46 protein-coding genes, 3 tRNA genes and 1 pseudogene (2 of these 50 cut by a window edge) are annotated in these 56,772 nt (G+C 68.5%); 27 read left to right on the top strand and 23 right to left on the bottom strand.

The window, feature by feature from the left end:
• From AC5WJ1_RS27525 to AC5WJ1_RS27500, 6 genes are all read right to left on the bottom strand, one after another.
• Nucleotides 1-285: the 5' end (the start) of a SpoIIE family protein phosphatase gene (locus AC5WJ1_RS27525; RefSeq protein ID WP_494476776.1), read on the bottom strand. It extends 714 nt beyond the left edge of the window; 285 of the gene's 999 nt are visible here — the first part of the coding sequence; its start codon is at nucleotides 283-285; the stop codon falls past the left edge of the window.
• A gap of 28 nt (nucleotides 286-313) precedes the next feature.
• A complete protein-coding gene (locus tag AC5WJ1_RS27520; RefSeq protein WP_063239230.1) occupies nucleotides 314-727 on the bottom strand; it encodes an anti-sigma regulatory factor in 414 nt (137 codons plus the stop codon).
• The gene (locus tag AC5WJ1_RS27515) at nucleotides 724-1,092 is read right to left on the bottom strand and encodes an STAS domain-containing protein (RefSeq protein WP_195427362.1); all 369 of its coding nucleotides are present in this window, start codon (nucleotides 1,090-1,092) and stop codon (nucleotides 724-726) included. The genes AC5WJ1_RS27520 and AC5WJ1_RS27515 overlap by 4 nt, the downstream gene beginning before the upstream one ends.
• A gap of 14 nt (nucleotides 1,093-1,106) precedes the next feature.
• Nucleotides 1,107-1,961, bottom strand: a complete 855-nt coding sequence (locus tag AC5WJ1_RS27510; protein ID WP_135703938.1) for an STAS domain-containing protein — start codon at nucleotides 1,959-1,961, stop codon at nucleotides 1,107-1,109.
• 185 nt (nucleotides 1,962-2,146) lie between these two features.
• Nucleotides 2,147-4,228 (bottom strand): 3-hydroxyacyl-CoA dehydrogenase NAD-binding domain-containing protein, encoded by a 2,082-nt coding sequence (locus AC5WJ1_RS27505; RefSeq protein WP_494476775.1) that lies wholly within the window; start codon nucleotides 4,226-4,228, stop codon nucleotides 2,147-2,149.
• Between the two features lie 73 nt (nucleotides 4,229-4,301).
• Nucleotides 4,302-5,654 (bottom strand): MFS transporter, encoded by a 1,353-nt coding sequence (locus AC5WJ1_RS27500; protein WP_494476774.1) that lies wholly within the window; start codon nucleotides 5,652-5,654, stop codon nucleotides 4,302-4,304.
• Between the two features lie 533 nt (nucleotides 5,655-6,187).
• On the opposite strand from AC5WJ1_RS27500, the gene AC5WJ1_RS27495 reads away from it, so the two are divergent.
• The 8 genes and pseudogenes from AC5WJ1_RS27495 (at nucleotide 6,188) to AC5WJ1_RS27460 (ending at nucleotide 14,553) form a co-directional block, all read left to right on the top strand.
• Complete coding sequence (locus AC5WJ1_RS27495; RefSeq protein WP_494476773.1) at nucleotides 6,188-7,372, top strand: acyl-CoA dehydrogenase family protein; 1,185 nt, start codon at nucleotides 6,188-6,190, stop codon at nucleotides 7,370-7,372.
• Nucleotides 7,373-7,417: 45 nt separating this feature from the next.
• Nucleotides 7,418-7,714, top strand: a pseudogene (locus AC5WJ1_RS27490) (acyl-CoA dehydrogenase family protein); the annotation flags it as partial.
• Nucleotides 7,715-7,871: 157 nt separating this feature from the next.
• Nucleotides 7,872-8,537, top strand: coding sequence for an acyl-CoA dehydrogenase family protein (locus AC5WJ1_RS27485; RefSeq protein ID WP_494476772.1), 666 nt, complete (start codon nucleotides 7,872-7,874; stop codon nucleotides 8,535-8,537).
• 246 nt (nucleotides 8,538-8,783) lie between these two features.
• Entirely contained in the window at nucleotides 8,784-9,740 is a 957-nt protein-coding gene (locus AC5WJ1_RS27480; protein ID WP_434034645.1) for an ABC transporter permease, read from the top strand.
• Complete coding sequence (locus AC5WJ1_RS27475; protein WP_195429872.1) at nucleotides 9,740-10,666, top strand: ABC transporter permease; 927 nt, start codon at nucleotides 9,740-9,742, stop codon at nucleotides 10,664-10,666. Before AC5WJ1_RS27480 ends, AC5WJ1_RS27475 begins: the two co-directional genes overlap by 1 nt.
• A 135-nt stretch (nucleotides 10,667-10,801) precedes the next feature.
• Nucleotides 10,802-12,457: an ABC transporter substrate-binding protein gene (locus AC5WJ1_RS27470; protein WP_135703939.1), complete on the top strand. Its 1,656-nt coding sequence runs from the start codon at nucleotides 10,802-10,804 to the stop codon at nucleotides 12,455-12,457.
• Between the two features lie 28 nt (nucleotides 12,458-12,485).
• Entirely contained in the window at nucleotides 12,486-13,475 is a 990-nt protein-coding gene (locus tag AC5WJ1_RS27465; protein ID WP_195429874.1) for an ABC transporter ATP-binding protein, read from the top strand.
• A complete protein-coding gene (locus tag AC5WJ1_RS27460) occupies nucleotides 13,462-14,553 on the top strand; it encodes an ABC transporter ATP-binding protein (protein ID WP_195429876.1) in 1,092 nt (363 codons plus the stop codon). The genes AC5WJ1_RS27465 and AC5WJ1_RS27460 overlap by 14 nt, the downstream gene beginning before the upstream one ends.
• A gap of 48 nt (nucleotides 14,554-14,601) precedes the next feature.
• Here the strand turns inward: AC5WJ1_RS27460 and AC5WJ1_RS27455 are convergent, their stop codons facing one another.
• The 3 genes from AC5WJ1_RS27455 to AC5WJ1_RS27445 form a co-directional block, all read right to left on the bottom strand.
• Nucleotides 14,602-15,834 (bottom strand): TetR/AcrR family transcriptional regulator, encoded by a 1,233-nt coding sequence (locus tag AC5WJ1_RS27455; protein ID WP_133094675.1) that lies wholly within the window; start codon nucleotides 15,832-15,834, stop codon nucleotides 14,602-14,604.
• A 191-nt stretch (nucleotides 15,835-16,025) separates the two neighbouring features.
• The gene (locus AC5WJ1_RS27450; protein WP_240745793.1) at nucleotides 16,026-20,360 is read right to left on the bottom strand and encodes a trifunctional serine/threonine-protein kinase/ATP-binding protein/sensor histidine kinase; all 4,335 of its coding nucleotides are present in this window, start codon (nucleotides 20,358-20,360) and stop codon (nucleotides 16,026-16,028) included.
• Nucleotides 20,357-21,016: a response regulator transcription factor gene (locus AC5WJ1_RS27445; RefSeq protein WP_135702690.1), complete on the bottom strand. Its 660-nt coding sequence runs from the start codon at nucleotides 21,014-21,016 to the stop codon at nucleotides 20,357-20,359. The genes AC5WJ1_RS27450 and AC5WJ1_RS27445 overlap by 4 nt, the downstream gene beginning before the upstream one ends.
• A 331-nt stretch (nucleotides 21,017-21,347) precedes the next feature.
• Between AC5WJ1_RS27445 and AC5WJ1_RS27440 the strand changes: the two genes are divergently transcribed.
• From AC5WJ1_RS27440 to AC5WJ1_RS27410, 7 genes are all read left to right on the top strand, one after another.
• Nucleotides 21,348-22,034 (top strand): hydrolase, encoded by a 687-nt coding sequence (locus tag AC5WJ1_RS27440; protein WP_135702692.1) that lies wholly within the window; start codon nucleotides 21,348-21,350, stop codon nucleotides 22,032-22,034.
• 119 nt (nucleotides 22,035-22,153) lie between these two features.
• Complete coding sequence (locus AC5WJ1_RS27435) at nucleotides 22,154-22,975, top strand: alpha/beta fold hydrolase (protein WP_135702694.1); 822 nt, start codon at nucleotides 22,154-22,156, stop codon at nucleotides 22,973-22,975.
• An 80-nt stretch (nucleotides 22,976-23,055) separates the two neighbouring features.
• Nucleotides 23,056-24,921, top strand: a complete 1,866-nt coding sequence (locus AC5WJ1_RS27430) for an amidohydrolase (RefSeq protein ID WP_205751613.1) — start codon at nucleotides 23,056-23,058, stop codon at nucleotides 24,919-24,921.
• Nucleotides 24,922-24,943: 22 nt separating this feature from the next.
• The gene (locus AC5WJ1_RS27425) at nucleotides 24,944-25,384 is read left to right on the top strand and encodes a DoxX family protein (RefSeq protein ID WP_133094670.1); all 441 of its coding nucleotides are present in this window, start codon (nucleotides 24,944-24,946) and stop codon (nucleotides 25,382-25,384) included.
• A gap of 5 nt (nucleotides 25,385-25,389) precedes the next feature.
• On the top strand, nucleotides 25,390-27,021 hold the full coding sequence (locus AC5WJ1_RS27420) for an MFS transporter (protein ID WP_434034642.1): 1,632 nt from the start codon (nucleotides 25,390-25,392) through the stop codon (nucleotides 27,019-27,021).
• A 31-nt stretch (nucleotides 27,022-27,052) separates the two neighbouring features.
• Nucleotides 27,053-27,331, top strand: a complete 279-nt coding sequence (locus AC5WJ1_RS27415) for a XapX domain-containing protein (protein WP_135702698.1) — start codon at nucleotides 27,053-27,055, stop codon at nucleotides 27,329-27,331.
• A gap of 36 nt (nucleotides 27,332-27,367) precedes the next feature.
• Nucleotides 27,368-27,748: a response regulator transcription factor gene (locus tag AC5WJ1_RS27410; RefSeq protein WP_195431793.1), complete on the top strand. Its 381-nt coding sequence runs from the start codon at nucleotides 27,368-27,370 to the stop codon at nucleotides 27,746-27,748.
• 14 nt (nucleotides 27,749-27,762) lie between these two features.
• Here the strand turns inward: AC5WJ1_RS27410 and AC5WJ1_RS27405 are convergent, their stop codons facing one another.
• Together AC5WJ1_RS27405 and AC5WJ1_RS27400 are read right to left on the bottom strand one after the other, a co-directional pair.
• Nucleotides 27,763-28,872: an alkene reductase gene (locus tag AC5WJ1_RS27405; RefSeq protein ID WP_195431795.1), complete on the bottom strand. Its 1,110-nt coding sequence runs from the start codon at nucleotides 28,870-28,872 to the stop codon at nucleotides 27,763-27,765.
• A gap of 7 nt (nucleotides 28,873-28,879) precedes the next feature.
• Nucleotides 28,880-29,521 carry a TetR/AcrR family transcriptional regulator gene (locus tag AC5WJ1_RS27400; RefSeq protein ID WP_135702702.1) on the bottom strand — a complete coding sequence of 214 codons (642 nt, stop codon included), beginning with the start codon at nucleotides 29,519-29,521 and terminating at the stop codon, nucleotides 28,880-28,882.
• 183 nt (nucleotides 29,522-29,704) lie between these two features.
• Between AC5WJ1_RS27400 and tolA the strand changes: the two genes are divergently transcribed.
• Entirely contained in the window at nucleotides 29,705-30,460 is a 756-nt protein-coding gene (tolA, locus tag AC5WJ1_RS27395) for a cell envelope integrity protein TolA (protein ID WP_135702703.1), read from the top strand.
• A 52-nt stretch (nucleotides 30,461-30,512) separates the two neighbouring features.
• Here the strand turns inward: tolA and AC5WJ1_RS27390 are convergent.
• The 3 genes from AC5WJ1_RS27390 to AC5WJ1_RS27380 form a co-directional block, all read right to left on the bottom strand.
• Nucleotides 30,513-30,587: transfer RNA gene (locus AC5WJ1_RS27390), tRNA-Thr, on the bottom strand.
• Between the two features lie 27 nt (nucleotides 30,588-30,614).
• Nucleotides 30,615-30,690: transfer RNA gene (locus tag AC5WJ1_RS27385), tRNA-Gly, on the bottom strand.
• A 6-nt stretch (nucleotides 30,691-30,696) separates the two neighbouring features.
• Nucleotides 30,697-30,772, bottom strand: a tRNA-Asn gene (locus AC5WJ1_RS27380).
• 284 nt (nucleotides 30,773-31,056) lie between these two features.
• Here AC5WJ1_RS27380 and AC5WJ1_RS27375 point away from each other — a divergent pair.
• From AC5WJ1_RS27375 to AC5WJ1_RS27360, 4 genes are read left to right on the top strand one after another with little or no spacing between them, the layout of a single operon-like run.
• Nucleotides 31,057-33,219, top strand: coding sequence for an acetate--CoA ligase family protein (locus AC5WJ1_RS27375; protein ID WP_494476771.1), 2,163 nt, complete (start codon nucleotides 31,057-31,059; stop codon nucleotides 33,217-33,219).
• Nucleotides 33,216-34,211, top strand: coding sequence for a tripartite tricarboxylate transporter substrate binding protein (locus AC5WJ1_RS27370; RefSeq protein WP_135702705.1), 996 nt, complete (start codon nucleotides 33,216-33,218; stop codon nucleotides 34,209-34,211). Before AC5WJ1_RS27375 ends, AC5WJ1_RS27370 begins: the two co-directional genes overlap by 4 nt.
• Before the next feature lie 21 nt (nucleotides 34,212-34,232).
• The gene (locus tag AC5WJ1_RS27365; protein WP_434034640.1) at nucleotides 34,233-35,117 is read left to right on the top strand and encodes an SDR family oxidoreductase; all 885 of its coding nucleotides are present in this window, start codon (nucleotides 34,233-34,235) and stop codon (nucleotides 35,115-35,117) included.
• 9 nt (nucleotides 35,118-35,126) lie between these two features.
• Nucleotides 35,127-36,278 carry an acyl-CoA dehydrogenase family protein gene (locus AC5WJ1_RS27360; protein ID WP_494476770.1) on the top strand — a complete coding sequence of 384 codons (1,152 nt, stop codon included), beginning with the start codon at nucleotides 35,127-35,129 and terminating at the stop codon, nucleotides 36,276-36,278.
• A 53-nt stretch (nucleotides 36,279-36,331) separates the two neighbouring features.
• On the opposite strand, the gene AC5WJ1_RS27355 is transcribed toward AC5WJ1_RS27360, so the two are convergent.
• From AC5WJ1_RS27355 to AC5WJ1_RS27330, 6 genes are read right to left on the bottom strand one after another with little or no spacing between them, the layout of a single operon-like run.
• Nucleotides 36,332-37,330 carry a tripartite tricarboxylate transporter substrate binding protein gene (locus AC5WJ1_RS27355; protein WP_135702708.1) on the bottom strand — a complete coding sequence of 333 codons (999 nt, stop codon included), beginning with the start codon at nucleotides 37,328-37,330 and terminating at the stop codon, nucleotides 36,332-36,334.
• Nucleotides 37,331-37,361: 31 nt separating this feature from the next.
• On the bottom strand, nucleotides 37,362-39,191 hold the full coding sequence (locus tag AC5WJ1_RS27350; protein WP_494476769.1) for an acyclic terpene utilization AtuA family protein: 1,830 nt from the start codon (nucleotides 39,189-39,191) through the stop codon (nucleotides 37,362-37,364).
• Nucleotides 39,188-41,203 (bottom strand): acetyl/propionyl/methylcrotonyl-CoA carboxylase subunit alpha, encoded by a 2,016-nt coding sequence (locus AC5WJ1_RS27345; protein WP_494476768.1) that lies wholly within the window; start codon nucleotides 41,201-41,203, stop codon nucleotides 39,188-39,190. The genes AC5WJ1_RS27350 and AC5WJ1_RS27345 overlap by 4 nt, the downstream gene beginning before the upstream one ends.
• Nucleotides 41,204-41,246: 43 nt before the next feature.
• Entirely contained in the window at nucleotides 41,247-42,092 is an 846-nt protein-coding gene (locus AC5WJ1_RS27340) for an enoyl-CoA hydratase/isomerase family protein (protein WP_135702711.1), read from the bottom strand.
• 15 nt (nucleotides 42,093-42,107) lie between these two features.
• Nucleotides 42,108-43,268: an acyl-CoA dehydrogenase family protein gene (locus AC5WJ1_RS27335; RefSeq protein ID WP_133094655.1), complete on the bottom strand. Its 1,161-nt coding sequence runs from the start codon at nucleotides 43,266-43,268 to the stop codon at nucleotides 42,108-42,110.
• 50 nt (nucleotides 43,269-43,318) lie between these two features.
• Nucleotides 43,319-44,938 (bottom strand): acyl-CoA carboxylase subunit beta, encoded by a 1,620-nt coding sequence (locus AC5WJ1_RS27330; RefSeq protein ID WP_135702712.1) that lies wholly within the window; start codon nucleotides 44,936-44,938, stop codon nucleotides 43,319-43,321.
• 131 nt (nucleotides 44,939-45,069) lie between these two features.
• On the opposite strand from AC5WJ1_RS27330, the gene AC5WJ1_RS27325 reads away from it, so the two are divergent.
• Nucleotides 45,070-45,807 (top strand): IclR family transcriptional regulator, encoded by a 738-nt coding sequence (locus AC5WJ1_RS27325; RefSeq protein ID WP_133094653.1) that lies wholly within the window; start codon nucleotides 45,070-45,072, stop codon nucleotides 45,805-45,807.
• Nucleotides 45,808-46,356: 549 nt separating this feature from the next.
• Here AC5WJ1_RS27325 and glnA read toward each other — a convergent pair.
• Both glnA and AC5WJ1_RS27315 read right to left on the bottom strand, forming a co-directional pair.
• Nucleotides 46,357-47,832: a type I glutamate--ammonia ligase gene (glnA, locus tag AC5WJ1_RS27320; protein WP_133094652.1), complete on the bottom strand. Its 1,476-nt coding sequence runs from the start codon at nucleotides 47,830-47,832 to the stop codon at nucleotides 46,357-46,359.
• A gap of 567 nt (nucleotides 47,833-48,399) precedes the next feature.
• A complete protein-coding gene (locus AC5WJ1_RS27315) occupies nucleotides 48,400-49,566 on the bottom strand; it encodes an acyl-CoA dehydrogenase family protein (RefSeq protein ID WP_029048285.1) in 1,167 nt (388 codons plus the stop codon).
• A gap of 302 nt (nucleotides 49,567-49,868) precedes the next feature.
• Between AC5WJ1_RS27315 and AC5WJ1_RS27310 the strand changes: the two genes are divergently transcribed.
• The 6 genes from AC5WJ1_RS27310 (at nucleotide 49,869) to AC5WJ1_RS27285 (ending at nucleotide 56,597) form a co-directional block, all read left to right on the top strand.
• Entirely contained in the window at nucleotides 49,869-50,762 is an 894-nt protein-coding gene (locus AC5WJ1_RS27310; protein WP_494476767.1) for a MaoC/PaaZ C-terminal domain-containing protein, read from the top strand.
• 14 nt (nucleotides 50,763-50,776) lie between these two features.
• Nucleotides 50,777-52,093, top strand: a complete 1,317-nt coding sequence (locus AC5WJ1_RS27305; RefSeq protein ID WP_195431802.1) for an acetyl-CoA hydrolase/transferase family protein — start codon at nucleotides 50,777-50,779, stop codon at nucleotides 52,091-52,093.
• Nucleotides 52,094-52,139: 46 nt separating this feature from the next.
• On the top strand, nucleotides 52,140-53,348 hold the full coding sequence (locus tag AC5WJ1_RS27300) for an acetyl-CoA C-acetyltransferase (protein ID WP_494476766.1): 1,209 nt from the start codon (nucleotides 52,140-52,142) through the stop codon (nucleotides 53,346-53,348).
• On the top strand, nucleotides 53,284-53,601 hold the full coding sequence (locus AC5WJ1_RS27295) for an acyl-CoA dehydrogenase family protein (RefSeq protein ID WP_494476765.1): 318 nt from the start codon (nucleotides 53,284-53,286) through the stop codon (nucleotides 53,599-53,601). The genes AC5WJ1_RS27300 and AC5WJ1_RS27295 overlap by 65 nt, the downstream gene beginning before the upstream one ends.
• Before the next feature lie 75 nt (nucleotides 53,602-53,676).
• A complete protein-coding gene (locus AC5WJ1_RS27290; protein WP_494476764.1) occupies nucleotides 53,677-54,975 on the top strand; it encodes a CaiB/BaiF CoA transferase family protein in 1,299 nt (432 codons plus the stop codon).
• An 89-nt stretch (nucleotides 54,976-55,064) separates the two neighbouring features.
• Entirely contained in the window at nucleotides 55,065-56,597 is a 1,533-nt protein-coding gene (locus AC5WJ1_RS27285) for a class I adenylate-forming enzyme family protein (protein ID WP_494476763.1), read from the top strand.
• 39 nt (nucleotides 56,598-56,636) lie between these two features.
• On the opposite strand, the gene AC5WJ1_RS27280 is transcribed toward AC5WJ1_RS27285, so the two are convergent.
• Nucleotides 56,637-56,772, bottom strand: partial view of a LysR family transcriptional regulator gene (locus tag AC5WJ1_RS27280; protein ID WP_133094646.1) — the 3' portion only. The gene runs 767 nt beyond the window's last position; only the last 136 of its 903 coding nucleotides appear in the window; its start codon lies off the right edge, out of view; its stop codon occupies nucleotides 56,637-56,639.

Raw genomic sequence — 56,772 nt, 5'->3', positions numbered from 1 at the left:
CCCCTGCCCGGCGCTGCCCGCGCTGGAATAGCCGTCGCGCATGCAGGCCTGCGGATCGTGCATGCCGGGCCCGTTGTCCAGCGAGATCAGCTCGATCAGCATGCCGTCGCCAGCGGCGCGGGCGCCAATGAACATCCGGCCGCCGACGGCATGGCGTACCAGGTTGCTGCAAAGCTCGTTCGCCACCACGGCGATCCGGCCCGCCAGCACGCTGTCGAAGGCCAGCCGCGCGCACAGGTCGGCCGCGAGCCGGCGGGCTTCGCCAACCCGGCTGGCGTCGTCCATGGGCAGCACGGCGGCGGGACCCTGTTCGCTACTTCCACCGAGTGACACTGACACAGGTTCCCTCCCCGACTTGGGTGCGGATGGAGAAATCGTTGACCAGCCGGCGGCTGCCGGACAGGCCCATGCCCAGGCCATTGCCGGTGGTCCAGCCATCGGTCAGCGCCAGGTCTACGTCACGGATGCCGGGGCCCTTGTCCTCGAAATGCAGCCGCAGGCCGCGGCGGCCGCCTTCGTCGATGAATTCCCAGCGCATTTCGCCGCCATGGCCGTGCACCACGGCATTGCGGGCCAGTTCGCTGGCCGCCGTAATCATCTTAGTCTGCTCGACCAGAGAGAACTGCAACTGGCCGGTCAGCGTACGCACGACGGAACGGGCCTGCACGACATCGCGCTCGTCGCGCAGCGGGATCGTTCCGGTGGTACCGAGCGCGGATTGCGTCACCTGAGCTCACCTCGCTGCGCCTTGTCCAGCAACGCCATGCCGCGCTCGACGTTGAGCGCGGTCCTGACGCCGCCCAGGGGCAGTCCCAGTTCCACCAGCGTGATCGCCACGGCCGGGCGGATGCCAACCACGACCGTGGCCGCGCCCAGGATGCGGGCGATGTCGGAAATGCCGATGAACATGCGGCCGATAAACGAATCGACCATTTCCAGCGCCGACACGTCGATCAGCACGCCGCGCGCCGTGTTCTGCTCGATGCTGGCCGCCAGGTCTTCCTGCAGCCGCAGCGCGGTCTGGTCCTGCATGTCGATCTGGATCGTGACCAGCAGGTAGGACCCCATCCGCAGGATCGGAATGCGCTCCATGCGTGTGCCTCCGGTCAGGGGACCGGCTGGCGGGACACGGTGTGCCCCGTCAGCCGCATGGCGGTGGCCAGCGCGTCGGCCAGCGTCGCCTTGGTCACGATGTCCTGCAGGTCGATGCCCAGATGCACGATGGTCTGCGCAATCTGCGGCCGGATCCCGCTGATGATGCTCTCCGCGCCCATCAGCCGGATCGCGGTCACCGTCTTCAGCAGGTGCTGGGCCACCAGCGTGTCGACCGTCGGCACGCCGGTGATGTCGATGATGGCCAGCGTGGAGCCGGTTTCGACGATGCGCTGCAGCAGGGTTTCCAGCACCAGCTGGGCACGGCTGCTGTCCAGCGTGCCGATCAGCGGTATCGCCAGCACCCCTTCCCACAGCTTGATCACCGGCGTCGACAGCTCGAGGAGTTCCTGCTGCTGGCGCCGGATCATGTCCTCGCGGCTGCGCTGGTAGGTGGACATGGTCCACTGCGCCATCCGATCGACGATGGCGGACGCTGCCCAGATCACTTCGATCTGCGCTTCCAGGTTGCTGCGGTCGCGCTGCAGCGCCTCGAAGATCGGCCGTTTGAGCGACAGCACGAAGCCGCTGGTCACGTCCGCGGTCTCGCCTTGCGCGGCACGCGAGGCCGACAGGTCGGCGAGCGCCTTGCGCAGGTCGGCGAACGGCGCCTGCTCGAAGCCGCCCGCATCGCCATTGGCGTGCAAGGCTGCCTGGAGGCTTCGCAGGATGGAGCGCTGCTCGCTGGCAAGATTGCCGGTGAAGCCGCGGCCGCCGGACAACGACTGGTATTCGGTAGCCCAGCTATCGGCCAGGTTCTCGGCTTCGGCGTGCAACAGGTCGGCAAGGCGCTGGTTTTCTGGACGCATGGGCATGGCGAAAGTTGTAAGCGATGCACAGGAGACAAAGGACTCGGTGTCAGTGCATTCTAGGAGGGATTGATAGCTCACTCCACGTTACATCGCGCCCTGCAAAACAAAGACGGGCGCAGCCGTGTGCACTGCCGTGCACGGCTGCGCCCGTCCGGGCCTGTCCTATGCCCGATGGCTGATGGCTACTTCAGATCGGCAAACCGCTTGCCGCGCGCCGCCAGGTCCGCCAGCAACGGCGCGGGCCGGAACTCCTCGCCGAGCATTTCCTCGTACTGCCGCAGCGTGCGCACCACCTTGTCCAGCCCGATGGTGTCGGCATAGAACATCGGGCCGCCCCGGTATACCGGCCAGCCATAGCCGTTGTTCCAGATCACATCGATATCGGACGCCCGCAGCGCCTTGCCCTCCTGCAGGATCTTCGCGCCCTCGTTGATCATCGGGAAAACGCAGCGCTCCAGGATTTCCTGGTCGGATACCGCGCGGCGGGTGCGGCCCTGGCGCGTGGCAAAGTCGCGGATCACCCGCTCCACCACCGGCGACGGCCGCGCGTTGCGCTGCGCGTCGTAGTCATAGTAGCCCGCGCCGGTCTTCTGGCCGCGCCGGTCCATCTCGCAAAGGATCTCGCGCAGCGTCGAGCCGGTCGAACGCTCGCGCACCCAGCCCAGGTCCAGTCCCGCCAGGTCGCTCATCGCGAACGGGCCCATCGGGAAGCCGAAGTCATACAGCACGCGGTCGATGTCCCACGGCAGCGCACCCTCCAGCGCCAGCCGTTGCGCCTCGCGCTGCCGCTGCGCCAGCATCCGGTTGCCGACGAAGCCGGGGCAGACGCCCACCAGCGCCGCGACCTTGCCGATCTTGCGGGCCAGTTCCATCGACGTGCGCACCACGGGCTTCGCGGTCTTCTCGCCGCGCACCACTTCCAGCAGCTTCATCACATTGGCCGGCGAGAAGAAATGCAGCCCGATCACGGCTTCGGGACGCGACGTGGCCGCGGCGATCTCGTCGACATCCAGCGCCGAGGTATTGGTGGCCAGGATGGCGCCCGGCTTCACGATCCGGTCGAGCCGGCCGAACAGCTCCTTCTTGACTTCCATGTTCTCGAACACGGCTTCGATCACCAGGTCGGCTTCGGCCAGTTGCTGCAGGTCCAGCGTGGGCGTCAGCAGCGCCATGCGTGCCTCGACCTCGGCGGCGCCCAGGCGCCCCTTCTTCATGGTGTTGTCGTAGTTCGCGCGGATGGTGCGCAGCCCGCGGTCGAGCGCCTGCTGCGTGGTCTCGACGATGGTGACCGGCATGCCTGCGTTGAGGAAGTTCATGGCGATGCCGCCGCCCATGGTGCCTGCGCCGACGATGCCGACCCTGGCCACGGGGGTAGCCGGCACATCGGCGCCGATGTCGGGCACGTTCCAGACCTGGCGCGAGGCAAAGAAGACGTAGCGCTGCGCGGCGGACTGCGTGCCCCCCATCAACGCCTGGAACAGCTCGCGCTCGCGCCGCAGCCCTTCGTCAAAGGGCAGTTCGACCGCCGCCTCGATGCAGCGGATATTGGCCTCGGGCGCCTCGAAGCCGCGGAAGCGGCGCGCGTTGGCCTTGCGGAAGGCGGCGAACAGTTCGCCCTGGCCGCGCGCGGGGGCGATCCTGTCGTCAAGGTCGCGCACCTTGCGCAGCGGCCGCTGCTCCTCGACGATCCGGCGCGCGAAGGCGATCGCATCGGCGCGCAGCGTGGCATCGTCGGCAAGCGTGTCGAGCAGGCCCATCTCGGCGGCCTCGGGCGCGGGCACATGGGTGCCGTAGGCGACCATTTCCAGCGCCCTTTCCGCGCCGACAAGCCGGGGCAGCCGCTGCGTGCCGCCTGCGCCTGGCAACAGCCCGAGATGGACTTCGGGCAGGCCGCATTTCGCGCTGCGCGCGGCAATGCGGTAATGGCATACCAGCGCCACCTCCAGCCCGCCGCCGAGCGCGGTGCCGTGGATGGCGGCGACCACGGGCTTGGGGCTGTTCTCGATGGCAGCCTGCACCTCGGGCAGCCCGGGCGGCACGAACGGCTTGCCGAACTCGGTGATATCGGCGCCGGCAATGAAGGTCCTGCCGGCACAGGCCAGCACGATGCCCTGCACAGCCGGATCGGCGATGCAGCGCTCGATTCCCTGCAGGATGCCGGCGCGCACCGCGGCGGACAACGCGTTGACGGGCGGCGAATCGACGGTCAGCACGGCGATATTGCCGTCCACGGCCAGGCTGGTGACTGCGTTGATGGCGGTCATGCAAGCTCCTTGTACTTTCGGGGAAAGGGAAAGGGGACAGGGAAAGGGGACAGGGGAATCGGCCGGCAATGCCTCAGTCACGCAGCCCGGCCATGTCGTCGGCGCGGTCCGGCCGGTTCCGGCGCGACCGCGGATCGGCAATGCGAAGTGCCAGCACAAAGGCGGCCAGCTTGACCGCGATGGCCACGGCGAAGACCAGCGGGAAGTGCACCGACTGGGCCAGCAGCCCGCCGATCACCGGACCGACGGCCATCATGCTGAACGTGGCCGTGTCGGAAACGGCGAGCAGCATCGGCCGGTCCTTGCGCGCCCCGAACTCCATCACCAGGTTGTCCGCCGAGATAAAGAAGCCGCCGAAGCCCGCGCCCAGGCCGCAGAACGCCAGCAGGAAGCCCGGCAGCGTGGCGCACTCCAGCAGCCACGCCGTGGCGGCGACCCACGTGGCGATACTGGCCAGGAACACCACCCGGTAGCCATGCCTGTCAGCGACGCGGCCCCAGGCGAGATTGCTGCCCGTCTGCGCCAGCAGGTAGGCCAGGCTCAGGTACCCGAGCGTGGCGCCATCCAGCCCCAGCAGCCGGCCGGCGTAGATCGCATAGAACGGCATCGCCATCATGCCCAGTGCCACCAGTGCCCGCGCCAGGAAAAAGCGCACGAAATCCCGGTCGGCTGCCAGCAGCGCCGGCAACTCAGCCACGCGCCGGCCGAAGCCCGCGCGCACGCGCACGTCGTGCAGCGCCGGCTCGCGCATGCCCGCCAGCGCCGAGATCCCCAGGCTGGTCAGCACGAAGGCGGCCAGGAAGGTGGCGGCATAGCCGTTGCCGAACACATCGTTGCCGACCAGGTAGCGCCCGCCCATCCACGCCACCGCCGCCGCGGTGAGGCCGCCGAAGAAATTGCGCAGCGCAGTCAGCCGCCCGCGCCGTGCCAGCGGGATGATCTTGGAGGTCAGGTAGTTGAAGCTGACGTTCTGCACGCCGTTGAGCAGCCCGAACAGCAGCAGGAAAGCCGCCGCGGCCACCAGCGCGCCGCGCCCGCTCAGCAGCAGCGCCGATAGCCCCAGCCCCAGGATCTGGCCGCGCACCAGCCAGCCCACCAGGTAGATCAGCGGCATCACGCGCTGGCGATGCTCGATCAGCGTCGCGCCCCAGATCGACGAGGCTGCCATGCCGGCATACTGGGCCGCGAGCACGAGGCCGACGGTGAGTTTCGAATCCGACAGCAGGTACAGGTAAGCGGGCACGAAGGTGGGCGCGGTCACCAGCCGGAAACCGGTCATGCCAAGCATCCCATGGATCAGGAACGCCTTCGCGTTGCGCGGCAGGTGGCGGTCGACATGGTCGCGGAAATGCTGTTCGGCGCGCTGCTGCTCCGCCTCCGCGGCTTCGCCCAGCAGCGCGCCGCTTATGCCGGCCTGCGTTGTCACGTTGTCTCCCGCTGTGGGTCCGGCCCAATGGTCGATGCCGGATGCTTTTTCGTGTTTTTGGTATGGCTGCGATAAATGCTAGCACAAGCGTTCGTTTTTCGAGCATGGCGACATTGAGCAGTTTCGAAACTAGGGAATCGAGGCGGCGAGCTGGCATCGAGAGCGGGGAGGCGAGCCCTTCCAAGGCGGTCGCAAAGCGGCACGAGTCCCGCGATTTTGGCCATACATGCCATGAAAATTCCGCATATCACGCACGTTTGCTGCACCGCATTAGCGCGGCAATGCCTTTGCCGTGGCTGCTTCCAGTCCCATCGTGGCTCTTCCCTCCATTTCCTGATGACAGCGCTCTGCCGTCCATTTTAGGTTTTGGAGTATTGACGATGCCAGAAGCCGCTTGTATAAAAGTTCCTGCCGCTGCGTAGCTGTCGACGTTTTTCGAAAACCAAGACTGCTGTTGCAGTGCCCCTGATTCTGCCGGCCGCCAGGCAACAGCGCAGGACACGGGCCCACAGGCGCACAACAAGGAGACGAGCTTGGACGGACTGGAAACGTTCCGGCAGCAGGCACACGCCTGGCTGGAGGCCAATTGCCCCCCTGAGATGCGCCTGCCGATGCAGGACGAGGACGACATCTGCTGGGGCGGCCACAAGTTCCGCTACCAGTCCGAGGCGCAGCGGCTGTGGCTGCAGCGGATGGCTGAACAGGGCTGGACCGTGCCGGAATGGCCGCGCGAGTATGGCGGCGCCGGATTGAGCGCGGCCGAGGCACGGGTGCTGCGCGCCGAGATGCAGCGGCTGCACTGCCGCGTGCCGCTGCAGAGCTTCGGCATCTCCATGCTCGGGCCCGCGCTGCTGAAATACGGCACCGAGGCGCAGAAGCGCGAACACCTGCCCAGGATTGCGCGCGGCGAAATCCGCTGGTGCCAGGGCTATTCCGAACCCAACGCCGGCTCCGACCTGGCCGCGCTGCAGACGCGCGCCGAAGAGCACGGCGACCATTTTGTGGTCAACGGCCAGAAGATCTGGACCTCGTATGCCGACAAGGCCGACTGGATCTTCTGCCTGGTGCGCACCGATTTCGCGGCGCAGAAGCACACCGGCATCAGCTTCCTGCTGTTCGACATGGCGTCGCCGGGCGTCTCGACCCGCCCGATCGTGCTGATCTCCGGCAAGTCGCCCTTCTGCGAGACCTTCTTCGACGACGTCAAGGTGCCGCGCCACCAGCTGGTCGGCGAGCTCAACGGTGGCTGGGCCATCGCCAAGTACCTGCTGACGCATGAGCGCGAGATGATCAGCGCGATCGGCAGCCGCGGCTTCCGCCAGCCGCTGGGGCGCCATGCCGCCAAGGCAATTGGCGTGGACGAGCGCCACCGGCTCGACGACCCGGTGCTGCGCGCGCAGATCGCCCGCTTCGAGGTCGACGAGGCCGCCTTCGCCGCGGCCGGCGAGCGCGCCCGCGACCTGGCGCGGCAAGGCGAAGGCATGGCCGCGTTCTCGTCCGTGCTGAAGTACTACGGCGCGGAACTGAACAAGCGGCGCTACGAGCTGCTGATGTCGGTCGGCGGCACCGATGCACTCGAATGGGAAGGCCCGCGCAGCCAGGAAGGCGCGCTGGCGCGGGCATGGCTGCGCACCAAGGCGAATTCGATCGAGGGCGGCACCAGCGAGGTCCAGCTCAATATCGTCGCCAAGCGCCTGCTCGGCCTGCCCGGCGCCTGAGCCGCCGCGCCATCCTCCACGACCCAACATCTGCCAGACGCCGCCATGCCCATCGTATTGACCGACACGCAGGAGATGCTGCGCGACAGCGCCATGACGTTCCTGCAAGAGAACGCCCCGATCTCCGCGCTGCGCAAGCTGCGCGACACCCGCGACCCCGTCGGCTTCTCGCGCGAGCTGTGGCAGCGCTGCGCCGCGCTGGGCTTTGCCGGGGTAATGATCGACGAGGCCTACGGCGGCAGCGGTCTCGGCGCGGTCGAGGCCGGCGTGATCGCGGAAGCGATCGGCACCACGCTCGCGCCGCTGCCCTTCCTGTCCACCGCCGTGCTTGGCGCATCGCTGGTCGGCCTGTATGGCAACGACAGCCAGCGCAGCGCGCTGCTGCCGGCGCTCGCCGCGGGGCGGCACCTGATGGCTTTGGCGCTGGATGAAACCGCCCGGCACCGGCCCGAGCGCATCGCCACGCAGGTGCGGCGCGACGCGGACAGCTATGTGCTTGATGGCAGCAAGGCCTTCGTGGTCGATGGCCATGTGGTCGCGCACGGGCGCCGCCGGCGCGAGCGACGGCGTCTCGCTGTTCCTGGTCCCGCGCGACCACGCCGGCGTACAGGTGGAACGGTCCGTGCTGGCCGATGCCACCAATGCCGCGCGCATCGTCTTCGACGCCGCGCGGGTGCCGGCCGACGCCCTGCTGGGCGACGAGGGTGCCGGGGCGCAAATGCTGGAGCGCGTGCTGGACATCGCCCGCGCGGTGCTGTCGTCGGAACTGCTCGGCATCGCGGATTCCTCGTTCGCGCGCACGCTGGCGTACCTGAAGGAACGCAGGCAGTTCGGCAAGGCCATCGGCGAATTCCAGGCGCTGCAGCACCGCGCCGCGCATCTCTTTGCCGAGATCGAACTGGCGCGCGCCGCGGTGCTGCGTTGCCAGCAGCGGCTCGACGAAGGCAACGCCGACGGTCCCGAGCCGCTGGTCTGCGTGGCCAAGGCCAAGGCCGGCGATACCGCCACGCTGGCGGTGCAGGAAGGCGTGCAGATGCACGGCGGCATCGGCATGACCGACGAATTCGATATCGGCTTCTTCATGAAGCGCGCCCGCACCGCGCAGGAATGGCTGGGCGACGCGAACTGGCAGCTCGACCGCTGGGCCACGCTGCGCGGCTACTGAGCGGCTACTGAGCGGCTGAGAAGCTGAGAGATTCGGCCCCATCCGCAGGGGCCTGCAGGACATCACGCAACATTGAGGCGGCAACGGACGCCCCGGTTGCGGCGCCACGCGCCCGCACCGGCCCGACCGCCAGCAAGGAGGCAGCATGTCGGCAAGTCCCCGGGCACCAGCATTCCCCGCATTCACGCTAGCGACCGCAATGGCTGGCGGCACGCCACCATGCCGGCCCATGCACGGAGGCCGGCCATGAGCGCCTATCTCCTGCGCCGCCTGCTGGCGCTGCTGCCGACGCTTGTCTTCGCCAGCATCATCGTGTTCGCCATCGTGCGGCTGGTGCCGGGCGACGTGGTCGACCTGATGCTGAGCCAGAACGACATCAGCGCCGATACGCGCACCCGCGAAGACCTGGTCCATGCGCTCGGCCTCGACCGCCCGATGTGGGAGCAGTACCTGCACTGGGTCGGCAATATCGTGCTGCATGGCGACCTGGGGCAGTCGCTCTGGCAAGGCGAGCCGGTGCTGAGGATGGTGATGGCGCGCATTCCCGCGACCTTCTCGCTGGGTGTGCTGGCACTGGCCGTGGCGCTGACGGTGGCGCTGCCGATCGGCGTGCTGTCGGCGATCCGCCAGGACACCGCGGCGGACTATGTGGCGCGTTCCTTCTCGATCCTGATGCTGGCAGTGCCCAGCTTCTGGCTGGGCACCATGGTGATGGTGTTCCCGTCGGTGTGGTGGGGCTGGTCGCCCGAAGTGCGCTACGTCCCCTTCCTGGAGGACCCCGTGCAGCATGTCAGGCAGATGCTGGTGCCGGCCATCGTGCTCGGCATGGCGCTGTCGGCGATCACTATGCGCATGACGCGCACCATGATGCTGGAGGTGCTGCGCCAGGACTATATCCGCACCGCGTGGGCCAAGGGCCTGAACGAGCCGCTGGTGATCCTGCGGCATGCGCTGCGCAATGCGCTGATCCCGGTGGTGACGCTGGTCGGCCTGCAGGCGCCGCTGCTGATCGGCGGCGCGGTGGTGATCGAGCAGATCTTCGTGGTGCCGGGCATGGGCTTGCTGCTGCTCGATGCCGTGCACCAGCGCGACTATCCGCTGATCACCGGCATCTTCCTCGTGGTCGGCGTCGCGGTGATGCTGATCAACCTGCTCGTCGACCTGAGCTATGGCCTGTTCGACCCCAAAGTGAGGCACCGCTGATGGCACCCCCGACCGTCGATCCGCACGCCGCTTCCGCCACCCTGCCTGGCGCCCTGCCCCGCTCCGGCCGGCAACGCCAGCCTCGCTTCGCGCTGCTGCGGCGGCTGTTCCGCGACAAGCCCCTGGGCGCCGCCGGCGCGGTGATCTGCGCGGTGTTCCTGTTCTGCGGCGTGTTCGCCGACCTGCTGGCGCCATATGGCATGAACGAGATCAACATGATGGCGCGGCTGCAGCCGCCCTCGTGGGCGCATCCGTTCGGCACCGACAATCTCGGCCGCGACATGTTCTCGCGCTGCCTGTACGGCGCCCGGCTGTCGGTAGTGATAGGGCTCTCGGCGGCAACGCTGGCCACGGCGATCTCGCTCGCGCTGGGCATCCTGACCGGCTACCTGGGCGGCAAGTTCGACCTGGTGGTGCAGCGCATGGTCGATGCCTGGATGAGCTTTCCCGACCTGGTGATCCTGATCGTGGTGGTGTCGGTGCTGGGCCCGGGCAGCTGGCAGATCGTCTGCACGCTGGGCCTGCTGCTCGGCATCGGCGGCTCGCGCATCGTGCGCAGCGCGGTGGTGTCGGTGCGCGAGAACATGTACGTGCATGCGGCGCAGTCGATGGGGGCGTCGACGGGCCGCATCCTGTGGCGCCACATCCTGCCCAACGTGCTGCCGCCGGTGATCGTGCTGTTCACCACGCGCGTGGGCTCCGCGATCCTGGCGGAGTCGGGCCTGTCCTTCCTCGGCCTCGGCGTGCCGCCGCCGGCCCCGACCTGGGGCGGCATGCTGTCGGGCGACGGCCGCACCTTTATGTTCCAGGGCCCGTGGCTGGCGCTGGCGCCGGGCGCCTGCCTGACGATCGTCGTCTATGCGATCAACGTGTATGGCGATGCGCTGCGCGACCTGCTCGACCCGCGCATGCGGGGCAGCCGCTGAGAACAGCAGATTGACGAGCGGCCGGCATGACGAGCCGGCACATCATGATCCCCAAAGGAGCAGACGATGGTGCGCAGCGTGAAGACGGACGACAGGATGACGAGGGGGGCTTCCCTGGTGGCGGTGGCGACGGCAATGGCCGCGGCCTTCGCCTGCGGCACGGCGGCCGCGCAGGCGGAAGCGCCGAAATATGGCGGCACCATTGAAGTCGGCTCGGTCTACCCCACCATCTCGGCATTGTCGTGGGACCTGGGCGACTGGAACTGGAAGCAGAACTACGACACCGGCCAGGTCTACGAGCAGCTCTTCGCCGCCGACCTGTCCAAGGCCCGCCGCAACGGCGGCAAGTACGCCTTCCAGGCCGACGCCTGGCTGCCCGAGGATGCCATCCGCGGCGAACTCGCCGAAAGCTGGAAATGGACCGACCCGCTTACGCTCGAGGTCAAGCTGCGCAAGAACGTACGCTTCCCGGCCAAGCCCGGCGTGATGGAAGAGCGCGAGCTGACGGCAGAAGACGTGGTGTTCAGCTACAGCCGCCAGAACGCCAGCGCCAAGAAGATACCCACCTACTTCGACCACCTGAGCAAGGTCGAGGCCGTCGACAAGCATACGGTCGTGTTCCGCTTCAAGGAATTCAATGCGGAATGGGACTACCGCTTCGGCTGGGGCTACTACTCCGGCATCATGCCCAAGGAGGTCGCCACCGCGGGCGCCGCGAACTGGAAGAACGTCACCGGCTCCGGCCCGTTCACGCTGACCCAGTTCGTGCAGGGCAATTCCAGCACGTATGCGAAAAACGCGCAGTACTGGGACACCGAAAAGATCGGTGGCAAGGACTACAAGCTGCCCTTTGCCGACAAGGTCGTGCTGCGCACCGTCAAGGACGAGGCCACCCGCAACACCATGCTGCGCACCGGCAAGCTCGACGTGCTGGAAATGGTGCGCTGGACCGCCGTCGATGAACTGAAGAAGAGCGCGCCGCAACTCAAGTGGTCGCGCTGGCTGTCCTACACCGGGCAGTACCTGGCCCTGCGCGTCGACACCAGGCCGTTCAACGATATCCGCGTGCGCCGCGCGCTGAACATGGCGGTGAACAAGCAGGAGATCGTCAAGCAGTACTACGGCGGCAATGCCGAGTTGTTCGCCTATCCGCAGCACCCGGACTACACCGGCTATTTCGAGCCGCTGAGCGCGATGCCGGAATCGGTCAAGGAGCTGTTCACCTACAACCCGGAGAAGGCGAAGAAGCTGCTGGCCGAGGCCGGCTACCCGAAGGGCTTCAAGTTCAAGGTGCAGGTCTGCGCCTGCAGCCAGGACCATATGGAAATGCTGCCGCTGATCGCAGCGTACCTGGAGCAGGTAGGCGTGCGCATCGAGATCCAGCCGATGGAGTATGGCGCCTTCCTGTCGGCGATGACCACCAAGACCAATGCGCCGGGCTACATGATGAGCAACGGCCATACCAACCCGACCACGACGATCCGCAAGAGCTTCGTCGCCGGACAGGTGTGGAACGCCTCGCAGTGGAACGACCCCAGGTTCGATGCCCGCGTCAACCAGGCCTTCCAGATGCGCGACCTGGGCAAGCGCCAGGAAGCGCTGCGTGCCATGACGCGCGACATCCTGGCCGAAGCGCCGTATATCTGGCTGCCGACGCCCTACCTGTTCACCGCGTGGTGGCCGTGGGTCAAGAACTACGACGGCGAGCTGCGCGCCGGCGCGGTGCGCAATGGGCCCATTTATGCGCGCGCCTGGATCGACCAGGAGATGAAGAAGAAGCTCGGCTTCTGATCTTCCCACCGACAACCGGGACGCAACCATGGCAGAGCCAATCCTGCAGGTGAAGAACCTGACCACGCGCTTCCGCACCGACCGCGGCGTGGTCACCGCGGTGGACCGGGTCTCGTTCGACGTGGCCGCCGGCGAGACGCTGGCGATCGTCGGCGAGTCGGGTTCGGGCAAGAGCGTGACCGCGCTGTCGATCCTCGGCCTGATCCCGCAGCCGCCCGGCGTCATCGAGTCCGGAGAGATCCGTTTCGAGGGACAGGATCTGCTCAGGCTCAAGCCGGCGGCCATGCGCGCCATTCGCGGCAACCGCATCGCGATGGTGTTCCAGGAGCCGATGTCGTCGATGAACCCGGCGCTGACGGTGGGCAAGCAGATCGCCGAGCCGATCCGCGTGCACCAGGGCCGCGCCTGGGGCGATGCCTACGAAGAGGCCGCGGAATTGCTGGCGCAGGTGCATATCCCGGAGCCGCGCAGCCGCGTCCACGCCTATCCGCACCAGTTCTCGGGCGGCATGCGGCAGCGCGCGATGATCGCGATGGCGCTGGCCTGCAAGCCGAAGCTGATCATCGCCGACGAGCCGACCACCGCGCTCGACGTCACCGTGCAGGCGCAGATCCTGGATCTGCTCAAGGGGCTGGCGCAGCAGGCCGGCACGGCGCTGATCCTGATCACGCACGACCTTGGCGTGGTGGCGCGCTATGCCGACCGTGTCGCGGTGATGTACGGCGGGCGGCTGGTGGAGACGGCGACCGCGGATGAGCTATACCGCCATCCGGCGCATCCGTACACGCGCGGCCTGATGGCGTGCGTGCCGCGCCTGGACGGCGACACCAGCCAGCCGCTGGTGCCGATCGACGGCCAGCCGCCCGACCTGACCGCGCTGGGCCCGGGCTGCGCCTTCCTGCCGCGCTGCCGGCTGGCGCAGGAACAGTGCCGCCAGGCGCCGCCCGAGCTGCGCGCGATTCCTGGGCGGACTTCCGACCAACACCTCAAGGCTTGCTTCCTCCATGACGCCCATTGACACGCCCCTGGCGCGCAGCGTCGCGCCGCCTGAGCGCACGGATCGCACGCATGGCAGCGCAGGCGCCGAGGCGCCGGCCAGTCGTCAGCCGCCCCAGGCCGGCGACCCGATCCTCCAGGTCGAAGACCTGAAGGTCCATTTCCCCGTGACGCGCGGTGTGCTGCTCAAGCGGCAGGTCGGCTCGGTCAAGGCGGTCGATGGCGTCTCGTTCACGCTGCGCCGCGGCGAGACGCTGGGGCTGGTGGGTGAAAGCGGCTGCGGCAAGTCCACCACCGGGCTGGCCATCATGAAGATGCTGCCCGCCAGCGCGGGCCGGATCGCCTTCGATGGCGAAGACCTGGCCGGCTTCAGCGGCGCGCGCGAAAAGCGCTTCCGCCGCAGCGTGCAGATGGTCTACCAGGACCCGTTCGCGTCGCTGAACCCGCGCATGAAGGTGCGCGACATCATCGCCGAGCCGCTGCACGTCCACGGCCTGGCCGGCGATCGTGCCGCGCTGCAGGCGCGCGTGGCCGAGCTGCTCGACATGGTCGGCCTGCTGCCCTACATGGCCGACCGCTATCCGCACGAATTCTCGGGCGGCCAGCGGCAGCGCATCGGCATCGCCCGCGCACTGGCGCTGAAACCGAGCCTGATCGTCTGCGACGAGCCGGTGTCGGCGCTGGACGTGTCGATCCAGGCGCAGGTGGTCAATGTGTTCATGGCGCTGCAGCGCAGCCTGGGCCTGTCCTACCTGTTCATCGCCCACGACCTGGCGGTGGTGCGCCATATCAGCGACCGCATCGCGGTGATGTACCTCGGCCGCATCGTCGAGATCGCCAGCCGGCACCAGCTCTACGCGGAGCCGCGCCACCCGTACACGCGCGCGCTGCTGTCGGCGGTGCCGGTGGCCGACGTGCGCGCTGAACGCCAGCGCCAGCGCATCGTGCTGCAGGGCGAAGTCCCCAGCCCGATGCATCCGCCTTCGGGCTGCCGCTTCCATACGCGCTGCCCTTCGGCCATGCCCCAGTGCCGCAGCGCCGACCCGGTGCTGCGCGACCAGGGCGACGGCCAGATGGTGGCCTGCCACCTGTACGACTGACATCTCGCGGCAAACCCCCCGGGCGCTGCCGCGCCGGTTCAGCTCAGTTCAGCGCAGCAGGCCCATCATCATGGGCCGCACGAACAGATCGGCGGCGTTGTCGGCGGTCGCGTCGCGGACCCAGCGGCGCAGCTCGACCGCGGCGTTGATCATGCCATGCACCTGCAGCGCGGCGATCGACTGGTCCAGCGGCCGGATCGAGCCGTCCTGCATGCCCTGCACCAGGAAGCGGACAAAGCGCGTGGACAGACGCGCCATGTCCTGCATCTTGGCGATGCGCATCTCTTCCGGCAGCGCGCCGTAGATGGTCAGCCGCAGCAGCGGTCCCTGGCTGGAGAACTGGTAATGCACCAGCGCGCGCGACACCGCGCACAGCTTGTCCCAGCCGGTGCCGGGCATCTCGTCGACCAGCGTCTGGGTATCGCGGATCACCGCCGACATGCGGTCGAAGCATGCGGAGATGAGGTCGTCCTTGTTCTCGTTGTGGTGGTAGAACGCGCCCTTGGTCAGGTTCAGCCGCGCCGAGATCCGGTCCGCCGAGGCGCCACGGTAGCCCTGCTCGTTCAGCAGCTCGGTGGCGGCGCGCAGGAACGCCTGCTGCGTTGTTTCCGGCTGTCCCAGCGTCGGCAGCAGCGCTTCGGCATCCAGCTCCGGCTGCCACGCGGTGCCGGGCGCGGCAATGCCATTGAGCACGATGTCCGCCAGCGTCTGCGCGACCTTGGGGTAGTCCGCCGGTTCGTAGCGTTCGATCCAGCTCATCGCGCCGCTGGTCAGTGACAGTAGCAGGTGGGCCCGCGCGCTCAGCGCGCTGCGCTGTGCCGGGTCGGCGGGCGTGGCATCGCGCAGCAGCCCGCGGATCTGCCGGAACATGTCGTTGTAGGCGGAGAACGCCACGTCGGCATGGCTGGCCGGCAGCGCGCGGATCTCACGGAAACTCATCAGCTCCGGCCGCTCCCCCGCCGCGGTGCGCGCCAGCCGCGCGACGAACAGCGCGATAAAGGCGGCGACGCGCTCGCCGGCGCTGCCGTGCTGCGCAGCCGCGCCGGCCAGGCCGCGCATTTCCTCGATGGTGCGCATCAGGCAGGCCAGCACCAGGTCTTCCTTCTTGCGGAAGTAGTACGTGATGCTGTTGGTGTTCAACCCCACCAGCTGGCCGACGTCCGACAGCGTCGTGCCGCGCACGCCCTTGCGGTTGAACAGCGCCGCGGCGGCATCGAGGATGCCTTCGCGCTTTTCGACATAACGGCGGGTCTGCCTGGCTTCCGACTGGTCCGTGAGCATGAGCGGTCCGGTGCGCGGATGGGCGGACCGGTTTTTCGAAGATACGGTACCAGGGATTATAAGCGGGGGTTTTGCGCGTGAGATATCGGGATGTTCCCGCTTTGCCGCACGTACCTTATTATCCAGACAGTATTCGGCATCTTGGTGGCATCGGCCCCGAAGACCTGAAGCATATGCACCGCGCAAGCCCGTCAGGGGTCGTGCGCCGCAGCCGGTGCCGGAGAGAGGAACACCGGCAGCCGGAACATGAACTCGCTGCCGCCACTGCGGCGGCGCCTGGCCACCAGCGTACCGCCGTGCGCCTCGACGATCGAGCGGCAGATCGCAAGCCCCATCCCCATGCCGTCGTCCTTGGTGGTGAAGAAGGCATCGAAGACGCGCGGCAGCACATCTTCGGCAATGCCGGTCCCGTGATCCTGCACGCTGACCACCACCATCTCCTGGGCCTCCTGCTCGCGGTACGAAGCCACCAGCAGCTCGCGCTGCTCGACCGGCGTGCCGGCCATGGCGTCGAGCGCGTTGGTGACCAGGTTGAGCACCACCTGCTGGAGCTGTACGCGGTCCGCTTCCACCTGCGTGGCGCCGGCAGTCAGCCGGGTCACGGCCCTGACGTGGTGCGCGTCCAGATCGGGCCGCACCATCTCCAGCACCTCGCGCAGTACCTCGTCCGGAGAAAGCGGCGCGAGCACCGCCGGCGCCTGCCGCGCCAGCGCGCGCAGCGCACGCACGATGTCGGCGGCGCGCAGCGCATGCTGGCGGATAAAGGCAAGGCCCTCCAGCGCCTCTCCGAACTCCGGCTGCGGCCGCTTCAGCCAGCGCACGCTGGCATCGGCGGTGGCGACAATGGCTGTCAGCGGCTGGTTGACTTCATGGCCGATCGATGCCGCCAGCGTTCCCATCACGGTCAGGTGCGAGGTGCGGGCCAGCTCGGCGCGCGCATCGCGCAGGCCGATCTCGGCGGCCACGCGGCGGTTGTTCTCGCCGATCAGCTGCTCGTACAGCCGCGCCGTTTCCAGCGAGATCGCGACCTGCGGCGCCAGCATCTCCAGTTCGGCGACATGGTTCGCACCGAACACGCCCGGAGCGTTGTTGTTCTCCAGGTAGACCGCGCCGATCAGGCTTTGTCCACGCACCAGCGGCAGGCACAGCACCGAGCGCACGCCGCTGTCGATGGCGGCCCTGGTGCGGATCGACGGTGCGTCGACCATGGCGTCGGCTAGCACCAGCGTCTGGCGCGTGCGCAGCACGCTGTTGAGCACCGCCAGCGGCAGCGCGTGCTCGGTAGGCGGCGCCGAGCCAAGTGCCACCGTCACCCTGTCGTCGAGCACCCGGCCCGAGGCCTCGATCATCGGCTCGTCATCCCGCATCAGCACCAGCAGCCCGTAGCGGGCGCCCGCGTGCAGGATCACGGTGCTCAGCAGGCTCTCGACCAGCCGATCCATCACGATCTCGCTGGACAACGCACGCGCCGCCTGCCGGCCGAGTTCCCAGCTGGCGGCCGGCGGTGCCGGCGTGCCGTCGGCCACGGGTGCGCCGAGCTGCGGATACTGCGCGGCCAGCAGCGTCGCCTTGTGTTCGGCGCCCCAGCGCTGGTAGCACGCGCGCGCCAGCGCCAGGTGCTGCCGGGCCGCCGTATGCAGGTCGTGCCGGGCGCACAGCATGCCGGCCAGTTCATGCGCCAGCGCCTGCTCATGCACGAAGCCCGCTGCAGCTGCCGCCTCGGCCGACTGCTCGTAGCAGGCCAGCGCGCGCAGCGGATCGCCATCCGCCTGGGCCAGCGCGGCATCGACCAGCAGCAGCTTGTTGCGGAACGTCAGCGGATTGAGCGCTGCCCAGCGCGCGAAGCAGGCGCGGTGTGCCGCAATGTCGGCGGCCGCCTGCGGTGCCTGCGCGTGCGCCAGCGCAATGCCGAGGAACAGGCGGCAGTCGGCCACATTGATATGCGCGGGCGCGGACCAGATCAGTGTCTCGGCCTGGCGCAGGCTGTGCACCGCCTGCGCAAACTGACCGAGGAACACCGCGGCCATGCCGTCGTACAGGTAGATCCAGAAGCGGGTCGGCAACGAGTTGCTGCGTGCCAGCCGCTGCGCGGCGGTGCCGCAGTGTGCGGCGTCCTCCTGCCAGCTGCTGCTTTCGACACCTTCGCCGCCCTCGCCACGTTCGTCGCCGCGTTCGTCGCCAACACGCAGCCGCTGCACGAAATGCAGCTGCGAATGCAAAATCAGCTCGATGTCCCGGTACTGGACCTGGCGCGTCAGCGCCAGGCCGCGCGCGATCTCTTCCGCCACCAGGCACAGGTGCTCCCCCATGACCAGCAGGTCGGACGCGATATGGTTGCAGGCATAGCAGGCCATGCCGATGTCGCCGGAGGCGCGCCCGAGCGTCACGGCTTGCTGCGCGTGGCTCAGCGCATACGACAGCGGACGCGTCCAGGCGCTGACCTGGTCCACGGCGACCAGCGTCGCGATGCGTCCCGCTTCATAGCCATGGTGGTCGATCAGCGCCATCGCCGCCTGCCCGTATGCGAGCCCGTCCTCGTACGCCTCGTACAGGCTGGCGATAAACACGCCGAACCATGACAGGCCGTACGGAGACTCCGGCGTGGCGCCATGGTCGAGGGTCAGCTCGACCATCTTGGCCACATGCAGGAAGCTGATGCCATCGCGCACGAACAGCGAAGAAATCAGCGTGGACAGCAGCCCCATCACGGCATGGATGCGCGGGTCATCGGTGGCGGGCAGCGACGCCAGGGTGGCGATCGGGCGCGTGCCGAGCGCGGCGCGCACGGCGTCGTAAGCGTCGCGCATGCGCTGCGACGACGGCGCGCGCTCCAGGTGTACATCGAGCAGCGCCAGGCCAGACAAGGCCGCATTGATCGCGCCTTCGTAGTCCGAGCGCACGGTCTGCAGGCTGGCGCGCAGGCGGTACACGGCGGCCTGGTCGAGCGCGTCATGCGCGCGAGCGAGCAGTGCATCGATGCCCTCCGACGCGGCATCGAGCCGGGCCTGCGCCAGCAGGCATTCGCAACGCAGCAGGTTGGCGGCGTAGGCCAGGCCATAGTGCGCTTCCCACCAGTCCGGCTGCATCAGCGCCTGGGCCGTGTCCATGTAGTGCAGCGCCTGCCCGATCGCGCCCGAGCGCCAGGCGCGCCGCCCCGCCACCAGCAGCACCTCGACGAAGGCCACCCGCTGCGGCATCGGCAACGCCTGGCTGGCCCGGACGGCTACGCGCTCGATCTGGTTGCAGATCTCGAACGCATGGTCCGCCAGCTGGCCGCGCCAGTGCTCAATCATGATCCGCGCGATGCGCGCGTGCTCGGCGGGGCGCGCATGCGGCTCGATCATCGAATACGCGGATTCCAGTATGCGGTCGTGCTGGAACGCGTAGCCGCACGGCGCCTGCACCAGCAAGCCGGCCTCGACGAACGGCTGCAGCTGGCTGGCCAGCTGTGCGGCGCTGACGCCGGCCACGCGGGCGAGCAGGCCGGCGTCGGCGCGCAGCCCGACGCAGGCCAGCTGCTGCAGCAGTCCGGTACCGGCGCGGGGCAGCCTGGCAAAACGCCGGATCATCAGGTCGACGACGTTGCCGGTGTAATGCTGGTCGTCGACCTCGGCGGCATGCCAGTCCCAGCCGGTGCCGCAGGCCTGCCTGGTCAGTACGCCGTCGTCGACCAGCGTGCGCAGCAACTGGTAGGAAAAGAACGGGTTGCCCGCGGTCCGGTCGTGCACGGCGTGCGCCAGCGCCGCGATACGCGCGGGCGGCTCGTCGAGCGCGGCGCCGACCAGCTCGGCCAGGTCAGCGGGCGCCAGCGGCCTGACGGGGATGCGCGTGACCGCCAGCGCGCCGCCGCGATTGGCATGCAGCAGCCACGAGAAGCGTTGCTCGACGTCCTGGCCGTGGTCCCGGTACGCGGCGATCAGCAGGATGCCGCCCGGACGCTGCACCGTGAAGGCTTCCAGCAGCGCGACGGTGAACGCGTCGGCCCACTGCAGGTCGTCGAAGAACAGTACCAGCGGCTGGCCCGGCGCGGCAAAGGCGGAAAAGGTGGCCAGCAGTGCCCCGAGTGCGCGGGCCTGCGCCTGCTGTGCCGGCACGTTGGCCAGCGGCGCCGTGCGGCCCAGCACCTGTTCGGCCTCCGGCACCAGTTCGGCAACCACCCGGCCCTGGCCCGCCAGCATGCCCAGCCAGCGCTCGCGCTGCGGCGCCAGCGTGGCCGGCGGCGCATCCAGCAAGCCAAGCGTAAGCCCGAGGATGGCCTGCGCCACCGGCGCATACGGAATATCGAGCTGGAGCTGGTCGCTCTTGCCGGCGGCAATGCGGGCGCCGGTCTGCGCCGCGGCCTGGCGCGAGAAGGCATTGGCCAGCGCGGACTTGCCGGTGCCGGCACCGCCGGCGACCAGCACAAGCTCGGACTTGCCGCTCAGGCACACGCGTCCCAGCGCATCGGCCAGCAGCGCCATCTCGCGGGCGCGCCCTACCAGGCGCGCCGGGACTTGCAGCGCCGGTGGCGCCGGCTTACCCGTCACTGGCCGGCCTGGCAGAGGCCCAGCTGCTGTGCCATCAGCACCAGCTCGGCAAAGGTGCGCGCCTTCATCTTGCGCATGGCCTGCCCGCGATGGATCTTGACCGTCACCTCGCTGATGCCGATTTCGGCCGCGATCTGCTTGTTCAGCAGGCCGGACACCGCCAGGCCCATGACCTCGGCCTCGCGTGGCGAAAGGGTCTCGTAGCTGGCGCGCAATTCGTCGGCCTTGCGCGCGCCTTTGCGGCGCAGGCGGTCCCTGGCCAGCGCGGCGCTCACCGCGTCGAGCAGGTCCTGGTCGCGGCACGGCTTGGGAATAAAGTCCACGGCGCCGGCCTTCATCGCGGCCACGCTCATGGCGATGTCGCCGTAGCCCGTCATGAAAATGATCGGCAGCGGCACGCCCATGCGCGCCAGCCGGCCCTGCAGGTCCAGGCCGCTGGGGCCGCGCAGCCTGACGTCGAGCACCAGGCAGCATGGGGTATCGGGCAACGGAAAGGCCAGCAGCTCGGCGGCGGACTCGAACAGCACCGCGCTCAGGCCGACCGAGCGGAACAGGTTGCCGAGCGCATGGCGCACGCCGGCATCGTCGTCGACGACCAGTACGGTCGCGTCATCGCAGGCACTGTCGTCGGCAGGCTCCAGGCTTGGGGATGTCACGGTCTGCTCTCCAGGGCGCGCGTGCGGGGGCGCACGAGCAGCGGATTATAACCAGCAGGCCGCCATCGGCAATGACCGTCATGCCAGCACGGGAGAAGTGCACGTCACTAATACCATTGTATTAGTCAGGCGCGCGCCGGCGCCGAATTGCTCGCCTCGCTTCCGGTGCAAGCGTCGCCGGACCGATTAATACCATCATGCAATGGCGATTCCTGCGCCTGCCGTCTAGTCTTCTTATCCGGGCCGCGCTGCCGTGCCTTGCCGTTCCGCATGCCGGCGGCCGCCGTCGGCCTGCGCCTGCGCTCAAACCCCTGTCCCGAGGATCGACACCATGTCCAACCCAAAGCTCGAAGTCCTGACCCCGCAAAACAGCCAGCTGATCATCATCGACCACCAGCCGCAGATGGCCTTCGGGGTGCAGTCGATGGACCGGCAGGCCATGAAGAACAACGTCGTCGGCCTGGCCAAGGCCGCCAAGATCTTCAATATCCCGACCACCATCACCACGGTCGAAAGCGAATCGTTCTCCGGTTTCACCTATCCCGAGCTGCTCGACGTATTCCCCGGGCAGAAGACGCTGGAGCGTACCTCGATGAACTCGTGGGACGACCAGAAGGTCCGCGACGCGCTCAAGGCCAACGGCCGCAACAAGGTGATCGTCGCCGGCCTGTGGACCGAGGTCTGCAACACCACCTTCGCGCTGTGCGCGATGCTGGAAGGCAACTACGAGATCTACATGGTGGCCGATGCCTCCGGCGGCACCAGCAAGGAAGCGCACGACTATGCCATGCAGCGCATGGTCCAGGCCGGCGCGGTGCCGGTGACCTGGCAGCAGGTGCTGCTGGAATGGCAGCGCGACTGGGCCCACCGCGACACGTATGACGCCGTGATGAAACTGGTCAAGGAACATTCCGGCGCCTATGGCATGGGCGTCGACTACGCTTACACGATGGTGCACAAGGCGCCGCAGCGCACCGCCACGCCGCACGAGTCGGTGGCGCCGGTGCCGGCGCGCTGATCCCGGCATCCCGCAATGACCGCGGCTTGCGCGCGCCCGCTACGGCGGCGCGCAAGCCAACCTGCCAGGCACCGCCAGGGTGCCTTCTTCCACTTCCTGCTTCCAGGAGGGCCTGATCGATGAAAACCATCACCACCCAGGACGGTACCCGCATCTTCTACAAGGACTGGGGCGCGGGCCAGCCGGTCGTGTTCTCGCATGGCTGGCCGCTGCATGCCGATGCATGGGACGCGCAGATGCTGTTTCTCGCGCGCCAGGGCTTCCGCGTGATCGCCCATGACCGCCGCGGCCACGGCCGCTCGGACCAGCCCGCGCAGGGCAACGACATGGACACCTACGCGGACGACCTCGCCGCGCTGATCGAGGCGCTGGACCTGCGCGACGCGGTGCTGGTCGGGCACTCAACCGGCGGCGGCGAGGTGGCGCACTACATCGGCCGCCACGGCACCAGACGCGTGGCCAAGGCGGTGCTGATCGGCGCGGTGCCGCCGCTGATGCTGCAGACCGACGCCAACCCGGGCGGGCTGCCGCTGGACGTGTTCGACGGCATCCGCAAGGGCGTGGCCGAGAACCGCTCGCAGTTCTACCAGGACCTGGCGGTGCCGTTCTTCGGCTTCAACCGCACCGGCGCCAGGGTCTCGCAGGGCACCATCGATGCCTTCTGGGCGCAGGGCATGGCCGGTGGCATCGTCGGGCAGTACGCATGCATCCGCGAATTCTCGGAGGTCGACTACACCGAGGACCTGAAGAAGATCGACGTGCCCACGCTGATCCTGCATGGCGACGACGACCAGATCGTGCCGATCGACGCCTCGGCCCGGCGCGCCGCCGACCTGGTCAAGGGCGCGACGCTCAAGGTCTACCCCGGCGCCTCGCACGGCATGTGCGTGACCAACGCCGACCAGGTCAATGCCGACCTGCTCGCCTTCCTGAAGGGCTGAGTTCGATGTCATTCACGCGCCGGCAATTCATTGGCACCGCGGCCGCGCTCGGCGCGGCCGTTTCCCCGGAGATCTTCGGCATGCAACCCAGCGCCGCACCCAGCCTCATCCTCGTCAACGGCAAGTTCACCACGCTCGACAAGGCCAACCCGCAGGCGGACGCCGTGGCCATCCGCGACGGGCGCTTCGTCGCCGTCGGCACGCGCCAGGACATCATGAAGCTGGCCGGCGCGCAGACGCAGGTCGTGGACCTGAACGGCCGGCGCGGCATTCCCGGGCTGATCGACAGCCACATGCACATCATCCGCGGCGGCCTGAACTACAACATGGAGCTGCGCTGGGACGGCGTGCGCTCGCTGGCCGATGCCATGCGCATGCTCAGGGACCAGGTCGCGCGCACGCCGGCACCGCAATGGGTGCGCGTGGTCGGCGGCTTCACCGAGCACCAGTTCGCCGAGAAGCGGCTGCCGACCATCGACGAACTGAACGCGGTGGCACCCGATACCCCGGTATTCATCCTGCACCTGTACGATCGCGCCATCCTCAACGGCGCGGCGCTGCGCGCGGTCGGCTACACCAAGGACACGCCCAACCCGCCGGGCGGCGAGATCGTGCGCGACGCGCGCGGCAATCCCACGGGCCTGCTGCTGGCCAAGCCGAACGCCACCATCCTGTACGCGACGCTGGCCAAGGGCCCCAAGCTGCCGCCCGAATACCAGAAGAACTCGACGCGCCATTTCATGCGCGAGGTCAACCGGCTGGGCGTGACCGGCGTGATCGATGCGGGCGGCGGGTACCAGAACTACCCCGAGGACTACAGCATCATCGAGGAACTGCACAAGGAAGGCCAACTGACGGTGCGGCTGGCGTACAACCTGTTCACGCAGAAGCCCAAGGAAGAGCTGAACGACTTCAAGACCTGGACCGCCAAGGTCAAGCCGGGCCAGGGCGACGACCTCTACCGCCACAACGGCGCGGGCGAGATGCTGGTCTACACCGCGGCCGACTTCGAGGACTTCCGCGTCGAGCGCCCCGACATGGCGCCGTCGATGGAGGCCGACCTCGAGCCGGTGATCCGCCTGCTCGCGGAAAAGCGCTGGCCGTGGCGGCTGCATGCGACCTATGACCAGACTATCTCCCGTGCGCTGGATGTCTACGAGAAGGTCGCGAAAGACATCCCGTTCAACGGCCTGAACTGGTTCTTCGACCACGCCGAGACCATTTCCGACCGCAATATCGACCGCATCGCCGCGCTCGGCGGCGGCATCGCCGTGCAGCACCGCATGGCCTACCAGGGCGAGTACTTTGTCGAGCGCTACGGCGCACGCGCCGCCGAGGCTACGCCGCCCGTGAAGAAGATGCTGGAAAAAGGCGTCAAGGTGGGCGCCGGCACCGATGCCACGCGCGTGGCCTCGTACAACCCGTGGGTGTCGCTGTACTGGCTGACCACCGGCAAGACCGTGGGCGGCATGGCGATGTACCCGCAGGCCAACCTGCTCGACCGCGAGACCGCGCTGCGGCTGTGGACCGAGGCCAACACGTGGTTCTCCTCGGAAGTCGGCAAGAAGGGCCAGATCAAGGCCGGCCAGCTCGCCGACCTCGCGGTGCTGTCGGCCGATTACTTCAGCGTGCCCGGCGACGACATCCAGGACATCACCTCGGTGCTGACTATCCTGGGCGGCAAAGTGGTCTATGGCGACGCCGACTTCAGCAAGCTGTCGCCGGCACTGCCTCCGCCGATGCCGGACTGGTCGCCGGTGCGCCACGTGGGCGGCTACCAGCCGCGGCCCGAAGCGCGCAAGCTGGCGCTGAACACGGCGTGCGGATGCGCGAGTTCGTGCGGCGTCCATGGCCATGCGCACGCCAGGGCCTGGACCGCCGGCGTGCCGGCCTCGGACGAGAGCACGTTCTGGGGCGCGCTGGGCTGCTCGTGCTGGGCCTTCTGACCTTAGCCAACCGAGACCGGCCATGCCTGAACCGATGACTTCCCTTCCCCAGGCGTCCACCGGCGCCACCGGGCTGCCGCGCTGGATGCATTGGCTGGCCCTGCTGCTGCTTTGTGCGGCCTACCTGCAGGGCGGCCTGTTCAAGCTGGCCGACTTTCCCGGCGCGGTGGCAGAGATGCGGCACTTCGGGCTGAATCCGCCGGTGCCGATGGCGGCCGCCACCATCGTGCTGGAACTGGGCGCCTGCGCCATGATCCTGCTGGGCTGGCGGCGCTGGCTGGGCGCGCTGGCGCTGGCGGCGTTCACGGTCGGCGCGACCTTCATCGCCAACCGCTTCTGGGAAACCCCGCCGGAAGCCCGCTTCATGATAACCAACGCGTTCTTCGAGCACCTCGGCCTGGCCGGCGGCTTCCTGCTGGTAGCCTGGCACGACCTGCACGAGCGCGCAACCCGGCACGGCTGACCAAAATGGCAGAGCAAGCAACACCCTCCCCGTCCCGCACCGCCGACGGCGGCGCCTTCGCGCCGCTGGCGCAGGCGACGTTTGCCGTGCTGTGGGCGGCCACCATCCTCGGCAACGTCGGCAGCTTCATGCGCGACGTGGCCAGCGCCTGGCTGGCCACCGACCTGTCGTCGTCGCCGGCCGCGGTCGCAACGATCCAGGCCGCCGCGACCTTGCCGGTATTCCTGCTGGCGATCCCTGCCGGCGTGCTGTCCGACATCCTCGACCGGCGCCGCTTCCTGATCGCGATCCAGGTCGGGCTGGCGCTGGTCAGCGGCACGCTGGCGATGCTGGCCTGGCGCAATGCGCTGACGATCGAGATCCTGATCGGCATGGCTTTCCTGGGCGGTGTCGGTGCGGCTTTGATGGGGCCGACGTGGCAATCGATCGTGCCCGAGCTGGTGCCGCAGCAAGAGCTCAAGCGCGCGGTTGCGCTCAACTCCCTGGGTGTCAACATCGCCCGTGCGATCGGCCCGGCGGCCGGCGGCCTGCTGCTGGCGGCGTTCGGCGCGGCCGTCACCTATGGCATGGACCTGCTCAGCTATGTCTTCGTGGTCGCCGCGCTGCTGTGGTGGAAACGCCCGGTGCGCGCCGCCGACCCGCTGCGCGAGCATTTCCTGGGCGCGTTCCGCGCCGGGCTGCGCTTTACCCGCGCCCACAGCAAGCTGCATGTGGTGCTGGCGCGGGCCGCGGTGCACTTTGCCTTCGGCAGCAGCATCTGGGCGCTGTTGCCGCTGGTGGCCAGGCAACTGCTGAAAGGCGGCGCCAGCCTCTATGGCGTGCTGCTGGGCGCGGTCGGGCTGGGCGCGATCCTCGGTGCGCTGGTCCTGCCGCGGCTGCAGCGGCGGCTGGACGCCGACGGGCTGATGCTGCTGTCTGCCATCACCACCGCGGTGGTGATGGCCGGGCTATGCGTGGCGCCGCCGGTCTGGATCGCCCTGTTGCTGCTGCTGTTCCTGGGCGCGGCCTGGATCATCGCGCTGACGACACTCGGCGGCGTGGCGCAGGCGATCCTGCCCAACTGGGTGCGCGGCCGCGCGCTCGCGGTCTACCAGATGGTGTTCAACGGCGCGATGGCGGCGGGCAGCCTGGTGTGGGGCTTTGTCGCGCAGGCGCTGGGCACGCCCGGCGGGCTGCTGGTGGCGGCGGTCGGCATGCTGGCGGCAGCGCTGCTGCTGCACCGGCTGCGCCTGCCCCGCGGCGAAGAGGACCTGGGGCCGGCACGGCACTGGCCCGAACCCGAAGGCGCCGCCGATATCGCGCATGACCGCGGCCCGGTCATGATCCTGATCGAATACTGCGTGCGCGCGCCGGACCGCGATGCCTTCCTGCGCGCGGTCCACCAGCTTTCCGAAGAACGCCTGCGCGACGGGGCCTTCAACTGGGGAGTGCTGGAAGACCCGGCCAACCCGGAGCTGCTGACAGAGTGGTTCCTGGTCGAATCGTGGGCCGAGCATTTGCGCCAGCACGAGCGCGTGCCTCATGCCGATGCCGACCTGCAGCGCGAGGTCATCCGCTTCCATGCCGGCGACAAGCCGCCGCGCGTGCGGCACCTGCTCGGCGTCGGATTGCCGCCTGCCCCGGCAGCGCGTCACTGATCCTCATGTATTTCTTGCTGGAGGCTTTCCGATGAAGCTTTACCTTGTCTCCCTCGGCGCCGGCATTCTTGTCGGCATCATCTACGCGCTGATGCAGGTCCGTTCGCCGGCGCCGCCCGTGGTGGCGCTGGTCGGCCTGCTCGGCATGCTGATCGGCGAACAGGTGGTGCCGCCGGTCAAGCGCCTGCTCGCCGGCGAGCCGGTCACCATTGCATGGTTCCATTCGGAATGCGTGCCCAAGATCACCGGCACCCCAGGCCCGACGCTGAACGCCGCCAGCAAGGCGCCCGTGGACGGCGCAACGCACTGACCGGCTCCGGTCACGCGCCCGGCCCGGGGAGACCGTGTGAATGCCACGCCGGTCATTGCCATCGTCGACGACGACGCTGCCGTGCGGCATGCCATCGGCAGGCTGGTGCGCGCCTTCGGCATGGCGGTGGAGATGTACGCGGATGGGCCGGCATTGCTGCAGTCGTCGTCGATCGACCGCATCGACTGCGTGATCACCGATGTGCAGATGCCGGGCATGAACGGCTTCGCGCTGTGTGAAGCGCTGCGTGCGCGCGGCTTGCGCGTGCCGGTCATTTTCATGACGGCGTTCGACCTGCAGGATTTCGCGCTGCGCGCACGGGCCGCCGGTGCGGCCTGCTTCCTCGGCAAGCCGTTTGACGAAACCGAGATGCTCCGGTGCATCGAGCGTGCGCTGGCGACGCACCGGGGTTCCTGACGCTCGGGGCCGGCTCAGGCCAGCGCCGGATAGTCGACGTAGCCGTGCGGGCCGTTGCCGCCGTAGAGCGATGCGTCCTCGAACGGCTTGTTCAGCGGCTGGTTTTCGCGGAAGCGGCGCGGCAGGTCCGGGTTGGTGATCATCTTGCGGCCGAACGACACCATGTCGGCGCGGCCGCTGCGGATGGCTTCCTCGGCCATTTCCTTCGAGTAGCCGTTGTTGACCATCCACACGCCGCTGTACAGGCGGTGCAGCGCTTCGTAGTCGAACGGCACGTTGTCGCGCGGGCCGCCGGTGTGGCCTTCCACCACATGGATATACACCGGGTGCAGCTTTTCCAGTTCGCGCACGACGTGCTCGAACAGCGGCTTCGGGTTGCTTTCCAGCGCATCGTTGACCGGCGACACCGGCGCCAGGCGCACGCCGACACGTTCGGCACCGATCTCCGCGATCACCGCGGCCATGACTTCGAGCAGGAAGCGCGCGCGGTTCTCGACGCTGCCGCCGTAGGCGTCGGTGCGCTTGTTGGTGCCGTCGCGCAGGAAGGCATCGAGCAGGTAGCCGTGGGCACCGTGCACTTCGACACCGTCGAAGCCGGCGCGGATGGCGTTGGCCGCGGCGGTGCGGAAGTCATCGACGATGCCGGCAATCTCGCCCGCCTCCAGCGCGCGCGGCAGCGAGCATTCGACGTAGCCCTGGCCGTTGATAAAGGTCTTGGCGTTGGCCGCGATGGCCGACGGCGCCACCGGCGCCTGGTTGTCCGGCTGGAAATGCGTGTGCGACATGCGCCCGGTGTGCCAGATCTGCAGGAAGATCCTGCCGCCCTTCGCGTGCACCGCGTCGGTCACCTGCTTCCAGGCTGCGATCTGCTCCGGCGTATAGATGCCGGGCGTGTTGGTGTAGCCCTGGGCCGTGGTCGAGACCTGCGTGGCCTCGGCAATGATCAGGCCCACGCTGGCGCGCTGGCTGTAGTACTCGACCACCATGTCGGTCGGCACCAGGTCGTCGTCGGCGCGGCTGCGCGTCAGCGGCGCCATGGCCATGCGGTTGGCGAGTTCAAGCTTGCCCAGCCTGACCGGCTGGAACAGCGCATCGGCGAGAAAGGCTTCGTTCTGTGCACCCATGAATGGCTTACTCCGAGGTTGGTGATTGGCCGGCCGCAGCAGAAACAGCAGCGGCCGGCTGGAACAGGTGGTTGAACATCAGGTCGACGCTGCGGCGCAACGGCTCGACCGAGCGTTCGAGCTTCATGCGCAGCAAGGCGCCTTCCCAGGTATCCCAGGCCAGGCCGGACAGTTCGGCGGCCGCGATATCCGTGCGGATGGCGCCATCCGCCTGGGCGTCGGCGATCATGCCGGCCAGGCGCTCGCGCCAGGCCAGTTGCGCCGCCTGCAGCGCCACGCGGCAGGTGTCGCTGGACGAGGCGATTTCCGCGGCGAAATTGCCGACCAGGCAGCCGGCGCGCTCCGTTTTGGCTTCGTGGTGGGCAATCATCCGCTCGAAGACATAGCGGATCGCCGCCATCGGCTGCGGCGGCGCCGCTTCCATCATGGCTTCCCACGACCGCTGCAGGTACGCCGCGTACTGCGCGATGATCGCCGCGGCGAACGCTTCCTTGCTGTCGAAATGGTTGTAGAACGACCCCTTCGGCACGCCGGCATGGTCGGTGATCTGCTGGATGCCGGTGGCGTTGTAGCCGTGGCGCGAAAACAGTTCGCGCCCTGCCTTGGTCAGGCGGTTCGGGATGTCGGTCTTGTCTGCGGTGCGGGCCATGGCTGGAATAATATGACCAGTCGTCTTGAAAAGTCAAACGGCAATTTTGCGCCGATTCCGACACTGTCCGTACAGATTGGCCTGGGAAGGTGCCGTTCCCTCTACCTTGGTTCGGCACGCCGCACTTCATAGAATGAAGTTGATTCCTGGACAAGCGGCCGGGGTTCCGCCGCAGCCACCGCCATGCAAGCTGTCGCCTATCCCTACCAGCCGGTGCCGGAACGGGGCACCATGCGCTGCTTCCTGCTGGCCCTGCTGATGCACCTGCTGCTGGGTGCCCTGCTCTACTACGGCGTGCGCTGGCGCAACGCCGTGCCGGAAGGCGTGACAGCCGAACTGTGGGAGTCCGTGCCTGAAGTGGTCATCCCCCCGCCGGCGGTCACGCCGACGCCGACGCCAAAGCCCGTCGAGGAGGAGGACGCCGATATCTCGCTGCAGGAGAAGCAGCGCAAGGCCGAACGTGCCGCCCGCGACGAAGCGCAGCAGGCCCGGCAGCGTGAAAACCAGGCCCGCGCCGACGCGGCCCGCAAGGAAGCACAACGCAAGGCGCAGGAAGAACTGCGCCAGGCCGACAACACGCGGCGCCAGGGCGAACTGGCGCGGTTGCAGGCACAGGCGGGCCACGCCAACGCGGGGACCGGTTCCGGCACCTCCGCGCGGCCTTCGTCGGGCTATGCAGAACGGGTCCGGCAGCGGGTCAAGCCGAACATCATCTTCAACGAAGACGTCGCCGGCAATCCGGCGGCGGTGGTGGCGGTGCACATGGCGCCGGACGGCTCGGTGCTGTCGACGCGGCTGGCCAAGTCGAGCGGCAACGCCGGGTGGGACAACGCCGTGCTGCGCGCGGTCGCGCGCTCGGACCCGTTGCCGCGCGACGAGAACGGTGTCGCGCCGTCGAGCATCAACATCACGTTCTGGCCAAAGGACCAGGGCGGCTAGCCGCGGCGCCGTGCGGGGCGAAACGAAAAAACAGAAGGGAAACGAAAGGGGGTGGTGCCCATGGGCAGGATCGAACTGCCGACCTCTCCCTTACCAAGGGAGTGCTCTACCACTGAGCCACATGGGCGCACGCTCCGGCGAACACCGGAAGATTTGGAGCGGGAGACGAGTCTCGAACTCGCGACCTCAACCTTGGCAAGGTTGCGCTCTACCAACTGAGCTACTCCCGCGTACTTTGGCTCCCCGACCTGGGCTCGAACCAGGGACCTGCGGATTAACAGTCCGTCGCTCTACCGACTGAGCTATCGGGGAATTCATCGCGTTTTCAGCGAAGCGCGGATTCTACATCAACGTTGGCGGGTTTTGAAAGGGGGCAACGACAAAAATCCGCAGAACGTGCTTCGATCGTCGGGCTTGGTGGCGTCGCTGCTCTCAAGCCAACTGAAATCCTGCTACAGGCCGTTGCAGCATCCCCGCTGCCGGCCGAACCGGAAATTGTGCACATTGTGCACACCGAGCGTCCGTCCGCTTGTCCCCATCCACCCGATACGCTTGAATCGGGTCACCCTTCCGGCAGAGGAAGGATGGAGACAAAGATGCCACTTTCCAACACGGCGCGGCCACCGGTACGCGCTGGCCGCACCGAACTGGCGCAGCTGCTTGAGCCCGCCTCGATCGCCATCATCGGCGCCTCGCGCGATACCAGCCGCATCGGCGGCGTCGCGCTCGACCACCTGCAGCGTCTTGGCTACCGAGGCCAGGTTTACCCGGTCAATCCGTGCTACGCGGAGATCGCCGGGCTGGCCTGCTATCCCGATGTCGAGTCCCTGCCGGCGGTGCCGGACGTGGCGGTGCTGGCGCTCGGCGCCGACGAAGTGTTGCCGCAGCTGCAGCGCTGCCATGCCCGCGGCATCCGCGCCGCCATCCTCTATGCGTCGGGCTTTGCCGAGGCGGGCGAAGCCGGCGTCGCGCGCCAGGCGGCGCTGACCGCTTTCGCGCGCGCAAGCGGCATGGCCATCGCCGGGCCCAACTGCATGGGGCTGGCCAACCTGACCACGCGCGCCATCACCGCCTTTGCCACCACCTTCCGCGCCTACCCGCCGCAGGACGGCCCCGGCGCCGTCAGCCTGCTGACGCAGAGCGGCAATGTGTGCGCCATCGTCTATGCCACCGGCCGGCAGATGGACGTGGGCTTTCACCAGTTCATCAATACCGGCAACGAAGCCTGCCTGGACTATGCCGACTATCTCGGCTACCTCGCCGACGATGCCCGGACCGGCGCCGTGGTCGGCTACGTCGAGGGCCTGCGCAACGGCCCGCGCTTTATCGACGCCGCGGCGCGGATGCGCGCGGCGGACAAGCCGCTGATCGTGCTGAAGGCCGGCGAGAGCGAGGCCGGTTCGGCAGCCACACAATCGCACACGGCGGTGCTGGCCGGCAACCAGGCCATCTACCGCGCCGCTTTCGCCCAGGCCGGCGCGATGCAGGCCAGCGATCCGACCCACCTGACCGACCTGGCCTACCTGTCGGGCCTGCGCCAGCGCAGCGCGGGCCGCCGCGTGGTGGTGGCATCGGTGTCGGGCGCGATGGGTGCGCTCTCCGCCGACCTGCTCAGCGCCGCCGGCCTGGACGTGCCGAGCCTGCCCGGGCCGGTGCAGCAGCGCCTGCAGGCGGCCGTGCCGGAGATCGGCTCGGTGGCGAACCCGGTCGACCTGACCGGCCAGCTGTTCAACCGCAGCGGCCTCGCCTATGCCGTGCTCGACAACCTGGCGGCGTTCGACGGCGTGGATGTGATCTTCCTGTACGCCACCGCTTACCTGCTCGACCGCGTGGCGGATGAACTGATCGACGTGGCGGGCAAGACCGGCCGGCTGATCGTGGTCGCCACCACCGGCGAGCCGGCCAGCCGCGCCCGGCTGGCGGCGGCCGGCGTGGCGCTGTTCCCGGACGTGGCGCGCGCCGCCAGGGCATTGGGCACGTATGTCGACTGGCTCGGCACGCAGGCCCGGACCACGCAGTGGATGGGACTGCGCGCGCGCGCCACCGACCATCCGCAGGCCGCAGAACTGCCCGCTCACGCACTGGACGAGTATCAGGCCAAGCACTGGCTCGCCGGTTTCGGGGTGCCGATCGGCGTGGAAGCGGTCGCGGCCACACCCGCCGACGCCGCACGCGCCGCCGCGAGCCTCGGCTTCCCGGTGGCGGTCAAGGTGCTCAGCCCCGACATCGCCCACAAGACCGAAATCGGCGGCGTGCGGCTGGGACTGCGCGATGCACAGCAGGTGCACGACGCCGCCGCGGAAGTGGTTGCCGCCGCAACGCGCGCCAGGCCGGACGCACGCCAGCGCGGCGTGCTGGTGCAGCAGATGGCCAGCGGCGTCTGCGAGTTGATCGTCGGCGTGACGCGCGACCCGGTGTTCGGCCCGGCCATGACGGTCGGCCTGGGCGGGATCTTTACCGAGGTCTTCCACGACGTGGCGCACCGCTTGCTGCCGGTGGACCGCGCCATGGCCCGCGAGATGCTCGCTGGCCTGCGCGGCTACCGGCTGATGACCGGTTTCCGCGGCAAGCCCGCCGCGGATATCGACGCGGCCGCGGACGCGATTGCCGCGCTGTCCGACGCCGCGATGGCGCTCGGCGACTCGCTCGCTGAAATGGAAGTGAATCCCCTGCTGGTGCGCGAAGCCGGCCGCGGTGCGGTCGCGCTCGACGCACTCGTGCTGACGCAGCAGCCGAACCACGACGGAGACCGGCAATGAGAGACGACACCATCGACACCCGCCGCCGCGACACGCTGGCGCTGCTGGGCCTGGGCGCGCTGGCGCCACTGGGAGCACTGTCCTCCGGCGCGCGGGCGGCCGATTTCCCTATGCGGCCGGTCACGCTGATCGTGCCGTTCGCGGCCGGCGGCGCCACCGATACGCTGGTACGCACGCTGGCCGACAGCGCCGGCAAGACGCTGGGCCAGCCCGTGGTAGTCGAGAACAAGCCCGGCGCCGCCGGCGTGCTGGGCGCCAATGTAGTCGCGCGCGCCAAACCTGACGGCTACACGCTGACGGTGATCCCGGAACCCGTGTTCCGGCTGCCCCACCTGCAGAAGACGCAGTACGACCCGCTGCGCGACTTCACCTACGTGATCCACCTGACCGGCTACACGCTGGGCGTCGCGGCGCGCGCCGACGCGCCGTGGAAATCGTGGCAGGAAATGATCGACGATGCGCGCCGCCGTCCCGGCAAGATCAGCTACGGCAGCACCGGCACCAATGGCACCATGCACGTGACCATGGAAGAGATCGGGCAGAAGCTCGGCGTCCAGTTCAACCATGTGCCCTACAAGGGCGAGGCCGAGATCATCGCCGCGCTGATGGGCGGGCATATCGACCTGGGTGTCACGGCCGGCGGCATCGGCCCTTATGTCGACAGCGCCAAGGCGCGCTGGCTGGTGCTCTGGACCGCCGAGCATTCGCGCCGCTGGCCGCGCGTGCCGACGCTGCGCGATGTCGGCGTCGACATCGTGTCCACCTCGCCGTTCGGCATCGCCGGCCCGCGCGACATGGACGCGCAGGCTGTGCAGGTGCTGCACGACGCCTTCCGCAAGGCGCTCAACGAGCCGGCGATGCAGAAGCTGCTGGAGCGGCTCGACCAGGAGAGCGCCTACCTGAACAGCGCCGACTACGCCGCCTTCGCGCGCCAGCGCTACGAAAGCCAGGGCAAGCTGGTCAAGCGCCTGGGCCTGACTGCCAACCCCTGATGTGCTGATCCCGGAGCCCGCATGCAATATCGATCCGTCTTCCACGCCGGCCTGTTCGCCGGCCGTACCGTGCTGGTCACCGGCGCCGGCAGCGGCATCGGCCGCTGCACCGCGCACGAGCTGGCCAGCCTGGGCGCGCGCGTGGCGCTGGCTGGCCGCAAGCTGGAAAAGCTGGAACAGGTCCGCGACGAAATCCTCGACGCCGAGCCCGACGCCGCAGACCGGCTGACGCTGCACAGTTGCGATATCCGCGACGAGGCGCAGGTGCGCGAGAACGTGGCCGCGGTGCTGGCGGCGCACGGCAGCATCGACGGCCTCTTCAACAACGCCGGCGGCCAGTTCCCGTCGCCGCTGCGCGACATCAGCCAGAAGGGCTGGGAAGCCGTGGTGCGCAACAACCTGACCGGCGGCTTCCTGGTGGCGCGCGAATGCTTCACGCAATGGATGGAAGCCAACGGCGGCGCCATCGTCAACATCATCGCCGACATGTGGAACGGCATGCCGGGCATGGGCCATTCGGGCGCGGCGCGCGCCGGCATGCTGTCGTTCACTGAAACGGCGGCGTGCGAATGGGCCGCCGCAGGCGTGCGCGTCAACGCCGTGGCGCCGGGATGGATCGCGTCCAGCGGCTTTGACACCTATCCGCCCGAATTCCAGGTCAAGATCCGCCAGCTGGCGCGCAAGGTGCCGCTGCAGCGGCTGGGCACCGAGGCCGAGGTCTCCGCGGCGGTGGTGTTCCTGCTGTCGCCGGCGGCGGCCTTCATCACCGGCTCGACCCTGCGCGTCGACGGCGGCGTGCCCAACGCCAAGCACACCTGGGCGCAGCCCCAGCACCAGCGCTCGCAGCCGTACAACGGCTTCCCGCTCTACACGCTGCCGCAATGCCTGGCGCCGTCCAACGAGTAAGCGAACACCATGACCCTGCAACCGCCCAACCCGCGCTACTACAGCGCGGACCATGAAGCATTCCGCGCCAGCGTGCGGCGCTTCTTTGAAAAGGAAGTCGCGCCCAATGCCGAGGCCTGGGACGAAGCCGGCAGCTTCCCGCGCGAGCTGTACCGCAAGGCGGCGCAAGCCGGCCTGCTGGCGCCCGGTTTTCCCGAGGAGTACGGCGGCGCGCCGTGCGATGCCTTCTACCGCATGATCCTGTTCGAGGAGCGCGCCTGGGGCGGCTCGGGCGGGATCGCCTCGGGGCTGTTCTCGCACACCATCGGCGCACCGCCGATCGCCGCGGTGGGCAGCGAGGCGCTGAAGGCGCGCGTGCTGCCGCAGATCCTGTCGGGCGAGAAGATCTCCGCGCTGGCGATCACCGAGCCCGACGCCGGCTCCGACGTGGCCCGGCTGTCGACCAGCGCGCGCCGCGAGGGCGACCACTATGTCGTCAACGGCACCAAGCTCTATATCACCTCCGGCATGCGCGCCGACTACATCACCGTGGCCGTGCGTACCGGCGGCCCGGGTGCGGGTGGCGTGTCGCTGCTACTGATCGAAGGCGATACGCCGGGGCTGAGCCGGACGCCGCTGAAGAAGATGGGCTGGTGGGCGTCCGACACCGCGCAGCTGTTCTTCGAGGACTGCCGCGTGCCGGTGGAAAACCTGGTCGGCGAGGAAGGCAAGGGCTTTGCCGCCATCACCCGCAACTTCAACCACGAGCGCCTGGCGCTGGCGGCGGCTGCCTGCGGCTATGCCCAGGTCTGCTTCCACGATGCGCTGGCGTGGGCGCGCGACCGCCATACCTTCGGCAAGCGGCTGGCCGACCACCAGGTGGTGCGCCACCAGCTGGTCGACATGGCCACGCGCATCGAATCCACGCGCGCCCTGCTCGACGACCTCGCCGCGCGCCTGGACGACGGCGCCGCGCCGGTGGCGCAGATTGCGATGGCCAAGAACATGGCCACGCGGACCTTCCAGTTCTGCGCGGACCGCGCGGTGCAATTGCTCGGGGGGATGGGCTATATGCGCGGCAGCCGCGTGGAGCGGCTGTATCGCGAGGTCAAGGTGATGATGATCGGCGGCGGGGCGGAGGAAATCATGAAGGACCTGGCGGCGAAGCAGTTGAGGCTTTAAACGCCTAGCGCCCGCGGCTTCTGCCGCGGGCGCTTTCCCTACGCAAGTCCTGCTTATTCCAGCTTCACCCCACTCTTCTTCACCACCTCGCCCCAGCGCACCGCTTCCGTCCTGATAAAGGCCTGGAACTGCTCGGGCTTGCCGCCGACCGGATCGATACCGTAGTCGATCAGCCGCGCGCGCACGTCCGGCTGCTGCAGCACCGCGTCCATGTCCGCCGACAGCTTTGCCAGCACCGCCGGCGGCGTCTTGGCCGGCGCCAGCAGGCCGATCCAGCTGCCAGCCGTCACCGCCGGGAAGCCGGCCTCGGCCATGGTCGGCACCTCCGGTGCGGCTGGCCAGCGCGTCGGGCTGGTAATCGCCAGCGCGCGCACCTTGCCAGCCTTCACCTGCGGCATCATGGTCTGCACCGAATCGAAGATCACCGCGACCTGCCCGGAAAACAGGTCGGGCAATGCCGGCGAGATGCCCTTGTACGGCACATGCGTCATCTTCATGCCGACCGCCTGCGCGAGCAGTTCTCCCGCCAGGTGCGCGCCGGAGCCGGTGCCGCTGGACGCAAAGGTCATCTTGTCCGGATTGGCCTTGCCCCAGCCAACCAGTTCCTTAACGGTGGTCGGCGGCAGCTGTGCGCTGCCGACCAGCAGCAGCGGGATCCGGCCGATCATGCTGACGCCGGTCAGGTCCTTGACCGGGTCATAGCTCATCTTGCCGTACAGGCTCGGGTTGATCGCGTGGGCGGCGACCACGACCAGCAGCGAATAGCCGTCCGGCGCCGATCTGGCGACGTTTTCCGAGCCGATCATGCCGTTGGCGCCGGCACGGTTTTCGACCACCACGGGCTGGCCGATGCGCTCGGACAGTTTCTGCATGACCAGCCGCGTCACGGCGTCGGACACGCCGCCAGGCGTATACGGCACCACCACGCGGAGCGGCCGGTTCGGATAGGCGTCGCCCTGCGCCATGGCCGGGATTGCGCCAGCGAGGCTGCTGGCGAGCAGGCTTAGCGTCAGCAGCCGGCGGACAAGCGGGTTGCGCATGGATCGGGTCATGTGTCTCCTCCTTGGTCAGTGTTGGCCGGGTCTATGCCCAGCTGCGCGGTACGGAAAGCGGGAAATCGAGCAGCATCTGCGCGTAGCTCTTGCCAAGCGGGTCGGAGCGCAGGCTGGCCACACCGCCGCCGCCCAGCGCGCCATGCATCAGGAAGTTCAGCGCATGCAGGCCAGGCACGTCGAAGCGCTCGACCTCGCCCGCGACCAGGTGGGCAAAGTACGCGCGCACGGCCTGCGACGTCAGCTGCTCGCGCAGCAGCGCCAGGTACTCCGGCTTGCGCGCGATCACGCCGATGTTCTCGTCGTCGCCCTTGTCGCCGCTGCGCGCGTAGGCAAGGATGACCAATGGCCGTTGCACGCGCGGTTCGTCGGGCACCGGCGGCAGTGGCGGGCCATCGACCACGGCGGGCGCCTCGGGTGCGACGCTGGCTGCCGCATCAGGCAGCGCGATCACGCTGCCCTCGAATTCCACGCGCATCGGCACGTCGGCCTTGGGCACCAGGAAGGAAAACACCTTCACCACCGGCTGGATATCGACACGCCCCGCAAACGAGGATCGCGTCCCGGCCGCCATCGACGTTCCCGCCGACGAGCATTCGCGCTGCAGGAAGCTCAGGCCCCGCGCCTGCGGATGGCGCGCGCCGATGCGCAGCACCACCTCGCGCGTCGGCAACTCGCGCGCATGGGCGCCGTATTGCGATTCGCAGCCCAGCAGCTCGACCACGGTCTCGGTGTAATCGGGCATGCCGCGCTCGGCCAGCATGGCGCGGGTGCGCGCCAGCAGCGCGTCGGCGGTGCGGCGCGCCTTGGCCGGGGCGTCGATGCCGCGGATCGCCATCATCAGGCTGATCTGGAAGCCGTCCTGCCAGGTGGCGTTGCCCTTGTAGCGGGTGCCGGGCGCCCTGCCGCGCGCGCCAGCCACGCGCACGCGGCCCGGCTCGACCAGCTCGGTACGCACCATGCGGAAGTCGCAGGTCACGTCCGGCATCAGGTAGCTGGCGGGATCGCCCACCTCGTACAGCACCTGCTCTGCGACCGCGGCGGGGTCGACCAGCCCGCCGGTGCCATCCGGCTTGCTCAGCTCGAAGCTGCCGTCGTGCGCGCAGTCGATCACCGGGTAGCCCATCCGCTCCCAGCCGGGCACGCGCTCCCAGTCGGTGAACAACCCGCCGGTGGCCTGCGCGCCGCACTCGATCACGTGGCCCGCCAGCGTGCCGGCGGCAAGGCGGTCCCAGTCGGTCCAGTCCCAGCCGAACTCGTGCGCCAGCACCCCGACCACCACGGCGCTGTCGACGCAACGCCCGGCGATGACGATATCGGCGCCCAGCGCCAGCGCGCGGGCAATGCATTGCGCGCCGGTGTAGGCGTTGGCCGACCACGGCTCGGTGGTCGGCACCGGCGCCCCGGCAAGGTCGGTCAGCCCGTCGGCGCACCATTGCGCGAAGCTGGGCTGGACGTCGTCGCCGGTGACCACGGCGATGCGCGGATGCAGGCCCTGCTGCGCGGCCACCTTGAGCAGCGCGTCGCGGCAGGCCTGCGGGTTGAGGCCGCCGGCGTTGGCGACCACGCGGACGCCGCGCTGCAGGATCCCGGCCAGGTTGGGCCCCATCGCCGCCTGCACGAAATCGGTGGCGTAGCCGAGCGCCGGGTCCTTGGCGCGGGCGCGCGCCAGGATCGACATGGTGGTCTCGGCCAGGTAGTCGTAGACCAGGTACTGCAGGCCGGGCACGGTCAGCAGCTGCGGCGTGGCGATCGCGGAATCGCCCCAGAAGCCGGAGGCGCCGCCGATGCGAACGGTCTTGCCGGTGTGTGCCGCGGTATTTGCCGCGGTAGTTGCCGCGGAATGTGCCAGTTCGTTCATGCCGGCTCCTTCGCCACCACATCGGCTTCGACGCGCGCCAGCAGCGAGCCGGCGCTGGCCTGCCCGCCGGCGCGCGCGGCCAGTTCAGCGACCACGCCGGAAAACGGCGCAGCGATGGTGTGCTCCATCTTCATTGCCTCCAGCACCACCAGCGGCTGGCCGGCCTCCACACGCTCGCCCTCGGCCACGTGGACCGCGACGATGCGCGCCGTCAGCGGCGCCTGCAGGACCCCGCCGGCTTCACCGGCATCGCGGCGGCGGCGCGGGTCGTGCAGAGGGAACTGCCAGGCGCGGCCGGACTGGAACAGGTGCAGCACCTGCTTGTCGGCGGCGAACACCAGCGGATAGGCCACGCCGTCGCACTCGACCAGGGCCGTGCCGCTGTCGCCGTCGGCGCGTAGCACGCGCAGCGCGCAGGCAACCGGTTCCTGGCCGGGTTGCTGATCACTTTCGCGCTGCCGCAGCATCACGCGCCAGCCGTCGGCGGCAACGCGCAAGGTCGCTTCCCACGCCGCGCCGGCCGCGTACAGCACCACGCTGGCGGCGGCGCGCGCGAGCGTGGCCGGCTTGCCGTTGTCGCCGAGCAGCCCGGACGCGGCCAGCGCGGCGCTCGCCATCACTGACAGTGGCGGCAGCGGCGCCTGCAGCGCGCCCTGCATATGCGCATCGACGAAGCCGGTGTGCACGTCGTTGCCGGCAAAGGCCGGATGCGCGAGGCAGTCGGCCAGGAAGCCCTGGTTGCTCGGCACGCCCAGCAACGCGCAGTCTTCCACCGCGCGCAGCAGCTTGCGGCGCGCTTCCTCGCGGTCGGCGCCGCGGGCAACCAGCTTGGCGACCATTGAGTCGTAATGCGTCGGGATGGCCCGGCCCTCTTCCAGCGCATGGTCGACGCGCACGTCGCGGCCGGCGGCGGGCGGGCGCCAGCGCAGCAGCGGCCCGCCCTGCGGCAGGAAGCCGGCGGGCACGTCTTCGGCGGTCAGGCGGACCTCGATGGCATGGCCGTCGAGCTTCACCTGCTCCTGCGTCACCGGCAGCGGCTCGCCCGCCGCCACGCGCAACTGCCATTCGACCAGGTCGAAACCGGTGATGGCTTCGGTCACCGCATGCTCGACCTGCAGGCGCGTGTTCATCTCCATGAAGTAGAAGTTGCCGTCGGCATCGAGCAGGAACTCCATGGTGCCGGCGCCGACATAGCCGATCGACGTTGCCGCGCGGACCGCGGCCTCGCCCATGCGCGCGCGCAGCGCCGGGCTGACCGCGGGCGACGGCGCCTCTTCGATGACCTTCTGGTGGCGGCGCTGCACCGAGCAGTCGCGCTCGCCCAGGTGGATGACATGGCCCTGCGTATCGGCGAAGACCTGGATCTCCACATGGCGCGGCGCGATCACGGCGCGCTCCAGGATCAGCTCGTCGGAGCCGAACGCGGCCGCGGCCTCGGAGCGCGCGCTGGCCAGCGCGATGGGCAGCGCCGCCGCCTCGCGCACCAGCCGCATGCCGCGCCCGCCGCCGCCGGCCGCGGCCTTCACCATCAACGGAAAGCCGATCGCGCCGGCTTCGGCCAGCAGCGTGGCGTCGTCCTGCGCCGCGCCCTGGTAGCCAGGCACGCAGGGCATGTCGGCGGCCAGCATCAGGCGCTTGGCCTCGGCCTTGTTGCCCATGGCGCGGATCGCCCCGGCGGGCGGGCCGACGAAGACCAGGCCCGCCGCCACCACGGCCTCGGCAAAGCCCGCGTTCTCGGCCAGGAAGCCGTAGCCCGGGTGGATGGCATCGGCACCGCTGGCACGGGCGGCCTCGATGATGGCGGGGATGTTGAGGTACGACTCGCGCGGCGCGGCGGCGCCGATGCAGACCGCGCGGTCCGCGAACGCCACGTGCGGGCTGTGGCGGTCGGCCTCGGAGTAGACGGCCACGGTGGCCAGCCCAAGGCGGCGCGCGGTGCGCATGATGCGCACCGCGATCTCGCCGCGGTTGGCGACGAGCAGCGTATGGAAGGGTCGGCTGGTTGCAGACATGTGGGAATCCTTTGAATTACCGGAAATTGGCAGGCGGCAGCCCTCAGCTCGGCGACTGCGCTGCGCGCACGGCATCGGCATCGAAGCGCACGGTCCAGCTCGCGTCACGCTTCTCGCGGAAGGCCGCCACGCCTTCGGCGCCTTCGCTGCGCATGCACTGGGCGAAAAGCCGCGAGGCTTCGTCCAGCAGCGGTCCCGCCGGCTCCTGGCCGCAGCGGCTGACCAGCGTCTTGAACACGCGGTTGGCATTGGGGGCGCAGCGGCCGATGCGCGTCAGCCATTCGGCGACCAGCGCGTCCAGCTCGGCGCTGTCGGCGGCCAGCTGGTCGACCAGCCCGATCGCCACCGCTGCCTCTCCGCCGATGCGCTCGCCGGTCAGGCCCAGGCGGCGCGTGGCCGCCGCGCCGATGCGCTGCACCACGAACGGCGCGATCTGCGCGGCGATGATGCCGAGCGTGGTTTCCGACAGCGCGAAACGCGCATCCCGCGTGGCCAGCACGATGTCGGCGGCGCACGCCAGGCCCATGCCGCCGCCCATTGCAGCGCCATCCACGGCGGCGATGACCGGCACCGGCAATGCGCCCAGCCGCTGCATGAAATAGCCGAATTCCCGGTTGCGCGTGGCGACCGGGTCTTCCCGGCTGGCTTCGGCATCGAGCCGCGCCTGGAAGTTGCCGACATTGCCGCCGGCACTGAACATGCCGCCGGCGCCGCGCAGCACCAGCGCGCGCACCTCGGGGCCGGCTTCGGCCTGCTCGACCGCCGCCGCCAGCGCGGCAACGACCTCGGGCGCCAGCGCATTGCGCGTGGCCGGGATATTGAGGGTGGCGAACAGCACGCCGCCGGCGCGGCGTACGATCACGGATTCGGTTTGCGTTGGGTCGGTCATGGCGCCTCCTGCCTGTCAGCCGCGCGACATCAGGCCCATCTGCTTGGCGATGACCTGCAGCATCACTTCGTCCGCGCCGCCGCCGATCGAGCCCAGGCGGAAGTCGCGGTACGCGCGCGATGCATGGTTGTCCCACGTGTAGCCCATGCCGCCCTGGAACTGCATGCACCAGTCGGCCACCTCGCGCGACAGGCGCCCGGCCTTGAGCTTGGCCATCGACGCCAGCTCGACCACGTCGCCGCCGGCGATATAGGTCTGCGTGGCCAGGTAGACCAGCGCGCGCAGCGCTTCCATTTCGGTCTTCAGCTCGGCCAGCTTGAACTGGATGAACTGGTTGTCCAGCAGCGGCTTGCCGAAGGCGATGCGCTGGCGCAGGTACTCGGCGGTTTCCTCGATCAGCGCGGTGCAGGCGAGCCGGCGCGCCGCGCCGTTCAGCCGCTCTTCCTGGAATTGCTTCATCTGGTAGATAAAGCCCATGCCCTCCTCGCCGATGCGGTTGCGTACCGGCACGCGCACTTCGTCAAAGAAGATCTGCGCAGTGTCCGAGCACCACATGCCGAACTTCTTGATCTTCTGCACTTCCACGCCGCGCACGCGCTTGCCGTCTTCCTTGATCGGCACCACGATCAGCGACTTGTTCTTGTGCACGGGCCCGTCGGAAGTGTTGCACAGCAGGCAGATCCAGTCCGACTGGGTGCCGTTGGTGATCCACATCTTGGAGCCGGAGATGACATAGTCGTCGCCGTCGCGCACCGCGCGCGTCTTGAGCGAGGCCACGTCGGAACCCGCGCCCGCCTCGGACACGCCGATCGAGCACACCATGTCGCCGGCGATGGCGGGCGCCAGGTAGTTGCGCTTCAGTTCATCGGAGCCGAACGCAGTCAGTGCCGGCGTGGCCATGTCGGTCTGCACGCCCACGCCCATGCCGACGCCTTGTGCGCGCGCATACCCGAGCGCCTCGGCGGCGGCAACGGCATAGGAGAAGTCGAGCCCCATGCCGCCATACTCCACCGGCTTGGTGATGCCGAGGAAGCCGAGGTTGCCCATCTTCTTGAACAGCTCGTGCGCCGGAAACACCTCGGCGGCTTCCCATTCGTCGACGAAGGGATCGATCTCCGCCGAGACGAAGCGGCGGATGCTGTCCATGATGTTGCGGTGGTCTTCGGTGTAAAGCATGCTGGTCTCCCGGATTTCGTTGCGTTCTGGTTGTCTGGAGGCGGCGGCGCTCAGAAGCGCCCGACGCCGAACTGGATGGCATGCGGCCGGCGCAGCGCCGCCTCGCGCGCGGTGACCAGCACGAAGGCGAGCACGGCGCGCGTGTCGCGCGGATCGATCACGCCGTCGTCGAGCAGCAGCCCGCTGGTGACGAATGCGCTCGCCTGCCGCTCGAAGTTGGCGACGATCTCGGCGGTCTGGCCGGCCAGCTGCGCCTCGTCGACCGGCTTGCCCTTGCGCGCCGCCTGCTGGCGCGCCACGATCTCCAGCGTCATGGCGGCCTGCTCGCCGCCCATCACCGCGGTGCGCGCGTTCGGCCACGAAAAGCAGAAGCGCGGCTTGAAGCCCCTCCCGCACATGCCAAAGTTGCCCGCGCCGAACGAGGCGCCACAGTACAGCGTAATCTGCGGCACCCTGGAGTTGGACAGCGCCTGGATCATCTTGGCGCCGTGCTTGATCATGCCGGCCTCTTCCGACGCGCGCCCGACGATAAAGCCGGTGGTGTTCTGCAGGAATACGATCGGCGTGCCGGACTGGTTGCACAGCTGGATGAACTGCGCGGCCTTGGTTGCGCCGGCGGGATCGATCGGGCCGTTGTTGGTGATCAAGCCCACGGTATTGCCCTCGATGCGGGCATGGCCGCACACCGTGCCGGGGCCGTAGTCGGGCTTGAACGGCAGCCACGCCGAATCGTCGACGATGCGCGCGATCACCTCGCGCATGTCCACCGGGCGCTTCATGTCGAGCGTCATGACGCCGTCCAGTTCCGACGGGTCCAGCCGCGGCGGGCGCGCCGGCTGTGCTGGCTGGGGCTCCACACGGGGCCAGTCCAGGCTGGCGACGATGTCGCGCGCGGTGGCGATGGCGTGCTCGTCGTCTTCCGCAAGGTATTCGGCCAGGCCGGTGGCGGTGGCATGCAGGTCGGCGCCGCCCAGTTCCTCGTCAGTGGCGATCTCGCCGGTGGCGGCCTTCAGCAGCGGCGGCCCGGCCAGGAAGGCGCGGGCGCGGCTGCGCACCATCACCACGTAGTCGGACAGGCCGGGCATGTAGGCGCCGCCCGCCGTGGACGAGCCGTGCACGACCGTGATTACCGGCAGCCCGGCCGCCGACAGCCGCGCCAGGTTGTAGAAGATGGCGCCGCCGCGCACGAACTTGTCGACGCGGTACTTGCGCAGGTTGGCGCCGGCCGACTCCACCAGGTGGATGAAGGGCAGCCGGTTTTCCAGCGCGATTTCCTGGCAGCGCACCAGCTTCATGTTGCCGGCCTCGGTCATGGCGCCGGCATCGATGCCGGAATCGGTGGCGAGCACCATGCAGCGCACCCCGCACACGAAGCCGATGCCGGCCACCAGCGAGCCGCCGGGCACCGAGGTCTCCGGATCGGGATCGTCCATGCAGAAGCCCGCCAGCGTGGACAGCGGCAGGAACGGCGCCCCCGGGTCGAGCAGGCGGCCGACGCGCTCGCGCGGCAGCAGCGCGCCACGCTTTGCAAAGGCGGGCCGCGAGCGCTCGGACGCGGCCACGGCGCGCTGCTCCAGGCCGTGCAGGCGGTCGATCAGTGCCTGCATGCCGGCGCGCTGGCCGGCGAAGGTGTCGGAGGACGGGTCAATGCGGGATTCGATGGAGATCATGGCGCGTGCCTGTGGTTCCGTGATGGATGGATTGCAAACCACGGCGCACGGCGCGACAACCGCAATCGCTCAGATTGTGCATAATGTGCACAATCTGCCGAACCAGCGCGGCGCCGCCGGCGCATCCAGCCATGCCCCCCAGATCCCCTGCCCCCGGCGGCGTCCAGAGCCTGGCGCGCGCCTTCACCCTGCTGCAGTTGCTGGCCGAACACCATGACGCCGGGCTGGCGCTGCCCGACCTTGCCGCCATGGCCGGCATCGACCGCACCACCGCCCACCGCATGGCGCGCTTCCTGGAAGCCGGCGCGTATATCGAGCGCGAATCGGCCGGCAAGCGCTATCACCTCGGTACCGCGGCGATGGCGCTCGGGCTGCGCGCGATGAACCGGCCGCCGCCCAACAGCGCCCTCGTCAGCAAGATGAAGGCACTGGCGCGGCTGACCGGCGACGCGGTCTTCCTGATCGTGCGCATCGGCGACCATGGTCATTGCCTGCATACCGAGGAAGGCAGCCACCGCATCAAGACCTTCCACATGCTGACCGGCACCTCGCGCCTGCTGGGCCAGGGCACCGGCAGCATGGCGCTGCTGGCCAAGATGGACAACGACGCGGTCCGCGCGCACTACGAACGCCACCGCGCCGAGTACGAAGCCGGCGGCCTCAGCCTGCTCCGGCTGATGCGCGGCGTCGAGCGCAGCCGCAAGCTGGGCTACGCGCTGGCCGGCGCGGAAGGCGTGGCGGGCGTGGGCTACGCCCTGCCGCTGGCAATGGGCGCGGACGCGGCCATCAGCATCGTTTCGACTGCGTCGCGGATGTCGGCGGCACGCCGGCATGAAATGGGCGGGATCATCGTGGCGATGTTCGCGTAGCAAGGATGAAGCGGCGCGGCCGCGCGAACCCCCGGCTTTGCGCGCCTGTTGCCGCACTGAGCGGCCGCCCACCTCGGTTTTGAAACGCGCCTCCGTCAGAGGCCGCACAGAGCCGCACCACGTCGGCGGCGTTCAATGGTGACGCAAGCAGAGATACGCAAGAACGCGCCCGCCGCCCTGGCATCGGCCGGGCCAGGCCGCCTTCACTGGAAGGCGGAATCAGTCCAGGTGCCAGAACAATAAATTCCCCCGCCGGCCAGAGGGAGGGTCGGCATTCCAGGCCACGCCCCGACGTCGGAGCGTGGCTTTTTTTTTGTTTTGCCGGAGGGTGGACCAGGTCACGCGCGCCAGCATCATCGCGCCATATCTGTCGCTGGTCATGCAGCTCGATGCTTCGGTCATCGCCGCGCGGTGCCGGGGTAACGGGTGCGGATGGCGATGCCACCAGCATGGGATACCGGGGCCAGACGGATCTTCCGGAGGTGCAAGCGGCCCATCAGCCGGTAGAATTTCGTTGCCACCAGCAAACGCCAGAGCCGTGCGCAGTGATCAGATGTCGAAGTACAGATAGAACTCCCACGGGTGCGGGCGTAACTTCAATGTATCGATCTCGTGCGTGCGCTTGTAGTCAATCCAGGTCCTGATCAGGTCTTCAGTAAAGACATCTCCCTTTCGCAGGAATGCAGAATCGGATTCCAGTGCGGAAAGCGACTCTTCGAGAGAACCTGGAACCTGCCGGATGCCGGCGGCTTCCTCCGGTGGCAGATCATAGATGTTCTTGTCGAGCGGGTCGCCGGGGTCCGTCTGGTTTTCAATACCGTCAAGGCCGGCAAGCAGCATTGCCGAGAAGGCGAGATAGGCATTGGCCGACGGGTCAGGGCAGCGGAATTCAACGCGCCTGGCGCTTGGGGAATCAGAAACCATTGGAATCCTGGCGGCGGCAGATCGGTTGCGCTGCGACATGGCCAGATTGACAGGCGCCTCGTATCCGGGCACCAGTCGCTTGTAGGAGTTTGTGCTCGGCGCACAGAACGCCATCAGGGCGGGGGCGTGCCTGAGCAAGCCGCCTATGTACCACCGGCACATCTGGGACGTCTGCGCCCAGCCATTCTCGTCGTAGAAGAGGTTCTCGTCGCCGCGCCAGAGGCTTTGGTGGCAATGCATGCCGCTCGCGTTGTCGGCAAACAGGGGCTTAGGCATGAATGTGGCGACCTTGCCGTGGCGGCGTGCAACATTCTTGCAGAAGTACTTATACATCATCACGTTGTCCGCCATTCGGGTCAGCGGTGCAAAGCGCATGTCGATCTCATTCTGGCCCGCCGTGGCTACCTCATGGTGATGCACCTCGACCCGGACGCCAGCCTGCATCAGCGCGAGTACGATTTCGGAGCGGATATCCTGCAGCGTATCGCTTGGCGGCACGGGAAAATATCCTCCCTTGTAGTGCTGCTTGTACCCAAGATTGCCTCCGCCATAGGCGCCTTCGTCACGGCCGGAGGCCCATTCGCCTTCGGCGGATTCGACATGGTAGTAGCCAGAGTGCTGGTCCTGGCCGAAGCGAATGGAGTCGAAAATGAAAAACTCCAGTTCGGGGCCAATGTAGCAAACCGTGGCAAGACCGGTTTGCTGGAGATAAAGCTCCGCCTTTCTCGCAATGTGGCGCGGATCGCGCGAATATGGCTGGTGCAAGACAGGGTCCAGCACGTCGCAGATCAGGACCAGCGTTGGTGCCGTACAAAACGGATCGATGAATGCCGTGGCCGGGTCAGGCCTGACCAGCATGTCGGATTCGTGTATTTGCTGGAACCCACGAATGGACGACCCGTCGAACCCGATGCCGGCTGAGAATAAATCGTCATTGACTTCCGGCAGCGTGATCGAGAAGTGCTGCCACACGCCGGGCAAGTCCGTGAACCTGAGGTCAATGACCTGGATCGCATGCTCCTTGATCAGAGCGATGACTTCACCGGGGTTTTGCGGCGGTGCAACGTGATAGCTGCCGGGTTCTATTGAGACCGTGCTCATAAGCGCCTCCGTCGTCTGACCCCGGAGCATAGTCCAACATTAGCCTGTCAGGTTCCGATTGCAAAGTGCCTCGCGAACCGTGCAGGCATCTCCGATGCGGCCCCATGTGTGAAATCCGCGCTCTCACCAGCCAGATCGCCGCAATACGGAAACCTGGAAGCAGGTGTTGGGAATGGATCAGTGCGGCTCGCGGAGCACTCGGCAAATCGTCGTCCTGGCAATGGTAGCTGTCACCTTTGGCTACACTGAACGCACTCCGCGCAAAGAGGGCCGCTCCATGCCAGACACGTTCATCTTCAACCGGTACCGCACCTGGCGCTGCTGGCCAGGCCATGCGTTTTGTATTGCACTGCTTGCGGCAGCCGTGGCTGGATGTGAAGCCCCGCCTCGCGATACTTCCATGACTCCGCCGCCGCCACGCTTGCCGATTGCGGCTGGCGACGAGGTATATCCGGCGCCCGGCACGGCGCGCGACACCCGCCCTGCAACGCCCACCCGCTAGCGGAGTCGCGCCGCGCCGGCCAGCTTGCAAAAGCCGGCGCGCAAGCGCGCCGGCCCCCCGCCCGCTCAGAACGAGCGCGGCAGGCCGAGAATATGTTCCGCGACGTACGAGTAGATCAGGTTGGTCGAGATCGGCGCGACCTGGTACAGGCGCGTCTCGCGGAACTTGCGCTCGACGTCGTATTCGCACGCAAAGCCGAAGCCGCCGTGGAACTGCAGGCAGGCGTTGCCGGCTTCCCAGCTGGCCTTGGCCGCCAGGTACTTGGCCATATTGGCCTGGGCGCCCATCGGCTCGTGCTTGTCGAACAGTTCGCAGGCCTTCCAGCGCATCAGGTTGGCGGCTTCCAGCTCGATGAAGGACTCGGCGATCGGGAACTGCACGCCCTGGTTCTGGCCGATGGGGCGGCCGAAGACTTCGCGCTCGCTGACGTACTTGGTGACGCGGTCCATGAACCAGTAGCCGTCGCCGATGCACTCGGCGGCAATCAGGGTGCGCTCGGCGTTGAGGCCGTCGAGGATGTACTTGAAGCCCTTGCCCTCTTCGCCGATCAGGTTTTCCTCGGGGATTTCCAGGTCTTCGAAGAACAGCTCGTTGGTCTCGTGGTTGACCATGTTCGGGATCGGCCGCACGGTCAGGCCCTTCTTCTGCGCTTCGTGCAAGTCGACCATGAAGATGGACATGCCTTCGCTCTTCTTCTTCACGTCGGCCAGCGCGGTGGTGCGCGCCAGCAGGATCATGAAGTCGCTGTGCTGCACGCGGCTGATCCACACCTTCTGGCCGTTGACGACATAGCGGCCGTCCTTCTTGACCGCCGAGGTCTTGATCTTGGTGGTGTCCGTGCCGGTGGTGGGCTCGGTTACGCCCATCGACTGCAGGCGCCATTCGCCCGAGGCGATCTTCGGCAGGTACTTTTCCTTCTGCGCCTGGGAGCCGTGGCGCAGCAGCGTGCCCATGTTGTACATCTGGCCGTGGCAGGCACCGGAGTTGCCGCCGCTGCGGTTGATTTCTTCCATGATGACCGAGGCTTCGGTCAGGCCCAGGCCGGAACCGCCGTACTCTTGCGGGATCAGTGCTGCCAGCCAGCCGGCCGCGGTCAGTGCATTGACGAAGGCTTCGGGGTAGGCGCGCTGCTCGTCGACCTTGCGGAAGTACTCATCCGGGAATTCGGCGCAAAGCGCGCGCACGGCATCGCGGATTTCTTGGTAGTTGTTCGATTGGGTCTGTTCGATCATGGCGCGTCGTTGGCTTGGGTACGGACGAAATTGCGGACGGAGTTTGCGGCGCATCGGTCCCACGGAATGCCCGCGGCGACCGCCGATGTTGTCTTGGCCGCAATGGTCGCTGCGATCGCCGCCCCGGGCAATCAACCATTGCGAAAGCGCGCCTTCCACTGCGCTTAAGGCCGGCATCCGGGGCCGCCGAGTGCCGTTTTCGCGAACGCCGAAGCCGACCATTGGCATTGTCAAATAGCGCAAAACCCACTTTGGCGACATCCTCACGGCTATCTCCTGATGAAGACATAGGACCCCCGGACATGGCAGTGAGCTACCAGCACCTCAAGCAGCGACCATTCGCCCCCGTACGCCAGCGCTATACCGAGCGCGACACCATGCTGTACGCACTCAGCCTGGGGCTGGGCAACGATCCGCTGGATGCGGCCGCCCTGCCCTTCGTGTTCGAGGGCGCCGCGGGCGGGCTGCGCACGCTGCCGTCGCAAGCCGTGGTGCTGGGCTATCCGGGCTTCTGGGCGCGCGAGGCCGATACCGGCATCGACTGGGTCAAGCTGCTGCACGGCGAGCAGCGCGTGCGGCTGCACCGCCCGCTGCCGGCCAGCGCCGACATCGTCGGCAACAACCGCATCACGCACCTGACCGACAAGGGTGAAGGCAAGGGCGCGATCATGGTGACCGAGCGCCGGCTCGAAACGGCGGACGGCGAGTTGCTGGCGACGGTGCAGCAGGTCAGCTTCCTGCGCGGCGATGGCGGCTACAGCCAGCGCGACGGCGGCCAGCCCAGCGACGAGCCGCTGCCCGCATTGCGCCCCACGCCGGAAGACCGCGCGCCGGACTTCACCGACGCGCAGGCAATCCGCCCCGAGGCCGCGCTGCTGTATCGCCTGATGGGCGACTTCAACCCGCTGCATGCCGACCCGGAAGTTGCCAGGGCCGCAGGCTTCGAGCGTCCGATCCTGCACGGCCTGGCCAGCTACGGGCTGGTCGCGCATGCGCTGGTGCGCCAGTGCGCGGACCACGATCCCGCCCGCCTGCGCGCGCTGGATATCCGCTTCACCGCGCCGGTGTTCCCGGGCGAGACGCTGGTCACCGAGATCTGGCGCACGCCGGACAATCCTAACCACTTCCGGTTACGCGCACGCGTGGCCGAGCGCGACAAGGTAGTGCTCAGCCATGGCTGGGCCGAGATCGCCTGAGCCTGCACCGCCCAATGCATCCTGCTACCGTGGATAACAACGAACTTGGCGCCGCGCTGCAGGCACTGCTGCGCCCCGGCGACCATATCTGGTGGGGCCAGGCCACCGCCGAGCCGCTGACGCTGACGCGCGCGCTGGTCGGGCATCGCCACGCGCTGGCCCAGGGCAGCCGGCTGAGCGTGTTTGTCGGCATCGGCCAGTCAGACACGCTGCAGCCGGCGCAGGCCGACGTGATCGATTTCTTCGGCTATGCCGCCAGCGGTCCGCATCGCGCGCTGGCCAAGGCCGGCGTGCTGGACATCGTGCCCAGCCATTACTCGCATCTGCCTGGCCTGATCCGCCAGGGCGCGCTGCGCGCCGACGTGGTGCTGGTGCAGGTGTCGCCGCCCGACGAGGAAGGCCGCTACAGCATGGGCCTGGTGCATGAGTACATTCCGGCGGCGCTGGACCGGGCCCGCGTGATCGTGGCCGAGGTGAACCCCGACGTGCCGTGGACCTATGGCAGCCGCCATCTCACCGCGGACGAGATCGACCTGCTGGTCGATGCCGCGCATCCACCGATCAGCCTGGACCGCGGCGCCCCCGGCGCGGCGGAGCAGGCGATCGCGCGCCATATCGCCGGCTGGGTCGAGGACGGTGCCACGCTCCAGATGGGCATCGGCAACCTGCCCGAGGCCGTGGTGGCCGCGCTGCATGACCGCCGCGACCTGGGCCTGCACAGCGGCGCGGTGGGCGACGGCATTGCCGCGCTGGCCGAGGCCGGCGTGCTGACCAACGCGCGCAAGACTATCGATACCGGCATCGGCATCGGCGGCATCCTGATGGGCAGCGAGCGGGTGCGCCGCTGGGCCCATCGCAACCCGAAGCTGCAACTGCGCGAGACCAGCTACACGCATCATCCCGAAGTGCTGGCCAGCATCGACAAGCTCACGGCGATCAATTCTGCGATCGAGGTCGACCTGACCGGACAGGTGAATGCCGAAGTGGCGGCGGGCGTCTATGTCGGCGCCGTGGGCGGCGCGGTCGACTTCCTGCGCGGCGCCGCGCGCAGCCGCGGCGGCCTGCCCATCGTCGCCCTGCCCGCGACCGCCAAGGGCGCCAGCCGCATCGTGGCGCAGCTGTCCGGGCCGGTCAGCACGCCGCGCTCGGATGCCGGCCTGATCGTCACCGAACACGGCGTCGCCGACCTGCGCGGCCAGACCCTGTCGCAGCGCGTGCGCCGCATGCTGGACATCGCCGCCCCCGAACACCGCGAGGACCTGGAGCGCCAGGCCCACGCCCTGCTGCGCCAGTGCGGCGCGGTTTTCGTTGCCACGGCGAGCATGGCCTGACCGGGCGCCTGCCTCGCTACCCAACAGAATTTCCAAGGAGACTTCCATGCGCCGAGCCGCAATCGTCACCCCCCTCCGTACTCCCGTCGGCACCTTCGGCGGCAGCCTGCGCCCCGTGTCCGTCGAGGAACTGGCCGCCACCACCGTGCGCGCCGTGGTCGAACGCAGCGGCATCGACCCCGCCCGCATCGATGACGTGGTCTTTGCCCAGTCCTACGCCAACAGCGAAGTGCCCTGCGTGGGCCGCTGGGCCGCGCTGCAGGCCGGCCTGCCGGTTGAAGTGCCGGGCATGCAGCTGGACCGCCGCTGTGGCGGCGGGCTGCAGGCCATCGTCACGGCGTCGATGATGGTGCAGAGCGGCGCTGCCGACGTGGTCATTGCCGGCGGCGTCGAGAGCATGAGCAATATCGAGTACTACACCACCGACATGCGCTGGGGCTCGCGCTCGGGCAACGTCAAGTTCTACGACCGCCTCGACCGCGGCCGCGAGCGTTCGCAGCCGGTCGAGCGCTTCGGCAAGATCTCCGGGATGATCGAGACCGCCGAAAACCTCGCGCGCGACTACGGCATTACGCGCGAGCGGGCCGACGCCTTCTCCGTGCGCAGCCACGAACGCGCCGCGGCCGCTTGGGAAGCCGGCCGCTTCGACACCGAGATCGTGCCGGTGCAGGTGCCGCAGCGCAAGGGCGACCCGGTCACGTTCGCGCGTGACGAGGGCTTCCGCCCCGGCACCTCGATGGAAAGCCTGGGCAAGCTGCGCGCGCTGATGCCCAACGGCACCGTCACCGCCGGCAATGCCAGCCAGCAGAACGACGCCTCCGCCGCCTGCCTGATCGTGGCCGAAGACAAGCTGGCCGAGCTGGGCCTGACCCCGATGGCGACACTGGTGGGCTGGGCGGCAGCGGGCTGCGAGCCGTCGCATATGGGCATCGGCCCGGTTCCGGCGGTGAAGAAGCTGCTCAAGCGCCTGAACCTGACGCTGGACCAGATGGACCTGGTGGAGCTGAACGAAGCCTTTGCCTGCCAGGTGCTGGCCGTGCTGAAGGGCTGGGAATGGAACGACCAGGACGCGATCGAGCAGAAGCTCAACGTCAACGGCTCGGGCATCTCGCTGGGCCACCCGATCGGCGCCACCGGCGTGCGCATCCTGGCCACGCTGCTGCACGAACTGCAGCGCCGTGGCGGCCGCTATGGCCTGGAGACCATGTGCATCGGCGGCGGCCAGGGGATCGCCGCGGTGTTCGAGCGCTGCTGATCGCATGCACCGTCGTCGAGCCGTCGTCCCTGCGCAGGCGGGGATCCAGTGTCTTCATCCCCGAAGGGGACGTGAAAGTCGCCGCGTGGCCGACCGCGCGGTTCGGATTCTTGGCGGTTCCGGCTATATTTCCGAGTTCGGCATCGAGCGCTTCTACCGCGACGTGCGCCTGTTCCGCCTGTATGAAGGCACCACGCAGATCCAGCAAGTCACCATCGCCCGCAACATGATCTGCGAGGCGCGCGGCGCCTGAGGCGCCGCGCTGCCGATATGCCCCCACGCTGCCCGCACCGCGACGGGCAGCAACGACGCAACCGCCACGATTTCCATGACCGATTCCGCCGCCAATTCCCTTCCCGAACTGCCCCCCCCTTCGCCGCGCACGGGCGCGCTGAGCCACCTGCGCGTGCTCGACCTGTCGCGCGTGCTGGCCGGGCCGTGGTCCACCCAGAACCTGGCGGACATGGGCGCCGACGTCATCAAGATCGAAAAGCCCGGCGAAGGCGACGACACCCGCCACTGGGGCCCGCCGTTCCTGTCGGGCGACGATGGCGTGCCCACGCGGCAGGCGAGCTATTTCACCGCGGCCAACCGCAATAAGCGCTCGGTCACCGTGGACATGTCCAAGCCTGAAGGCCAGGCACTGATCCGCGAACTGGCCCGCCACAGCGACGTCGTGGTGGAGAACTTCAAGACCGGCGGCCTCAAGCGCTATGGCCTGGACTACGAGAGCCTGAGCGCGGTCAATCCGCGCCTGGTCTACTGCTCGGTAACGGGCTTCGGCCATACCGGGCCGTATGCGGCCCGCCCCGGCTACGACCTGCTGATCCAGGCCATGAGCGGCCTGATGAGCATCACCGGCCATGCCGACAGCGAACCCGGCGGCGGCCCGATGAAGGTGGGCGTGGCGGTGATCGACCTGTTCACCGGCATGTACGCCACCACCGCGATCCTGAGTGCGCTCGAAGCGCGCCACTACACCGGCCGCGGCCAGCATATCGACATCGCGCTGCTTGACGTGGCGATGGCCGTGCTCGCCAACCAGGGCGCGGGCTTTCTCAATGCCGACGACGTACCGCGCCGCCAGGGCAATATCCACCCGAGCGTGGTGCCCTACCAGGACTTCCCCACCGCCGACGGCAACATGCTGCTGGCGATCGGCAACGACGGCCAGTTCGCGCGCTTCTGCGAGGCCGCGGGCGTGGACTGGGCCCGCGACGAGCGCTATGCCACCAACACCGGCCGCGTCAACAACCGCAAGGTGCTGATCGCGATGATGATGGAGCTGACGCGCACCCGCACCACCGCCGAATGGGTCGCGCTGCTCGAAGCCAATTCGGTGCCGTGCGGCCCGATCAACAATATCGCCCAGGCGTATGCCGACCCCCATGTGCAGTCGCGTGGGCTGCGCATCGAGCAGTCGCGCTATCCGGGCGCGCAGCCGCCTGCGGGCCAGAGCGTCAATCGGGTCGTCACCGCCGCCAGCCCGCTGCGCCTGTCGGAGACGCCGCCCACGCTGCGCTATGCCCCGCCGGCGCTGGGCCAGCACACCGAGGAAGTGCTGCGCGACTACCTGAAGCTGGACGCGAAGCAGGTTGAAGCACTGCGCACCAGCGGCGTAGTGTAAGCCGATTGCAGCGCAATTGCCGCGCACATACACTGGCGTCGTCCGGTTTGCCGGACGGTTTTCTACCCCGCACAAGGACTTTCCGCGCGATGCCCCCGGACCGAGCCAACCCGCAACGGATCAGCGATATCCCCCGCCACTGGGCCGCCGAGGCCCCAGACCGCGCGGCCGTTTTCGAGGACGGCCGCATCGTGACCTTCGCGCGGCTGTGGCAGGGCATCGAGGCTGCACAAGGCTACCTGCAGGCGCAAGGCGTCGGCACCGGCGACCGGGTGCTGGTCGTGGCGGAGAACTGCCTGGCCGTGATCACGCTGGTGTTCGCGCTGTCCGAACTGGGCGCATGGCCGGTGGTGGTCAACGCGCGCCTGTCGGAGCGCGAGATCGAGGAGATCCGCTCGCACTGCCAGCCCCGGCTGATGCTCTTTACCCACGGTGCCTCGCCCGACGCGCTGCGGCACGGCGTGCGCTACCGTGCCCGCGAAATCGCGCCGGCCGGACTCGGCCCGCTGATGGCCAGCGCCGCCGACAGCGCCAGCGAACGCGAGCCCGAAGCCGTGGCACGCGAGGTCGCCGTGCTGATCTACACCTCCGGCACCACCGGGCAGCCCAAGGGCGTGATGGTGACGCACCGCGGCCTGCTGCACTTTGCCCGTGTCACGGTGGAATCGCGCCGCATGCAGCCGGATGACTGCGCCTATGCGGTCATGCCGATGTCGCATGTGTTCGGACTGGGCACGCTGCTGGTGTCGACCTTCCAGGCCGGCGCCAGCCTGTACCTGAGCGCGCGCTTCAACGCGGCGGACGTCATCGCGGCAATCCGGCAAGGGGCGATCACGCTGCTGCAGGGCGTGCCGACCATGTTCGGCCGCATCCTCGCGCATGTGCGTGCGAGCTGCATGCCGCTGGCGCCCTCACCCAGGCTGCGCTACCTGTACACCGGCGGCGGACCGCTCGACCCGACGCTCAAGCAGGAAGTCGAAGCGATGTTCGGCCAGCCGCTGCACCATGGCTACGGCATGACCGAGTACGCGGGCTCGCTGTTCGTCACGCGCGTGGACCGGCCGCGCGGCGATTGCTCGGCGGGTGAGATCGTGGAAGGCGCCGAACTGCGGGTGGTCGGCCCCGACGGCCAGCCCGTGCCGGCCGGCGAGCCCGGCGAGCTGTGGGTCAGGGGCCCCGGTGTCATGCGCGGCTACTATCGCGCACCGGCGCTGACCGCCGAGGTGCTGCGCCCCGGCGGCTGGCTCAACACCGGCGACCTGGGCCGGCTGGGGCCCGACGGCGCGCTGTTCATCGTGGGCCGGACCAAGGACCTGATCATCCACTCTGGCTTCAACGTCTATCCGATCGAGGTCGAATCGGTGATCAACACGCATCCGTCGGTGCGCGTGTCGGCGGTGGTCGGCCAGCCGGCCGCGGACGGCAACGAGCAGGTGATTGCCTTTGTCGAGATCAAGGACGGCGAGAAGTTCGATGCGCAGGCGCTGCACGACTACCTGGTCGACCGCCTGTCGCCGTACAAGCGCCCGGAAAAGATCCTGCGCGTCGCCAGCATCCCGACCACTGCCAGCGGCAAGCTGCTCAAGCACCAGCTCAAGCAGATGGTTTCGCAGCAGAATTAGCGGTGGCGATAACGGTGGCGATAGCGGCAGCGGCGGCGCTCAGTCCTGCCGCCCGAGTCCGTCCTCGACGAGCAGGTCGACCAGCTTGCGCGCGAACAGCGGCAATGCGCCCACATCCGCCACGCACACCTGCAGCTTGCGCTCGGCCCATTCGTCGTTGAGCTGGACGATGCGC

It is taken from the genome of Cupriavidus sp. MEYA8 (assembly GCF_059278825.1).
The sequence above is the reverse complement of the archived record's forward strand: the minus strand, read 5'-3'. Positions and strand labels throughout refer to the sequence as shown.

Coding starts and splice junctions, on each gene's coding strand:
- AC5WJ1_RS27360 (WP_494476770.1), top strand. CDS start 35,127: ATGACCCTGCAACCGCCCAACCCGCGCTACTACAGCGCGGACCATGAA.
- AC5WJ1_RS27375 (WP_494476771.1), top strand. CDS start 31,057: ATGCCACTTTCCAACACGGCGCGGCCACCGGTACGCGCTGGCCGCACC.
- AC5WJ1_RS27310 (WP_494476767.1), top strand. CDS start 49,869: ATGGCAGTGAGCTACCAGCACCTCAAGCAGCGACCATTCGCCCCCGTA.
- AC5WJ1_RS27350 (WP_494476769.1), bottom strand. CDS start 39,191: ATGAACGAACTGGCACATTCCGCGGCAACTACCGCGGCAAATACCGCG.
- AC5WJ1_RS27465 (WP_195429874.1), top strand. CDS start 12,486: ATGGCAGAGCCAATCCTGCAGGTGAAGAACCTGACCACGCGCTTCCGC.
- AC5WJ1_RS27290 (WP_494476764.1), top strand. CDS start 53,677: ATGACCGATTCCGCCGCCAATTCCCTTCCCGAACTGCCCCCCCCTTCG.
- AC5WJ1_RS27285 (WP_494476763.1), top strand. CDS start 55,065: ATGCCCCCGGACCGAGCCAACCCGCAACGGATCAGCGATATCCCCCGC.
- AC5WJ1_RS27355 (WP_135702708.1), bottom strand. CDS start 37,330: ATGACCCGATCCATGCGCAACCCGCTTGTCCGCCGGCTGCTGACGCTA.
- AC5WJ1_RS27460 (WP_195429876.1), top strand. CDS start 13,462: ATGACGCCCATTGACACGCCCCTGGCGCGCAGCGTCGCGCCGCCTGAG.
- AC5WJ1_RS27435 (WP_135702694.1), top strand. CDS start 22,154: ATGAAAACCATCACCACCCAGGACGGTACCCGCATCTTCTACAAGGAC.
- AC5WJ1_RS27515 (WP_195427362.1), bottom strand. CDS start 1,092: ATGGAGCGCATTCCGATCCTGCGGATGGGGTCCTACCTGCTGGTCACG.
- AC5WJ1_RS27405 (WP_195431795.1), bottom strand. CDS start 28,872: ATGGGTGCACAGAACGAAGCCTTTCTCGCCGATGCGCTGTTCCAGCCG.
- glnA (WP_133094652.1), bottom strand. CDS start 47,832: ATGAGCACGGTCTCAATAGAACCCGGCAGCTATCACGTTGCACCGCCG.
- AC5WJ1_RS27300 (WP_494476766.1), top strand. CDS start 52,140: ATGCGCCGAGCCGCAATCGTCACCCCCCTCCGTACTCCCGTCGGCACC.
- AC5WJ1_RS27420 (WP_434034642.1), top strand. CDS start 25,390: ATGGCAGAGCAAGCAACACCCTCCCCGTCCCGCACCGCCGACGGCGGC.
- AC5WJ1_RS27330 (WP_135702712.1), bottom strand. CDS start 44,938: ATGATCTCCATCGAATCCCGCATTGACCCGTCCTCCGACACCTTCGCC.
- AC5WJ1_RS27455 (WP_133094675.1), bottom strand. CDS start 15,834: ATGCTCACGGACCAGTCGGAAGCCAGGCAGACCCGCCGTTATGTCGAA.
- AC5WJ1_RS27365 (WP_434034640.1), top strand. CDS start 34,233: ATGCAATATCGATCCGTCTTCCACGCCGGCCTGTTCGCCGGCCGTACC.
- AC5WJ1_RS27440 (WP_135702692.1), top strand. CDS start 21,348: ATGTCCAACCCAAAGCTCGAAGTCCTGACCCCGCAAAACAGCCAGCTG.
- AC5WJ1_RS27480 (WP_434034645.1), top strand. CDS start 8,784: ATGAGCGCCTATCTCCTGCGCCGCCTGCTGGCGCTGCTGCCGACGCTT.
- AC5WJ1_RS27475 (WP_195429872.1), top strand. CDS start 9,740: ATGGCACCCCCGACCGTCGATCCGCACGCCGCTTCCGCCACCCTGCCT.
- AC5WJ1_RS27335 (WP_133094655.1), bottom strand. CDS start 43,268: ATGCTTTACACCGAAGACCACCGCAACATCATGGACAGCATCCGCCGC.
- AC5WJ1_RS27370 (WP_135702705.1), top strand. CDS start 33,216: ATGAGAGACGACACCATCGACACCCGCCGCCGCGACACGCTGGCGCTG.
- AC5WJ1_RS27425 (WP_133094670.1), top strand. CDS start 24,944: ATGCCTGAACCGATGACTTCCCTTCCCCAGGCGTCCACCGGCGCCACC.
- tolA (WP_135702703.1), top strand. CDS start 29,705: ATGCAAGCTGTCGCCTATCCCTACCAGCCGGTGCCGGAACGGGGCACC.
- AC5WJ1_RS27430 (WP_205751613.1), top strand. CDS start 23,056: ATGCAACCCAGCGCCGCACCCAGCCTCATCCTCGTCAACGGCAAGTTC.
- AC5WJ1_RS27305 (WP_195431802.1), top strand. CDS start 50,777: ATGCATCCTGCTACCGTGGATAACAACGAACTTGGCGCCGCGCTGCAG.
- AC5WJ1_RS27505 (WP_494476775.1), bottom strand. CDS start 4,228: ATGACCGCCATCAACGCAGTCACCAGCCTGGCCGTGGACGGCAATATC.
- AC5WJ1_RS27315 (WP_029048285.1), bottom strand. CDS start 49,566: ATGATCGAACAGACCCAATCGAACAACTACCAAGAAATCCGCGATGCC.
- AC5WJ1_RS27485 (WP_494476772.1), top strand. CDS start 7,872: ATGGCAGCAAGGCCTTCGTGGTCGATGGCCATGTGGTCGCGCACGGGC.
- AC5WJ1_RS27295 (WP_494476765.1), top strand. CDS start 53,284: ATGGCCTGGAGACCATGTGCATCGGCGGCGGCCAGGGGATCGCCGCGG.
- AC5WJ1_RS27340 (WP_135702711.1), bottom strand. CDS start 42,092: ATGACCGACCCAACGCAAACCGAATCCGTGATCGTACGCCGCGCCGGC.
- AC5WJ1_RS27400 (WP_135702702.1), bottom strand. CDS start 29,521: ATGGCCCGCACCGCAGACAAGACCGACATCCCGAACCGCCTGACCAAG.
- AC5WJ1_RS27345 (WP_494476768.1), bottom strand. CDS start 41,203: ATGTCTGCAACCAGCCGACCCTTCCATACGCTGCTCGTCGCCAACCGC.
- AC5WJ1_RS27470 (WP_135703939.1), top strand. CDS start 10,802: ATGGCCGCGGCCTTCGCCTGCGGCACGGCGGCCGCGCAGGCGGAAGCG.
- AC5WJ1_RS27415 (WP_135702698.1), top strand. CDS start 27,053: ATGAAGCTTTACCTTGTCTCCCTCGGCGCCGGCATTCTTGTCGGCATC.
- AC5WJ1_RS27325 (WP_133094653.1), top strand. CDS start 45,070: ATGCCCCCCAGATCCCCTGCCCCCGGCGGCGTCCAGAGCCTGGCGCGC.
- AC5WJ1_RS27510 (WP_135703938.1), bottom strand. CDS start 1,961: ATGCGTCCAGAAAACCAGCGCCTTGCCGACCTGTTGCACGCCGAAGCC.